The sequence below is a fragment of the Paenibacillus medicaginis genome, assembly GCF_042138635.1.
GTDB classification, from domain to species: Bacteria; Bacillota; Bacilli; order Paenibacillales; family Paenibacillaceae; genus Paenibacillus; species Paenibacillus medicaginis.
In genome coordinates this window covers 57,672-115,342 of sequence record NZ_JBHIRY010000016.1, presented here as the reverse complement: position 1 = coordinate 115,342, position 57,671 = coordinate 57,672, and the positions used below count along the sequence as shown (strand labels likewise).

The following is a 57,671-nucleotide window of genomic DNA, read 5'->3' as shown; positions in this document are numbered from 1 at the left end:
CAGTAATATGGACTCCACGCCGCCCACATCAACGTAATTGTAAAACACAAATTGAATACCCTCGATCCGCTGCTCGCGGACCGCATCCCGTGTCAGCAGCTCCTTGAGCTTGTCGGCTTCGTTCACGTCCATCTCTTCATCGGCATCCAGCCAGAGAATCCAGTCCCCTGTCGCCTCATCGAAGCTCCGATTGCGGGCGGCCGCAAAGCTGTCCTGCCACGGCATCTCAATCACCTTGGCTCCAAAGGCCTTCGCAATCGCAACGGTATCATCCGTTGATCCGGTGTCCACAATAATGATCTCATCCACAATTCTCTGGACACTGCTGAGGCATTTCGGAAGGTACTTCTCCTCGTTTCTGACAATCATACATAACGATATGCTTGGTTTATCCATACCCCACCTCTTTACTAGAATCCAGATAATTCCACCATTCAGGATTACGCTATACCCTCTAAACATACGACAGCTCTTTGAAGGTGATTCTCATATTAACGGACATTAGACTCGTCAGCGTGTAATACAGATCCGCGCTTTTTGAATTTCCGACAGCTGCATACAATTGTTCCAGTCACCTTCGGGACACCGCGAAAGTTGCAGGGAAGAACTCATGTAATTATCCGAAGCAAGGAGCAGCTTGATTATAAAGACGGTTATACATTTGTTTGATTGAAAAGAGCTTTTGAATCGTGATTCTCCGGTTCCAAAAGCTTTTTTGCTTTGGATGCCCGTTTCTCCACAAAAGTGTATTCTTCTGAGAATGCCCTGTTTGTAAAGGTTTAAGTCACATTACAAGCGTTTATAATAACAAAAAACACCTGTGCGAACACTACACAAAAAAAAGAACGGCCTAAGCCGTTCAGGGGATTTTCCAATTATTGCTTAATGACAAAATCGGACCGGCTTATCGACCGGTGTGTCCCTTGACGACGACGGAAGCTTTAGGGGACTGATATGGTTGCCGGGTTAGGGTGGTGTCCTGCAGATGTTTCCATAAAGCGGTCAGCTTATTTTTCAGCTAAGGTTAGCTCATTTAGAATTCAGCAATCTTCATCGAAGCTAAGCCGTGGTTGATGTTCTTGGAATCATGCGAGTTTTATAATGTTCAAAATAGTTCCAGATAGATTTTCTGCTAAACCGGTGCTGTTATTAAGTGTAAGCATTGTACCTGCAGAGGTGCTAAATACAGCAGAAGAACTCAAATTAGATTGGGTTCCAGCGCTAACTGTTGAATTAGTTCCCGTGCCAGGAATGCCAACCCCATTTAATTGCAGGTTTAGGCCTAAATTAGCCGCCGCCCCAGTGGGGGATGATGCAGTTGTTTCATAGGATGCAAAATATGTCTGATTCGGAGCCAATGTAACTGTTGTTGTACCGGTCGTGTGTTGGATCGCTGTTCCATTAATGAGTATGTTGTCAAGGGGAATGGCAGCATTAGGTGCAACCGTAACAGTCGCTGAATTGACAAGACTGGCATTATTCGCCGTCACCGTCGGCCCAGTTGGGCCTGTTACCCCCGTCAGACCCGTCGCTCCGGTCAACCCGGTCAGACCCGTTACTCCCGTCAAACCAGTCAGACCTGTTACTCCTGTCAAACCAGTCAGACCTGTTACTCCCGTTAAGCCGGTCAGACCTGTTACTCCCGTCAAGCCGGTCAGACCCGTGACTCCTGTCAAACCTGTCAGACCCGTCTCTCCAGTCAATCCGGTCAGGCCCGTCGCTCCCGTCAAGCCCGTCAGGCCCGTCGCTCCCGTCAAGCCGGTCAGACCCGTCGCTCCGGTTGCTCCAAATCCTGTGGCTCCTGTGGCTCCGGTTAATCCCGTCAGACCTGTTAGGCCCGTCGCTCCGGTTACTCCGATCCCCGTGGCTCCTGTGGCTCCGGTTAACCCTGTCAGACCCGTCAGGCCCGTCGCTCCGGTTACTCCGATTCCCGTGGCTCCGGTGGCTCCTGTTCCGCCCGTTGCCCCGGTTAAACCGGTCAGGCCCGTCGCCCCGGTTACTCCAATTCCCGTCGCTCCGGTGGCTCCTGTTGCTCCGCTTGCCCCTGTTGCTCCACTTGCTCCTGTTGCCCCGCTTGCTCCTGTTGCTCCACTTGCTCCTGTTGCCCCGCTTGCTCCTGTTGCCCCGCTTGCTCCTGTTGCCCCGCTTGCTCCTGTTGCTCCTGTTGCTCCGCTTGCTCCTGTTGCTCCGCTTGCTCCTGTTGCTCCGCTTGCTCCTGTTGCTCCGCTTGCTCCTGTTGCCCCGCTTGCTCCTGTTGCCCCGCTTGCTCCTGTTGCCCCGCTTGCTCCTGTTGCTCCGCTTGCTCCTGTTGCTCCGCTTGCTCCTGTCGCTCCAGTTGCTCCACCCGCTCCTGTTGCTCCTGTCGCTCCAGTTGCTCCACCCGCTCCTGTTGCTCCTGTTGCTCCGGTTGGTCCTGGGTCTCCGGTTGCTCCCGTGGCTCCGGTTGGACCTGTTACTCCTATTCCTGTCGCCCCCGTGGCACCTGCCGCTCCTGTCGCTCCCGTGGCTCCTGTAGCACCCGCCGCTCCGGCTGCCCCTGTTGGGCCGGTGGCACCTGCTGTTCCGGCTGGGCCGGTTGGGCCGGTTGGACCTACTCCGGCTGGACCTGTTGGGCCGGTTGGGCCTGGCGCCCCTGGCACTCCCGCTCCCGTTGGGCCGGTTGGACCGGTCGGGCCTACCCCAAATGGACCCGTTGGGCCGGTTGGACCCACAAGATTGGTTGCGCTCAAGGCCAGTTCCAGTTTGTTGTTCAGCACCCATTCCTTATTTGCAACTTCCCGCAATGTCGCCCGGATGCTCTCATTGACATTCAGCAAATCACTGATCGTCGCTATCGGATGTGTTACCCCCGGCAAAGTACCTAATACAAATTGCAGCTTCTCCCCTTCAGCATTGAGGATATGGCTAAGTCCCAGCTCCTCCATCGCTATGGAGGAGATAATTAAGGATATGGCATCATCTCTGGTCACCGTTATCGTAGGTGTTATGTTTGGCAAATTAGATTGAGACAAACATGTTCTCTCCCTTCAACTTTTGATAATGCAATCTATGCGTACGGCATCCCATGGGTGCTTGACCGTACATTTATGGGCGCATGGCATACAAAAAGAGGGTTTCTCCCATACCGCTGAAGAAACCCTCCATTTATCCATCCCTATTCTCATTGCACATGGCACAATCCATCCAGAGCTTGCTGATCATAAGGCTCATTCTTCCAGGGGCTGGTTCCGCCGCTGCTCCAGCAGCTGTGCAGCCTCTGCCTCGTTGCTGGCGGCGACCCAATCCCGGAGCTTTGGCATGTAAACTTTAACGACCCTGGCCGGATTGCCTGACACTTCACAATAATCGGGAATATCGTGAAGTACTACACTGTCCGGTCTGATGATGCAGCCTCTGCCGATACGCAGATTGCCTCCCACCACAACTCCGCTCTCAATGAGTGTGCCTTTACCGATGATGAGTTTGCCTGCCGACCGCTTGGTATAACCCACCTGAAACGGACCGCCGTTCGCCTCAAACGGAATTTTATCCGTCAGATACACGTTCGCACCCACGAACACCTTGCGTTCCAATGTAATGGAATTGACAGCATCAACGGTCAGGTTAGTGCTGATTCTGCAGCCGTCCCCGATAGAGAGAACTTCATCTGCTCCTGAGCCGGGCCGTGCGGTTAGCCAATAAGGAGCCTGAATCTGGACCTTACGGCCGATCACAATGTATTCCTCTCCTTGCACAATACCTCCGGGCTGCACAGTAGAGCCTTCTCCAACCCGCTTGAACGTCGGTTGCAAGCTCATGTCACGATCCCCCTCTACACACCTTTTCTAGAATTCTTCAGGGTGCTGTTCTTCACTGTGACTTCCGTCAGACGGATTCAGATTCGGCGTATAAGAAGGCAAAAAGATGAGTGTCAAGCGCGGATTTTTGCGCAGATAAGGCTGGAAGTCGTTCACATACTGCAACCGGTTATAACTCATAACCGTAAACAATGACCCTTCAGGGTGAGCACGCAAGGCCTCTTTCAGACAACGGATGCCATCCAGAAAGCTTAATTTCCCCTGCTCCTGGTCCACGGACAGGTTCCGGCTGCCCGACTCTTCGAGAAACCAGCCCTGCTGCAGGAGATAATAAGGGAGCACCAAAGATTCGTCTTCATACAAGAGGTGGCTGTTATGCGCATTTTTCATCATTTTCTTGAGTGCCGGATATGTCACCCTCGTATAACGTATACCCGTGATCGGGTCGGCGGCCACCAGCGTATAATTTGCTTTCGTAAAATGAAAGCCCAAACGCAGCAGCAGCTTGCTGATGCCCCGTTTACTAAAGGACTGGCCATACTCCCTCATCACCCATTGCCTGATCAGATTGATGCCCCATGAATAATGCCCGCCCAGTCCCTCGTCAACCGGGCGCCTGTGTGCCAGCACATCCTTCAGCCTGGCCTCTTGCCCGGCATCAAGCTTGCGGGAAAGCATGTCATAATAGGCCCCATTGAGCCCTTCGATGCCGTCTCGCCGATATATGTCGATATAGCTCTTGATCGTCTGTCTTGTACGTCCCAGCTTCCTGGCGATGGATGTTAAACTCTCACCTTCAAGATGAAATTTTACAGCTTCATAACGCTCGTAAAGCCGCTGATGATCTGTGTCCCTCATCGCTTCGACCAATGCTTTCAATTCGGTATCCTGTTGATTCACGTTTTCGCCAACCTCCCGCCGCATAAGTGACCTGTCCCTTGGTCGGGTACTGTCTTCTTACTTACTGGAGATTCGGAGATTCGGAGAACATGTAATCTCGTTGTTTCCCACAGTTGCTTTCACTTCATCAGGCAGCGCATAGGTGTCCGCAGAAGACAAGGTCATCCTCTGTGCAGGGAACTTGCCTTTGCCGGGCTTGGCATAAATCTTGACACCCTTCGCGTTGACCTGGGCAGGCAGCCTGGAGGATGCCTTCTTCGGTCTGAGCGGCTTGCTGCCCTTATGCCCGGCCGGGTCGGCGCCTGACTCGCTGTAGGTCGGAAAGAACAAATTGGGCGCCGGCCAGCTTCCGGGCATCTGCACCGATTCAGACCCGGCGGCGGTCCATTTGACCACAGCGCCGGTGTTGGTGTTGACCGGCGTGTCAGTTGCATCATCAGTTGTCACGCCTGCAGACACCTTGAGTTCATGTGCCGAATCATCCGGCGGCCCGACCGGAGCCGGACTGGGTGCCGAGTCAAACGTCACACCAGTAATCTGGTTAATCAGATCTTCAAGCTGCTCCATTTTATGGTTGGTGAGGATGTCTGTATTGGCGAATTCAAGCATTTCCGCGGCGGCGACGGATAGATGGCTTACTGTCTGAAGGAAGCCGTCCGGCCAGTCTGTAACGCTTCCCTCCAGGTCTTTGATGCTATCCAGCGTCTGCCGGGACGCATCCTGAATCGTTTCGTTCTCAAATTCCTCCACTGGATGCCATTTCTCAAAACTCTCCATCGCCATCCCCCTCATTCAGAATACGCCGGCTCATCTCCATCATGCGTATCAACAGCTTCTGCTTCTCCACAAGGGCTTCCACCACACGGGCTGTGGAATTCTGAAAATCATTGATGTTCTGGTTGGTCGGCATAGTAGGAAAATTTCCGGCAGGTCCCGTAAAGGCCTTGATCTTGTTCGCTTCCGCCTGGATGAGATACGACATGGAGGTCTGCTCCATGGCTATAGAGGTCAGAATATCCTTCATTACCTCCCGGCTGGAGCGCTTCTTGCCGCTTGTTATTTTCTCACCGATATACCTGAGCTGATGCTCCATATCTCCGGAATTGCCTTTGCCCTGGCCGGTGTTGAACAGCTTCATTTCCTCTTGCGCAATGCTGCCCATAAGATCTTCCGCCTCATTGTCCCTCATGGTGTTCATCGACAACTCCGGATCGTGTTTGGTCATAAATTTCAACTCCCATCAGGTAACTCTACCCAAACTCTTCATCCCCCCGGTGTCATGGAGGTACGTATCAAGCAATGACTGCAGTTCCTCCCGTTCCATGGGCAGTTCATGATCCCAGAAATATGTAAGCTCATGAAGAACGGCATCCTCTCCCAGACGGCGGATCAACGCCTCCAGCGACGGTTTGAAGGTGCTTAAGTAGGACAGGGATTCAACAAACGCCCTGATGGAGTCATCATCCTCCCCCAATTTCTCGAGGCACAAGCCCTTGTAGTAAGCAGCCTGATAGCTGCCCATTCCCTTGCGGATCAGATACTTGCCGTGTGGCGTTTCCCCCAGCTCCAGGCAGCGGCTGAAATGGTGCAGCGCTTCCTCATACATTCTCTTCTTATAATGAACAATCCCGGAATAAAACTGGAGATCAACATAATCGGGATACATGCGGAGCGCCAGCTTCAGGCCATGATCAATCTCTTCGGAGATGACTTCGTCCAGCACAACCGAATATTTTAATTTGTAGATGATATAAGGCGGAAGCTGTTTCTCGTCCAGATAATGCTGAATGGCGGTGTTCAGATGCTTGAAGCCGGGACGGTACATCTGCAACCGGTAATACTCACAAGCCAGGTGGTACGCATACCATTGGCCTTGGCCGCCAGCCGTCAAGGGCTGTCTGTTCAGATAGTCCAGCTCCCGCAGCACGTTCGATTTGTTTTGGAGCGGGTTCTTTTCCAATCTGTAGTCATGAATCTTCACCGGGAAAATGCCGACCCGTTCCGGCTCCTTCACTGTGCCCTTCAATTGATCATAGTTCAGCAGCTCCTGGTATTCGGTGAAATACTGAAACCGGAAATGACTGCGGAACAATCGCGGGACCGCCATATCGAGAATGCGTGTGCGCCCGTTTATTGTAAAACCATATTGCAGCACGTTCAGGAATATAAGATCACACTGCTCCTGATACAACAGATCCCGTAGCCGGTAACGGTCGTTCTGATCCAGCTGCTCATCTTCATGCATCCATAGCACCCATTCTCCCGTCGCCTGCTCCAGCGCATAATTGCCAGCCTCCGGATAACCTCCTTCTTCATAAAAATCAAACACCTTCGCTCCATAGGACTGTCCCAGCTTCGAAATGCGGTCCGTGGGCTTCATGTTCACAATAATGATCTCGTCGACCAGCCCCTGCGTGCTGTCCAGACAGCGTTTGAGCTGCGCATCGCTTCCCGTGGCGATCATACAAAGCGACAATTGCTTCATTCTCGTTCACTCCCCGTATCCGAAACCCGAAATGAGTATTCTTCTGACACATACATATGCGGTAGGGAAGAGAGATATAACCGAAAATAGACTACCGGGGAATCCCCAATAGTCTGCTTTCGGTATCCGGTGGTATGCCTCTCATAGCTGTTGTTGTTCTGCGTGGACTAGCTTCTTCATATACATCAATCTCAGTTATCAATCAATCCCATGATAGAGATATGGCCTGCTGTGTTTCCCGCGAACGAACTCTGCAGATAGCGCTCTGAATCGGAGCGGTTTGAGATGCTGATTCGGTCTCCCGGGTTCAGGTAACCGACTCTGCTGGAGGCGATGGTACCCGAGCTGGCAAACGTCGACGATCCGCTGTAAGGCTGGTCGTTGATCAGCAGCGAGAACAGGGAGGGTACAGGCTGATCCGGCGCCAGCGAGACAACCCATTCGATCATGTACAAGCCAGGGTCCTGGATGATAATCTCATCACCGTTATAGTACATACCCGAGACATCGCTTCCTGTTGGCAGGTTCAGATCCACTTTACAGTGGCGCGGAACGCACTGATTGCACACACAACAATTACAGTGGCATTTTTTGCAGCGGTGTTTCTTGCAGTCGCATTTACCTGGAGGGCCTTGCGGACCTTTCGGGCCTGTCGGACCCTTCGGACCTTGCGGGCCTGTTGGACCTTGCGGGCCTATCGGACCTTGTGGGCCTGTCGGACCTGGTGTCCCACCACCCGGGCCTGTCGGACCTTGCGGACCTATCGGGCCTTGCGGGCCTGTTGGACCTGGTGTGCCACCGCCCGGGCCTGTCGGACCTATCGGACCGGTTGGTCCTGGAGGCCCTGCAGGGCCTGTAGCCCCCGTTGCGCCAGCAGCGGCTTTCACGAACTTCTTCAATGAATCCAGCTTGTTCTGCAGCACCATTTCCGTCTTGACCACTTCGCCCAGCGTCTCGCGGACATTACAGTTCAGCGCTGTAATCTCATCCAGGTTCGGCGGTGGTTTGAGGCCGCCTCCCGACAGCGTACCGAGAGCAAACTTGATTTTCTCCGCTTCGGCATTAATGATATGACTCAGCCCAAGCTCCTGCATGGCGATAGATGACAAGACAAGATTGATTGCTTCGTCTCTGGTGAGGGTAATGGCAGGAGTAATATTAGGTATGTTTGCCTGCGACATTTTACACATCCTCTCTTGCTATTATCTCTTAATCCGGTGGGTTTGGGATTAAGTTATATGATAGTGTATGTGCATTAGCGGAAATGGTTATTGTTGGACATCCATATTTAACCTGTCCCGCAAAATTATTTCGAAACAGGAGTTATAGTACAAGTCGAACGGCTTATATACTAAACCATCGATAACAGGTTTGCCTACTCTTGCTGCAGTTGAATTTTCAGGAAAGGAGGGATTACCTTGTCACAGCCATCAATTCCTAATATTACTCCATTGATTACTGTTACAAAAAAAGAAACGATCTCACTTCTGTTAGGTTCTATAGCGATGAATGAATTATCCATGTCCCATATCATTAATGCGGAGGCTGAGAAAATGCAGGCCTTTGTTCAGCATGCCGAACGGTCCATGTCGATCAAAACAAAGGACTATATTCAATTTAATAATACAGTATCCAAGTTTATGGAAGAAATAATAATGGAACATTGGCTGAGCCTCAATAAGCTGGACCGGGTTATACAGCTTGTTGATGAGCATTTCCATGAAGGGGCTTTTGACAACTGCACGGAGGAAGGCAAGGAAATTAACGTGGAGTACTATGATGAATAAGCTTTACTCTGTAAGGAGGTGAGGCAATTGAGTATAGCTGCAGCCACAACATAACGAACGGCCAGCGAACATACCTCAAGAAATTGCCAATGAAGGACACGGTTGTGAATTCCAGATACATCAAGGAGGGATAGCATGTCTTTACCTAATGTTCCGAATATTACGCCTACGATCACGGTGAGCACCAACGAAGCGATCAACCTGCTGCTCACCTCCATAGCGATGGAAGAAATCAGCATCAGTCACATCATTAATTCCGAGGCCGAACGAATTCAGCTTGTCCTCGGCACCCTGCATGAATCGAGTACCCCCGCCTCGATTGAGGAAATCCTGGAGGTCAACAGAGATGTGCGCCAGACCCTGGCTGATGTCGTTCGCAGTGAGCTGCTGCTGCATATTAAACTGGTGACCGTCCTGAACGCCAAGAATCCTGTTAATTAACAGCTTGTAACACTTAGAATATCATCTTCCAATTACTTACTTAAATTTTTCTGTACGCTTAAAGGAGGAAATTACCCATGTCTTTACCCAATGTCCCGAATATCACCCCTGTGATCACGGTTAACTTCAGCGAAGCCATCAACGTGCTGCTTGTCTCCATTGCGATGGAGGAAATCAGCCTCAGCCATATCATTAATGCTGAAGCTGAAAGAATCCAGTTTGTTCTCGGCACCCTGCATGAATCAGGGGCGCATGGATCGATTGATGACATCATCAAGGTCAACAAGGATGTGCGCCAGACGCTGACAGAGGTCGTTCGCAAGGAACTGCTGCTGCAGATGAAGCTGGAGACCGTGCTGAATAGCACCCCCCCTGCCTTGCACGTTGCCTCAACTCAGCAACCTTACGCGCCTGACCAGCCAGGCTCATCATCCTACCCTACTTACCGTTAATCGTCCTGCCCAGACGATTACATTCACATCATCATGTATTTATGCGATTGCCAGCGACAGGGTCGATGGCAATCGTTTTTTTTCTGTCATGAACTGAGGAATCCGAATCATCCGTGCTTGACAGTCAAGCCGATAACCGATCGTGGCAAGGCATGTGCACTCTCTGTCCGCTGGCCTTGCACGATTATCCCGTTGGATCAGGTACAAAAAAACAGCGACCCGCGGATCCAATCGCCCCCCGACCCTCAACTCCCGCATTCTGAGCAAAAGGGATAATCGTGCAAGGGTGTATGGAAAGGTACCATACAACACACTAACCTCACTCTGGCTACTAGACTCTTTTAGAAGATTTGAAAAAATGTTCAGCGTGGCAGGCGCGTCGCGGCGCCTCACGCTGAACCTTTATTTATTTTACTTATGCATGCTTTTTCTTGTTCATTCTATGCTTTCTCAATCTCCGGTGTACCTTCTCCCCTGACAAAACGCGAACCCAATACGTTTATAAAATATTTACGGTTATAGAGCATGCTCGGATGCTTCGGGCTGAAGGCCAGCGCCTTCTCGTTATGCTCGCTGGCCAGCTCTTGCTGTCCCAGCTTGTCATAACACAAGCACATCTGCAGATGTGGATACCAGGTGGTGATCATCCTGCTGGTCATCGCCATCGAAGTCCCGGATGGATTATCCATCTGGACTGCCTGCTTATACCAGTAGATGGCCACCTGATGATGGCCCAATGTCAGAAAGATATCGCCCATATTGGAGCAATACTCCGGTCTCGGCGCGTCATACCATAACGATCGGCTCATGGCAGCGACAGCTTCTTGATACTGCTCCATTTTATTGTAGCAGTCCCCCATTTTAAAGCAGGCCTGTATATTATCCTCCACCCAGCCTTGACCCGTATCCAGGAATCTGTTGTAGTAGTCGATCGCTTCCTCATACCGTCCGTTGTCACGCAGCTCGTTGCCGAAGTAATACAGATCACGCGGCGTGAACTGCTCCCCTCTGCGTTCCCGGGCCAGATAAATTTGCAGGTTGCGGTCCGTATACGGCTTATTCTTGGAATGAATCACCGCCACATCGCTATCGATCATGGGGCCATACGTACTCAGGAACTCATGCACCGGCCCCTCCCACTGGAAATTGCAGGATCTGCGCACCAGCCGGAATCTGCGCATGCTGAACGTCACATTGCCCGAGGCGTCGAAGCCCAGGTTGTACGGCATGGTTACCCGGTCAATTTCCGGAGGCAGGGTGCGCTTCAGTTCCTTTAATTTCTTCACACTAACCTCGTCAATCACATCGTCGGCATCCAGCCACATAATGTACTCCTTCGTCGCCTTGCTGAAGGAATAATTGCGGGCAGCGGCGAAATCGTCGATCCACTTGAAATCATGGACCTGCTGCGCATATTTCGCGGCAATTTCTTTCGTGCGGTCGGTCGATCCGGTGTCCACGATCACATACTCGTCCACTACACCCTTGAGGGCGGAAAGGCAGCGGTCCAGCCCTTCTTCTTCATTTTTCACAATCATGCACAAGCTAATGGTAATCATCGTGACTCTCCTCTTCAGTTCTCTGTGGCAGATGTCAGCTTCTCCAACGCCTCTCTTGCCTGCTCCATGGTGTCAGACAACTCCAGCGCTGTACGGTAGGCCTCTTCCGCCTTGGGGAGATCCTCCATCAGCTCATAACAGATGCCGATATAATACCAGGCCATGAAGCTGCCGGTTCCGACCATGGTCAGGTAGGAAGGATGATCTTCACCCAGTTCAAGGCAGTACTCGAAGGTTTCAATCGCTTCGGGAATTTTTTTCATACTCATCAGAATAATGCCTTTATAGAAGTGCAAATCCACATAGTCGGGATACAGCTTGATGGCAAGATCAATGCTGGGCCATCCGCCCTCGTAGCTGCCAAGGGCCATAAGTATGGTATACTTCAGTTTATATAGTAAGGAAGGCGGTTTTTTCTGAGATTTCAGAAAGCTTCCAATCGATACATTCACCTGTTCAAAGGCTTCGTTCATCCTTTCATGGCGGTAGAGCTCACTTGCATAATGATAATCAAGCCAGGGATCATGGTCTTCGACCTCCAGTGCTTTTTCCAGAAGCCGCATGTTGCGCTCTTTCTTATCTTTCTCTTCGATTGCTTCCTCCAAATAACCGTAGTGATGCAGGGTCACGGGCAGCACGACGACGGATTCTGATGTCAGGTTCAGCTTCTCGATGTCTAATTGCTCATGGATCGCCCCGTCAAAACGCAGCTGCGGATCGTTGCGGAACAACCGGTATTGATTCATGAGATGGGCCCGGTCATAGCTCACCGGGAAGGTTCCGTAATAATTCACAACCTTCATTCTGCCAAAGTAGCATTCCGGGTGTGACAGGACATCCCGAATATGCTCCCTGTCCTTGCGCTCAATCTCTTCGTCAGCGTCCAGCCAGAGGATCCACTCCCCCTTCGCCTGCTCCAGACTGAAGTTCCGCGCATCCGCAAAGTTATCATTCCATTCGTAATCGAAGACGACCGCTCCATAATCCAAGGCGATCTCCTTCGTCCCGTCTGTTGAACCGGTGTCCACGATAATGATTTCATCCACCACATCCTTGATGCTTTCAAGGCACCGCGACAGCCAATTCTCCTCGTTCTTGACGATCATGCACAATGATAACAATCCTTCTTCTCTCACTTGTACCTCACGCTCCTCTCCCAATCAGGATGATTTATCGACCGCAACCCCAAACAGGATGGTCGACAATTTACGGGCCGCCAAGTCGCGCTTGATCATATAACGGCGCGTTATCGATGCTAAATACTGATTTTTGTTCAAACCGTCGCCGAAATCGACAGCAATCATGTCCGGCTGGCCTTCTGTTGACAGCTTCAGCCCACGCACAATGCGAATGTCTTTGTCTGACAGCACATCGCCTTGATACAGCCACAGCACATACTCGGACTTGATATCTTCAAAGGCGCTGTAGGCGATGTGAATCTTGTTGCCGGTTTCCGTCAAGGGGTGAAACCCGACAGGATAGGACTGCGCAATTTCGCTGGTGGAGTCGGTAGAGCCCAAATCAACCACGACGATCTTCTCGAAATCGTTCGTCAGCGAATCCAGGGTTTGCCGCAGCATGGCTTCCGCGTTCATAACGACCAGACAGGCCGAAATCGCAAGCTCCGGTTTATAAATGAGCTGATGAATGTTCGCCCCCCATTTGCGGGTGGCAATCTCGGCGTTCCGTTGCAGAAGCTGGGCGAGGCTGCTATCGGGGAGTTCGTGATGGGTTGTTGCATGGCCGTGATGATGGATAAAAGAGTCCAGAACGACACGTAAGCCGTACCCGCTTCGAATCATCCTGAGGCTCAAATCATCGTCCTCATAGTTGCCGAGCCCGTATATTTCATCGAACAGACCGACTTCCTCCAGCACAGCTCTCCTGGTCAGCAGACAGAAGCCAACGAGCCTGCGGACCTCTGTGTACATCCCCGCATGGGCTTCCCGATGCTGTTTTGCAAAATCATCCAGTTCTTCAATATTGCTGTACGACACGTTGATCTGCTGATGGCCGCTGGAGTAGTTCGTAACAGGTCCTACCGCCCCGGCTCTGGGATCTTCATTCAGCGTACGCAGCAGATTCGACATCCAGTTGCTGGCAACGATCGTATCGTTGTTCAGAAACATGATGTAATCTCCGTTCGAACGCGCATATCCTTGATTGCATCCTTTGGCGAACCCTTTATTCTCCCCGTTCTCAATCAGCGTTACATCCGGCTGCGCACGCAGATAATCCAGTGTTCCGTCCGTGGAACCGTTATCGACGAGGATGAGCTCATACGGCTCCCGGGTGTGGCGCCGGATACTCTCCAGACAGGCCTGGGTCAGCGCTATCTGGTTTCGGGTCAGAATCACAATACTGATCAGAATACTATCGCCCCGCTTTCCTGATTATGCTTGCAAGCAGTTGCATTGAATCTTCTCCACTGGTTCCCCCTATATTTATAAGCGCGATGCCGTGGAACAATGCCTGTTCAGCAAACAATTCAATTTTTTTATTTCAGGATTCACTAAGGCATTTGTCCCTGAATATACTGCTCAAAACTCAGGAAAGAGGAGGAATTGAATATGCCTCATCCCTTAGACGAATTATTTACAACATTTACAAGAACCAAGGATGATGCCATGAAACAAATCATGCAATCCTTTCAGGAGGCCGGTCTGCAGACGAAATACTCCATGATTTCGAATCAGCTTGACCAGCGGTCCGAGCTTGAAGATGTGATTGAAACGCCGACGAACAGTGTGATGGAGGATTTAAGAAGAGCCCTTGAGCAAATCCAGGACACCTTGAATCAGCATTATCCTCATATAGAAGATGACACCTCGTATGAGGATTTATGGAGCCAAGTGAACCGCATCGCTTCCCCCCCTTCATACAAGTAAGCGTGATCCATCCCGGAGGAAAAAGACCACCCTTCTCTTCTACTAAGGAACGGTGGTCTTCTTCATGGCTTCACATACAATGAACTGGTTTTGAATCCGGATAGAAAGGTTGATAGGACATGGAATTAATCAACAAAGCGAATCGCCTGGGGTTGAAATGGATCTCCAACACGGAGGGACACTCTACGCGGCTCCATTTCGACGACCTCAGTTACTGCATAGAACGGGCTCTTCTGATCTGGTATTCCGGGCAGCCCGCATCCGTGGTTGAGATTACGACAGGACATGATCAATTGACGGTTGAATCGGAATCTGTATTCCGGGACAGCTCCACCGGACGTTATGTGCATAACAAGGACATTACCTTCTTTGCACAGGTGAATTCCCATGCGGAATATTCCATTACACCAAAGTCCGGTGATCCGGACGATCCGGGCGATCTAGACGATCTAGACGATCTGGTCTGGCATCTTCCTATCGTCTACAACTGCCCGTTCCTTCCGCCATGTCATTTCTCTCTCCATATTCAAAGTGAGCCCGAGGAGCTGTTATGGGAACCATGGGTGGCTTCGCTGCCTGAAATTACGACGGACCTCGCTCTGTCCTCTGAGCTGCACGTACTCGAAGGGGCCGCACACCTGGCCTATATGGACACCTTCTCCATGGATAAAGGTCTGAAGAAGCAGCCGCTGTATCCCAAGGTCCGTGAAGAGTCGCCCCACCCCTACCTGATCGCCCAGCGGGTGCTGGCTCGGGATGCCGTGATGAAGCTGGCTCAATCGGCAGACCATAGCGTAGTCAAGCTGGGAGACATTGTCACCAGCCGCACGGTCATCACGAATACCGGTTCGACCCCCTGCATGTATGTCCAGTACCGGACCACCCTGCCGCAGTGCGCCCGCCTGGTGCCGGGCAGCTTTATCATCAACGGGATTGAGGTCCCGATGCAGACGGATACGATGAATGTCATCACAGTCATTCTGCGCAACATGCCTGTCGGAGACCTGCTGGATGTCTCTTTCAGGATGGAGATCCATGAACCGTCGGAGATTGAGAAGTTTTATATGAGCTCTGTGCTTGATTATCACTTCCAGCCGGTTGACGACCGGTTGCTGATTGGCAACCAGCCCAGCAATGTGGTGGAGTTTATATGGGGGGGATAAGTACCTATTGCTCCGCTCCTGCATACTGTATGATATCCAGGAGTTGAAGGAGGAATATGCATGTCGCAAGCGGGCATCCCGCATATCACGCCAATAATTACTGTGGATCGGGATGATGCCATTAACCTGTTATTGGCGTCCATCGGTATGGAAGAACTGGGACTTAGTCATATTGTTAACGCGGAAGCAGAGAAGCTGCAGTACGTCTTGGGAATGCTGCCCACCAAGCCCCCGTTCCAGCCCACCGTCTCTGATCTGATGACCGTCAATTGCAGTATCCGTGGAGTCTTGAAGGAAGTACGCAAGAAAGAGGATGTGCTGCTGAACAAGCTGGATCTCCTTGCAGAAGAGGTTGATGACAATACTTGCGGTTGCTGCTAGCAAAAAAGCTTGTCCATACGCGATCAGGGAGAAGAAAGGGAGAAGGCCCCTCTCTTCTTTTTTTTCTAATATTTGATGGTTCCATTTGCGACATTGATCAAGTATCGGCCATAATCCGTTTTCTCGATTTTTTCGCCATTGAGCAGCAGTTGATCCCGGCTGATCCATTGGTTCAGAAAGGCAATTTCCTCCGGGGCACCCACCTTGATCCCCTGATGCAGCTCCAGTGTCTTCACAAAGTCCGAGGCCTCTGCGAGACTCTGATGAGTCCCGGTATCCAGCCAGGTAAAGCCTCTCCCCAGCAGCACAACCTCCAGGTTCCCCGCCTTCATGTAGGCTTCATTCACGGCGCTGATTTCCAGTTCCCCCCGTGCCGATGGCTCGATGCCCTTCGCGATCTCCACAACCTGATTGTCATAGAAATACAGTCCGGTAATGGCGTAGTTCGATTTCGGGTTATGCGGCTTCTCTTCAATCCCGATGACCTTGCCTTCGGCATCAAATTCAAGCACCCCATACCGGCCAGGGTCGTTGACATGATAACCGAATATGGTCGCCCCCGTAGTTCTGGCCAGGGCATTTCTTAACAATACACGCATCCCGCTCCCGTAAAAAATGTTATCCCCCAAAATCATAGCTACGGAATCTCCGCCAATGAAGTCTTCACCGAGAAGAAAGGCCTGCGCCAGCCCGCCCGGGCTCGGCTGGACCTTATACTGCAGATGAATGCCAAAGCTCGATCCATCCCCAAGCAGCTTTTCGAAACGGGGGGTATCTTCGGGGGTGGAAATAATGAGAATATCCCGTATTCCTGCAAGCATTAACGTGGAAAGAGGATAATAAATCATCGGTTTGTTGTATATCGGCAGCAGTTGTTTGCTGGTGACCAGGGTAAGCGGATATAGCCTGGTCCCGCTTCCTCCCGCAAGAATAATTCCTTTCACTAAGGCGGCCTCCTTCTGTCCATGTCCCTGTAGAAATCATGATGAGACGTGTCGAGTATGTATTCTATGGTTATGTTCGGCTCCCTGAATCCATTCCCGATTCCGCAACATAGGAAGGAGTCCAGGCGTCATCCTGCTGCATGAATGAATGCACAAGGAGCCGCACCCTGCATACAATGCCGTGGAGAGGTGAAAGCACAGATATGAGTAGAATGTTCGAGAAGGAGCAGCTTGACAAGCTCAACTATTCTCTGAAACGCAAGCTTCGCAAACTATATACCTCCAAGGGTTCGCCCGCCGGCATGCCGGTGATTATCCGGTTCAGGCACAAAGTGACCTCGTCCCGAATTCATGCTCTGCAGAAGTATATGGGGACTCACTCCTTCTCTATCAAGCATCACATTCCGCTGCTCAACGCATTATCGGTCCAAACCTCCCTCCCTGGACTGAAGCGGCTGAGCAGTTGGAGCGGTGTCCAGCGCATCTATCTGGATGACACCAATAAGGCATCTCTGGACACTGCGGTTTCGTCTGTTGGATCCGCTGCCGTGCAGAACATCCGGGGACTCACGGGAAAAGGCATCAATATCGCCGTGCTGGATACCGGTGTGTTCCCGCATCCTGACCTGACAAGACCCGTGAACCGGATCGTGGCTTTTAAAGATTACATTCATCAAAAGTCCACCCCCTATGATGATAACGGTCACGGCACCCATGTGGCGGGGGTGATCGCAGGCAACGGATGGTCAAGCAACGGGAAATATAAAAGCCCCGCTCCTGAAGCAGGCATTGTGGCGGTAAAGGTGCTCGATGAGCTGGGAGAAGCGCTCGATTCCATCGTCATCAAGGGGATTGAGTGGTGCATCTCGAACCGGATACGATACAATCTGCGCATTGTTTCCTTGTCTTTAGGCAAAATGCAAGTGTCCCCACTTAAAGACGATCTCGTCGTGCAGGCCGTGGAAAAAGCGGTGCGATCCGGACTCGTGGTCGTGTGCTCCGCAGGCAACAGCGGCCCTGAACCCGGAACGATCGAATGCCCCGGAACCAGCCCGTCCGCGATTACCGTCGGAGCCGTAGATGACCGTGATACGGTGGAGCAGCAGGATGACCGCATATGCCGATTTTCAAGCCGCGGCCCCGCCGCTGGCCAACGCAATCCCAAGCCGGATATTACGGCACCGGGTGAAGGAATTATTTCGCTCCGTGCCCCGGAGTCCATGCTGGTACGCAACAATCCCCGCAAAGTCGTCGGTTCGCACTACTTTATGCTGTCCGGAACGAGCGCGGCTACCCCTTTTGTTGCCGGGGTTGTCGCACAGCTTCTGCAAAAACGGCCATTTTTAACACCGATTCAGGTGAAAACTCTCTTAAAAAAGAATGCCTACCGCAGGAAAGGGATGAAGCTCAATACATTTGGCAGTGGTGTGCTCAATGCCAGGTTTCTCTTATAGCAGCAAACAGGGGAGCAACCGATTTGGAATTCCCCCACCTTCGCTTCGCCTGGAGGTGGGGGCTTCTACATGCTGAAAACCTGACTTTTTAACACGCACTTAATTAAAGCAAAGCTTGTCCCGTACAAGAAAGAAAAGCCGGTCCACATCCCGAAATAAGGAAGAAGAAACCGACTTACTCTGGTTTAACCAACTACCCATGACCCCGATAAGCGTAGTGCCAGTTGAACGCGTTAATCCTGGCTCCAATGGGCGAGGGTGATATTATAGCCTGTCGGACCTGTTGGACCTGTCGGGGTTGGGACCGTGGTCACTCCCAAGACCATCTCCAATTTATTACTAAGTACCCAGTTTTTCTTCGTCACTTCTCTTATCGTTTTGCGGATGCTGTCATTTACAGCCAACAATTCACCGACGGTCGCTGATCGGGATAGACCAGGCAGGGTGCCCAACACGAATTGCAGCTTTTCGCCCTCGGCATTCAGGATGTGACTTAATCCCAGTTCCTCCATTGCGATGGACGAGATGATCAAATTTAACGCATCTTCTCTTGAGATCGTGATCGTTGGTGTAATATTGGGCAAATTTGCTTGAGACAAATCCAACCTCTCCTTTCATCTTGACTAATTCAGTCTATTCATCGGCCTATGTATTGGTGAAAGTGTCCTACGTTTTTTACACAAATCGTTTTTTATACAAATTTCGGCCAGACATCTGATGGATGAGCTGTCGCAGTTATCAGAACACATGTTCGGTTTTGAGCACGAAAAATGGCGATTCATCCCCCGCCTAAAGCTGGGCGCTTTTGAGGAGGGGATCTTCTCGCCTATAATAATAAAATTGGCATGCAGGCTCAGTCGTATTCGATAATAAAGGGTACACATGTTATGCCTGATGGACGTACAATGGGCAAACAATTTTGCTCTGTTTGGAATATTGGATAATATGTTATACCTGTCGGAAGTTCGATGGGGATAGATGTTGCACCAGGTGGGACTGGTACAGATTGTAAGCCTATAGGTTCAGGGTACATGACCAGCCAACTTGATCCGTCTGGTGCGGCCGGTGCCGCCGGGATGGCTGATGCGGCCGGTGCGACTGGTATGGCCGGTGCAACTGGGGCTGCTGGGGCTGGCGCCTCGACTACTGCCTCGGCTGGCACTGGCGCCTCGGCTACCGCCACTGCACTGGCTGGAGTCGGCGCCTCGATGACCGCCCCTGCACCGGCTGCTGCTCTCGCAACTGGCGCCGCTGCGCTGACAGGTACTGCCTCTTCGACTGGTGCTACTGCCTCGACTGGTATTGCTGCTTCGACGGGCGCCACCGCATCGACGGGTACTGCCTCTTCGAATGCTGCCTCCTCGAATGCTGCCACTGCCTCGGCGGGCACTGCATCCTCGAATGCTGCCATTGCTTCGACGGGTACTGCATCCTCGAATGCTGCCATTGCTTCGACGGGCATTGCCGCACCGACTGGTGCCACTGCATCGACGGGCGCCACTGCGCCGATGGGCATTGGAGCTTCGACGGGTGCCACTGCGCCGACAGGCATTGCCGCATCGACGGGCGTCACTGCGCCGACAGGTATTGCCGCATCGGCTGCCGCCACTGCACCGACGGACATTGCTGCTTCGACGGGCGCCACTGCACCGACGGACATTGCTGCTTCGACGGGCGCCACTGCACCGACAGGTATTGCCGCATCGGCTGCCGCCACTGCGCCGATTGCTACTCCTGCATCGACTGCTGCTCCTATTGTGCCGGTCGTACCCGTCAGGCCCCTGCCTGCCTGCAGGGCCATTTCCAGTTTATTGGTCAGCAGCCATTCCTTCTTCGTCGCTTCCTTCAGGGTTTGACGGATGCTTTCATTTACAGCCAACAATTCACTAAGAGTTGGCGGTGGTGGCGATAATAATGCTCCGGGCAAGGTGCCAAGTATGAATTGCAGCTTCTCGCCCTCGGCATTCAAAATGTGGCTTATGCCCAATTCCTCCATCGCGATGGACGACATGATCAAAGATATCGCATTCTCCCTTGAGAGCGTAATCGTTGGAGTAATATTTGGCAAATTCGCTTGAGACAAACTGTTCACTCCCTCCGCTTTTGTCAATCTAGACTATTCACCCGGTCTTACGCATGTGTATAGACTAAAGCGGATTTTGAAAAAAAAGAGACTTCACGCAATCTCTTCGTCATGCGCGCACTTTCTTGTATTTCCGCGTGCGTTCATCGCCAATCACGCCGTTCCAGTTCAGGCCAAAGCCGAAATCGTAGACATGGTTCTCCGAATCGACATGGCATTCCATATCAATTGTGGGCCGTAACTGTCTTGTCTTTGTACGAGCGGTTGAGCACGTCCTGCGCGCGGGCATCTCCGGTGCTCCATCTCCAGTTTGAAGGCCTCACCCTTTTTGTATCTGAGCTGTACCATTTCAGCCAGCAGACGCCGGATATGATCCAGCGCCTTCTTTTTATCGGAGCCAACCGAACCGGAATAACAATCCAACTGAATGCCGTCCAGCTGATTGATATGCTCCCGCAAATAGGCGACAGGAATAAGGACGGTGGCGATAATGTTATGATCCAGGCCGATCACCTCATGCACATGGCACTGGTTGATCAGCAGCACATCGCCTTCCTGCAGGGCATATTTTCGGGGTCCGACGGTGGCCTCCAGACTGCCCCGCAGCACAAAAATAATCTCAACACTGTTATGCCAGTGGCTGGGCACATAATTCACGCTGTGCAGCGAGACGTCAAACGGCAGCGAATCATCGGTCACCACCAGCTCATATATGGAATGTTTCAAGCTGTCACTTCCTTAATTAAGGCCTGATATCATCCAGCGAAAACAAGTTTGCTTTGAAAAACTCCACAAATCCGGAATTATTGTCTGACTCATAAAAATCCCTTAGCATTTTTAGATATTCCTGGTTGTCTACCAGCGGGGATAAGATCTTTTGGCCTCCATAGCAACACTGATGCAGTGCCACCATCCTGGCAGTTCTCTTATTTCCATCCATAAAAAACTGTGATTTTGAAATAGCCAAAAGAAAACTCACAGCCTTATTCAGCGAACCACTAAGTTGTTCAACAGCTTCGAACATCTGGTCAAACTTCCTATCCAAATCCCTGAAGTCGGGAGGAACATAGCTGGTTCCCTGGATAAAAACGTTAGTCTTTCTAAGTTCTCCGGACATGACTGATTTGGGACCGGCAACAATCATCCTGTTGTACAGGCACACAATCTCTGGCGTTACTGGGCTTGAGTAGTTTTGTTGAAGAAACTTCATGACCTTGTTCATAGACAAAACTTCTTCAATATGCTGCGATGATAAATCCCTGCTTAATCCCCAAGTCTTCACACTGCCAGTAGTCAGCGCATAAATATCCGATTCAGTGGCTGGATTATTCTCCATCTCCAAAGTACTCTTCATGATCCTGGTAGCCGCTTTTTCTATCATGATCTCTGTTAGACCTCTATCCATTGGATCTAAATCCTCAAGAGATTCGGTACAATAACCAGGAAAGCCGAACATGCCCATGCTATCTATTCCCCCTCGTATTAACCGGTAAATCCATGCCTGGATAGATCTCCACACCATCCTTTAAAATGTTAGCTTTTAAAGAACCCGGTACATCATCAGAATTCCATTTGCTCTTGGTAAAAGCTATAGACATAACGGGAGCATCTACTTGCACCAGTGCCTCAAATTGAGCTTCGGACACTAAAGAAAAGGTTTGTCGGCTATCCGGATGGTCAAGCACAAAAAGAATATCTGTATCTGAGCCCTCGGTATGATCCCCCCGAGCCTTAGACCCAAAGAGAATTACCTGATCAACAACTGTCTTTTTAGAAAGAGTGTCCACCATTTTTTGTATCACTAGTTTATCACTTTCAGTAAGCGTTTTTATTTCGCCCAACTTCTTTTTATTCACGACAGACACCTCCGTATTAAGATATCCATTAACTCAATTATAGGAGATTCAAGTGGCTGATTCTACGATAAAAAAACAAAAGCCCCGCATGAATCCGGAAAGGCTTCCAGGTGAATTATAATCGTTACCGATGGGTGAAAAAAAGTTCATGTTATGCTAAAATACTTGGGTTGTGTTGCAAAGTAACTTAGGGAGGGTTATTGAAACACCATGCTCATTATTGGTATAGCCGGCGGCACTGGCTCCGGCAAAACGACGGTAGCCCGCTCCGTCATCGAACGTCTTGGAACAGGTAAAGTGACCTTCATATCCCAGGATAACTATTATAAAGATCATTCCTATCTCAGTATGGCCGAACGCGAACAAATCAATTATGATCACCCGTTTGCTTTTGACAACGAGCTGCTGATCGAGCACCTCAAGCTGTTGAGGGATGGCCACGCCGCGCAAGCCCCCGTATACGACTTCTCGGTACACGCCCGCTCCACCGCCGAGACGATGGAACTCAAGCCGAACAATATCGCTATCATTGAAGGACTGCATGTGCTGTCTGATGAACATCTGCGCAGCATGCTGGATATCAAGGTGTTTGTGGACACCGACCCGGACGTGCGCATTCTGCGCCGTGTGGTACGGGATATTCAGGAACGCGGACGGACGATTGAGTCTATTCACAATCAGTATCTGACTACCGTGAAGCCCATGCACGAAGCCTTTATCGAGCCCTCCAAAAAATACGCCGATCTGATCCTCCCCGAGGGTGGCGAGAACGAGGTAGGCATTCAGCTGCTGTCCGTATTGACGGAAAAATACCTGTCTGGTGACCGGCAATGGTCCGGGAATAAGTGAAATTTGTCATTAAGCTGCCATGGAATACTCCAGGGCAGCTTTCTTTTTTGGCATGATTCCCCCTGCTTTGAAGCATCCTAAGAAATGCAAGTACAGAGCAAGAGCAAATTTTTATGGAAAAGGAGTCCTCACACATGCAGCAATACCAGACACAGCGCCAGGGACATAGCCAAGGTCAGCAACAGCAGTTGGTCATGACTGTTCCCCCTCAGGTGATTACGACCAAGGATCATTTATATTTGAAAGATCAGCTATCGTGGGAGCTCGTAGCAATGAAGAAATGCAGTCACTTTGCCGCCGAATGCTCCGACCCGGAAATTGCACAGGCCATTGGGCAGGCTGGCCAGATGCACCAACGCCATTACAATCTGCTGCTCAAGCATCTGCAGAATGATAATACGGCGGAAATGCAATGGGTGCAGCAACTGCAACAATAACAAGGAGGATAAGCGGCATGAACCAGAATCAGAATCAGAATCAGAGCCAGAATGCAAATGTGATTAAAAACCCGAAGCCACCCTATGAACCCCAGGTCAAAGGCCCCGAAATGAACGATCGGGATCGTCTCAATGATCTGCTGGCCACGGAAAAATACCTGACAGACAGCTTTAACACCTCCGCCCGCGAGGCAAGCCACCCATCACTGCATCAGGACATCATGACCGTGCTGAACGAAACGCACCAATGCCAATATAACCTGTACGAAATGATGTTCCGCAAAGGGCATTACAAGTTGGAGGCCGAGGAGCAGCAGAAGCTGAATCAAACCTATCAGCAATTCAGCAACTATTCCTCGCAGTTCCCTTATCAGGGGACGAATGTGCAATAAGACAACGGACATTTTGTTTAGTAAAAAGCAGGCTGCCGGCAAGTTCCCGGCAGCCTGCTGAATTTTTTTCCAACTTAGGCATGGGCATGATCCTGATTTATCTCCTGGCATGGAAGAACGGTCTCTCTCTTATCACATAAATGATCTTTTTCACTACAATCGGCGACTTCTTCGCTGCCGGTCGCAGCACTTTTCTCCTCAACAAATGCTGATGCTTGCTCTGTCTTACATTTCTTATGGAACGGAATTTGCGGCTGGTTATTATTCTCTTCCGCAGTCTTGGTCTTAATCGTTGCCGTAATGATCTGCGGCGCTTCCGCCTAACGGGGGCTGCGGGAATTTGCGGCAGGGATCTGGGCGGGATTGGAGAAAGCGGATTCCCCTGAGGCTGGATTGCCACCGGCTTGGCTGCTGGTGCTGGCCGTTCAGGGTGGGTTCTCACTGGACGAGTTTCGGATGCTGGCCGCTCAGGGTGGGTTCTCACCGGACGAGTTTCGGATGCTGGCCGCTCAGGGTGGGTTCTCACCGGACGGGTTTCAGATGCTGGTCGCTCTGGGTGGATTTTCACCGGACGAGTTTCGGGTGTTGGCCGCTCTGGGTGAGTTCTCACCGGACGGGCTTCAGATGCTGGTCGCTCTGGGTGAGTTCTCACCGGACGGGTTTCGGATGCTGACGGCCCAGGGTGGGTTCTCGCCGGGCGGGTTTCGGGTGCTGGGCGCTCAGGCCGGGCATTCACCGGATGCTTTGCTGCCGCGCTTTTTTTCCGTGGCCCGGACTGCGGGTGAGCCGCAGGCGCCCCCCCCCAAGGGGTCATGGCCAGGAATGAATGATAGATCGGTGCCGCAGGTGAATGGTCATCCCACCACTTGTTGTCTTCTCCGGCGAAATGCACAATTTTGTTGTCCGGATCGAGGCCTTCGTAAGCGAATGTATTAAAGCGCAGATCCAATTGCATATAGTTGGAGCTATACATGAAATTCAAAGCATCCTGGTCCGGCATGGTCGTCGCGGGGTAATTGCGCAAGAAATAAAGCAGTTCATCATACCACGACTCTTTTTTGCGGATATTGTCCAAATGAAACAGAATGACACCCGAGTTAAAATATACGTCTCCGTTCAGCCCCATGGTTAGAAAATAATCACCCAAGCTATCCTTCCCCTGATCAATGATCGCGCCCAGATAACATTCTCCCAGATCAATATTCCACAATTCGCTGATATCCATATTGACCCACACATCGCAATCCAGGTAAATGACCCGGTTAGTCCGAAGAATATTCGGCAGCAATAAACGGTACATGCTGGCTTTGGTCCAATGATTAATTTTATGAACCTCGGCCGAAGCCTGAAGCATATCGTCAGGAACTGTAACATGATAGAAAAAAATATAATGATGAAAAGCCCTGGCCAGCTTAGTGAGCTTTGATCTGCTTTCTTTAGTTAAGGTTTCATCATGCAGAATGTGCACATTGATCGTTTGCTTAATATTAGAAAAAACGGATGCAAGAACGACAGCCGCATGCTTCGCATATTTCCCATCCCGGTCATTGAGCGATAAAACCAGTTCAACCATCAAGGGATCACCAACTCCTTAAAGTATCATTGAGTATAGCTGTCTGTTTTATTACTTTAAGTGTATGTTTGCCCTTGGGACCGGATTGGACTTTCCCCTAGCAGCCTTCGATTTATTGTGAAACCTTACCTAATTAAACATTCTGGAGTGCCGACAAAACAATTTTACATATTACAAAGTTTCGATTTGACACAAATAAAAGAGCCCGTTTCTCCTACTCTAAGGATTAACCGACTCATTATTGTGGTCAATAGATATCTCCGCGATTAGCGATAGTTAATACGTAAACCATTTTTTCCGTATGATTGACTTCAAAAATCACCCTGTATGTACCCACTCGTAGGCGCATAAGTTTTTCTCTTCCTTTGAGTGGTTTTATATCGCCCATTGGTGGGCGAATAGCTAGTCCAGCTAATGCACCTCTAATGCGTTCTTGTACTTCTCGTTCCTGTTTAGCAACAAATTTTACAGCATCACGGCTTAATGTCAGTTGGTAAGTTAAGCTCACTCATTGCTTCCCCCCATGACATAAATTCAGTACCGCTTTTCAATTGTCGTTCTTCTTCTTCGCTCAGAGAAACATCATCTGGCTCCATCCGTGCAATCTCGTCCCAATCTGGCCGGTGACTTATAGATAGGTACTTTAGATAGTCATACGCTGATTGGCTAGCATCATCTGGAAGAAGTTCAATTAATTCGATTAATTCCTGCTTGCTGATGGCCATGGTAACCCCCCTCTGATCAATGTCCATTATCCGCTAGTGTTTCAAAACCGAATTATCACTTCATTATAGCATATCACTCACAATTTTACACAAGGAAGGCCCTTTGGGCGATCAGAAAAGAGAGCTCATACTATCGCTAGCATAAGCTCTCTTTTCATAGTGTTATTCCATTAGTTCACCAGTCCCGAAGGCCAATTGCCGTACCAGGAGTAGCCTGTTCTTCTTTCCTGATCAATATCGCTGAGCTTGTATTTCACCACACCATCGCGGCCGACGAAGATCGGCTTGTTCGTTCCGATTTCGTAAAAACGGGCCCAGATCGGCGGTGCGCCGGGGTCCTCCACAACGACCACATCATCGCTGGTTTTGACCACTTTGATGCCGGTAATCTTTACCTCCTTAAACCAATTCTCAGCGGCTTGAATGGCAGCGGTAATTTGCGGCGTGGCCTGTCTTGTTTTCAGGAATTTGACAATTCCCACGCTTTCACTGGCACACAGAGATGGCACTTCATAGGCTCTGGCCCCTGCCGGAGCCAGGGTTACAGAGTCGTGCTGCTGCCCCCACACGGTTAATTTTCCGTTCACCTTGATCTGGGTCGCCAATATGTTGTTTACACCTTTGGCAACCGCCGTTTTGCTTCGATCCGCCAAAGCTGTGTCTACAAAGGAAAAGTCACTCTTTTTGTTGCTCACCTCATCCAGAAGAATCATGACATTCATCATGGCGTTATCATTGAAGGTAATATGCTTGTGATAACCCGTCCCCTGATACACCTGCGGCCATCCGCCGTTGCCATACTGCATGTTCAGCAGGAAGTTGATGCCTTTGATCGCTGCTTGCGAATATTTGCTGTCCTTTGTCTTGGCATACTCGCTTGCCAATCTTCTGATTTCCGTATAGGTAGCTTTATTGTCAATCGTTGATTTGGCCCATTCCCCGCTGGTGACCGAGTAATCCTTTTTCCAGCCTCCATCCGGCTGCTGGTTTTTCAGAATATCTGCGATGCTGGCCGTCGTGCCCGAGGCATCAGCGGCGGATACCGATGAAGAAGGATTGAGCCCGAATCCGGCAACCGTCAGGACAAAAGATAGAATCCATACCAGAGTGCGTTTGCTCCACTTTACTTTTAACATCATACCAGCTCCTTTTTCATTTTTTGTAAGCGATTTCAAAAGTGCTTGTACATTATCTTAGTTCAGCGTTTTCTTTTTGTCAATGTTTCCCATATACAAAAAAAGAAGACCCAAGCAGCATGCAACATGCCTGGATCTTTGCTCAATGCCATTGCATGTTAAGGATTCCGAGGTGGCCATTCGCCCGTGAATTCCTGTTCATCATAGGCAAAAAAGCTGTTCAGAATCTCCTCACGGTCATCGAGGAATAGCTGGTCCGCCACCGCCGACACGAGCTTCGGGATCGCATATTTCATGCCGGACAGCGCCGATGCCGAAAGGCCGCAGCTGACAAGCGCCGAGTAGTTGAAGGAGAAAAGCCCGTGCAGCAGCTTCTCTCCCTCCGCATCCCGGCTGGTAAAGGCAAAACCCGGAGCCAGATAGGGATGCGCGTCCAACAGCGGATTGGCTGTGTTCGCAGGCGGCGTGTAACGGTCGCCCCAGCGGGCAATATGGGCTTCCACCCGCTTCAGCTCAGGACGCAGCGCGGGATCTGTGAGCAGCCCTGTGCTGATGATCAGGAAGTCGAACGTGTATGTGCCGTGCGGCGTGGTCACTGCAGCGCCATCACCGGCTGGCTCTACATTCAACCATGGCGAACCCAGGTGCAGCTGAAAACCGGGCCATGACGAGGCCCGTGCAAAGGTGTCATTGGTTGGCGGCTGATTATGCTTGAAAAAGTGCGCCATCACGGCATACTTGTCGGCATCCGACAGCACAGGGAAGCGCTCGATCATGCCGGACATCTCCATCTGGCGAATCGGATTGATGCGCGGCAGCTCTTTGCGCCGCACGAACACATGCGCCTCGGCCACACCTTCCGTCAATGCAAAATTCGCATTGTCGAAGGCTGATGCGCCGCCGCCCAGCACGGCCACCTTTTTCCCTTTTAACCGCTCAAAATCAATAGCCTGCGAGGTATGGGCATAAAGCTGCGGTGGCAGCTTCTCCGTGATCATAGGCGGCACATGCCATTGCCCTCCGCCCTGAATGCCGCTCGCCAGGATCACCTTGCGTGCCAGCAGCCGCCTGGACGGTGCTCCCGCCCCTTCAATATGCAGGCAGTGTATGCCATCTTCATACGGCTCAATCAGCTTCAGTCTGACTTCGTTCAGGACGGGAAGCTGCAGCACCTTGCGGTACCAGCGCAGGTAGTTCATCCAATCGCCCCGCGGAATCTTGACCACCTCTTCCCAGCCCTCGGGTCCGGTCTGCGCCTCCCACCAGGAGCGAAAGGTCAGGGAAGGAATGCCCAGGTCGATGGAGGTCAGATGCTTCGGCGTGCGCAGCGTCACCATGCGGGCATAGGTTTCCCACGGACCTTCCAATCCTTCCGGGTTCTCATCAATAACCAGAATGTTGGATATCCGCTCCCGCAACAGCCCGAAGGCGATCCCCAAGCCGCATTGGCCACCGCCCACGACTACCACATCATAGACATGCCCTTCCGCATGGCGAACAGGCCGGACCCAGTCCGCACCTCCGCAAGCCAGATAAGCAAGATCTGTTTTCACTCTCTCGTTCAGCGCTTCCAAGCTCATCGTTCCTGCATCCTTTCGAGTGGCGGAATTACGATTCTCATAGCATGAAACTTCCACATAATGTTATCTAAACTTCATTTGTACACTCATTTCCCTGTATACCCTCAAGCATCTATGGAAATTTCGGTATTAAGTAAAGTTATGATACATATATCTGCCATATTCAGCTTATCGCGCACTCGGCACCATTACAATTTATCTGCAGGTTTATTGTCATGATTTCTAATTTCCCGCTGCCCGATTATTCATCATGACCATTCGCCCTGTGGCGTGAGCAGCTACGGAGAACCGCGATGGCATAAATAACGAAACGGGAAAAGGCCAATCAGAAAAACTCTGATTGACCTTTTCCTATGCGGCAATGTACACGAAAACGCCAGAGGGCTTGTGTCGGCTTAGTCGATCAAGCGGTGCGCATACCACTTTTTACCCCGGAAGCGCCACAGGAAGACCGCACCCCGCACGCCCCATTCGAGGTTCATCGCCAGCCACACCCCAAGAATGCCGAAGCCCAGCACAATGCCCATAATGTAGCCCAGCACGACCCGGAACAACCACATCGACAGCATGGAGGTGATGGATGTAAACTTCGAGTCTCCCGCCGCCCGCAGCGCCGAAGGGAGAATAAAGCTGATCGCCCACAGCGGAACCTGGGCAATGGCATTGATCAATACGACCCAGTATATGTCGTCCACAATCTCCGCCGGAGGCTGGAACAGACCAACGAGCGGATAGAACAAGGACATGAGCAGCACGCCCATAAAGATGAAAGAGAATGTTCCCAGCCACAGAAAGGCTTTCGTGAATTTCTTCGCATCATCAATGTTCCCCCGTCCCATGCACTGGCCAACCACCGTCACAATGGTGAGGGACAAGGCAGTCGCGGGAATCTGGAACACCCCGGCCAGCGAGCTGGCAATGGCATTGGTCGCAATGGCGTACGTGCCCAGGCTGACAATAAAGATCTGGGTCAGAATCTTGCCGCCGTTAAAAAACATCTGCTCAGCCGCAAAAGGAATGCCGATGAACATGATTTTCTTCAGCATGGCATAGTTCACACGCAGCAAATCCCTGATCTGGACATGCAGCTCCGCATCCATTTTGACCAGATAGAAAATCGCACAAACGGCCGCCGCATATCTGGCGATATTGATGGCTAGCGTCATTCCCTGCACGCCCATATCCATGATGTTGATAAAAACGATGTTCAGGAGCACGTAGGACAGGTTCATGATCAGGGAAAGCGCGAGCGCCGCCCTTGTTCTCCCGATCCCCCGCAGCACACCGCACACCGCCTGCTCTATCGCAACCCCCACATAGGATATACCACTCCCGATCAGATACACTCTGGCCTGATCCAGCACATCCAGCGAGGCCGTGCCAAACAGGACGCTCAAAATCGGATTATGGAGCAGGATCACCAGCAGGCTGATCACAACCGACAACAGGGTTACTGAAGCTACCGACCCGGAGGCTGCCTTCGACACCATCAGGCTGTTGCCGCTGCCCTTATACTGGGCCACCACCACGGTTCCCCCGGTAGCCACGGCGACGAATACACTTACGAGAAAAATGTTCAGCGAGTCGATCATATTTACCGCACTGACCGCCGCCATACCCGCCGAGCTGATCATTGCCGTGTTGACAAGGTTCAGGCCGATCAGGAACATCTGATCAATCAGCAGTGGGATGAACAAAGCACGAATCTGCTGGTAATCAATGGACTCGCCGGTCAAATATTTTTCCAGGAAAGATGTTTTTCTGTTTTTTAGCTTGGGCTCACCCATATCATCACATTCTTTTCATTATTCGGAAAATACGCTATTTTTATATATGCTGCGCATTCCGGTTCTGGACCCCGTAACTTTACATTCTTATAGGAGTATCACACCCAAATGGAATCCTGTCAATGATTAGGAGCAGATCAATTTGACCATAATGAACAGAAAGTTTATACTTTGTATATACTTTTTCTTGGGGGCGATTCCATGTTTCAGGTTCAAAAATGGGGTAACAGCCTGGGTATTCGCATCCCGAAGTCCCTTGCCTTGAAGGTCGGGCTTGAGGAAGGCTCCGAGGTCGACCTCGACGTGGAAGATGGTCACCTTGTAATAAAACCGAAGTCGGCAACCTTAGACGACCTCCTTTCAGGGGTCACACTGGAAAATCTCCATAAAGAGGTATCGACTGGCGAGCCACAAGGACGAGAGTCATGGTGACAAATCAGTATGTGCCAGATCGCGGCGACTTGGTGTGGTTGCAATTCAACCCACAAGCAGAGCATGAACGAGCTGGGAAGCGCCCTGCTTTGGTTATTTCACCTGCTACATACAACAGGAAGGTCGGGCTTTCTCTGCTCTGTCCGGTAACGTCCAAGGTCAAGGGCTATCCGTTCGAGGTCATCATTCCACAGGATTTACCTATCGAAGGGGTCATTCTCTCCGATCAGGTGAAAAGCCTCGACTGGCAGTCCAGACTGGCAACTTTCATATGTAAAGTACCCGACGAGACGCTGGCTGAGGTTGTCTCAAAAATGGAGTTGCTGATCCGCTAGAGATTATGAAAGTAACACAAAAAGACGGAAGTTCTCCCACCTCCGTCTTTTGCATTTAATAAACTCAAACTGTTAATTTCATGACTCCAACATTAATTGTAGCTCTTGCTAGTTTTAAGAAGTCAAAGCCCAATATTCCGTCTATCTCCATTCCATAATCCATACTGCCTACTTCAACTTTGAAGCATTTTAACATTGCTCCATCGACTATGACTGCATCCATGTATTTGGTGTATACGTATTCTACTCCACCTACACCTCGTATAGTCTCAACCTCATCATCCCCTGCAGGAACGATTCCTATTTCACGAACAATATCTGCGTTCAGCAGTGTGCTGGCCGAACCGGTGTCTAGCAGCACCTTCTGAAGCTTCAATTCTTTCCCTTTGTAAATAATGCTCATGCTGACGAATGGGAGTGAATGTATTTCCGCTATATTCATCTCGGTCCCCTGACCCCTATATAGCGTTCCTTTGCTACGATTTCCGAACGGGAGGTGTGAAAAAAACAATATTCCCGATGGGGATCTTCACGATGCAGTTCAGTGTAACGCTTTAACGCCTTGGTTGAATCGTCAAAAGAATCAATCACAACCATCTCTTCAATGTAACGGTGCCCCTCCTTGGAGTACGCTTTAGTAGCCTCCAGGACGACCCACTCGTCAGGAAATCGTTCCTTAACCTCATTCCATTGCATCTTCAACACCTCCAGTAGAATAACTAAAGTTATTTTACCATAATGAGCCGAAGGTTTTTCTCATATCCTACCGCTCCCGGTGCACAATATAATCCAGTAGATGCTTCAGAAAAGCGTTGCCGCGCGGCAGCTCCTCCAAGGCGTCCATGGCGAGGCAGTAGTGGTTCCACATCTCCTTCGCAGCTTCCTCCCGGCCCAGTACCGTGACGAAGGTGGAATTGTTGTTCTCCGCATCCTTGCCTACCGGCTTACCGAGCAGATGCACGTCACCCTCCACATCCAGCAAATCATCCTTGATCTGAAAAGCAATGCCCGTATGATAAGCAAACTTTTTCAGAGCGGCTATTTCCTCCTCCGGCGCCTGGGCAAGAATGGCGGGCATCACCAGACATGCCTCGAACGCAATCCCTGTTTTATAAAAGCACATCGTATTCAACTGCTCCAACGTTAACGCTTTGCCTTTCGAACTCAAGTCCATCATCTGCCCCATGCACAGATCCTCCGCTTTTTGCGCTGAATACTGCATGAGCGCCAGCACGGTTTTCGGATCGAACTGCTCCTGTGAAAGTGAAGCCTGCTCCTGCGTCGCCCGCTGGATCAGCAGCAGCCCAGTTAACTCGGCTGTAGAGCTGTTGTGCACCTCATGCAGCGTCGGGCGCCCCCGGCGGGCGGAAGCATTATCCTGTGTGGGCAGATCGTCGAAGATCAGCGACGCGGTATGCATATATTCCAGCGATCTCAGCAAGGGCATGATGGCCGCTGCATCCAGCCCGTATTGGCGGACACCCATGACCCAGGTCAGGATCGGCCGCAGACGTTTGCCGTCCCCGTTCAGGCTATAATTGGCAGCGTCGATCAGCGGTTCTTTCATCGGCGGCATTCCGTTATGCTTGGCAATCTGCAGCGTGCTGTTGATCTGATGGCGTACTTTTTCAATGGTAGCTGAAAAGTCTTCTTTGTCCTTACGATCGTTCTTTAAGTTCGCAATAACCTGATCCCGCAGCAGCTTGTCAAAGAAATCCACGTCCACCGCTTTGCGCACCATATACTGGATCAGATGATTGAATTCCGGGATATCTGACGTCAAAATCGCCATGATTTCGTTGTACTTTTCAGCCCCCACACGCTCCCTGCAGCGCTTAAGCCCGTTGATGGCACGGTCCAGGATGACCTCGCAGCTCTTGGGATCGGATTGATATACATGATGGATCAGGTGGGAGATAACCGCCCAGTACAATTCAAAAGGGTTAATCAGATCGGGACGCTGCTCCCGGTACTTCAAATAATAGGTGTAAGGTGTGACGGCGCCGTCTCTCATATCGTCAAACATATCCGCGAAATCATCAGCCAGCTGGTTATAGATGCCATAATAAAACGTCCGCTGGTCAAAGCCCTCATCTTCGGCAGCGCTCAGCACGGAACGGGCGATCAGGCGGGAGGACGACGATTTGAGAATGATGGGGATATAGAGGCTTTCATTAGAGTAATCGACATTCGACAGGTCCTTCATCCGGTCCATTTCCTGTGAGTGAAAAAATACATAGGACTGCTGAAAAAACATTTTCTGCGCTTCCGGACGCTGGTAACCTTTAATATATTCAAACGCCTCCCGCAGCTCTGTGTGCACATACCGGATCAGTTCCATGTTGTTTCCGGACCAATCCCCCATTTTAGGCACCGTCCCTGTTAACAGCGCAGTGCGGATCAGATGGGAATACCGTTTTTTCTCCTGCGGGGTCAGCACCTGCGAGTCCAGCAGATCGTCAATAAAAGGATAGGTCAGACCGTAGGAGTAGCCGAGTCGGATGGCCTCATCCAGTCTGCGGGAACGCTCCTCATGCGGTGCTTGATCACCCATGTCTTCCATCACATGCAGCACGACCCCGAGAATGATCTTGATCAGCTTGCGCTGGGCCTGCTCGGCATCCATACCTTCCGGAATATGGGCAGCTACCTTTCTAAGCTTATGGATCAGCCAGATTACGGCTGTTTCTGTGCCTTCCTTCTGCCCCCACCGGTACAGCCCGGCCAGGCTGATGACCTCCGGCTGCTCTCCCCGTTTTGCCCTGGAGGAATGAAGCAGCTGCTTCTTGATGTCGGCGGACATACGCTGTATCCGCATCTGCGTGTCAGGCGAATTCGGCGCTTGGCCCAGATCCCGCATATACAGGTAGGACACGCTCCGGTCCAGGTAATCATCCAGCTTGCCTGTGTAATCAAGCCATTGAATATATGCATTATAATCACGTTGATCAGGCTTTCTCTTTACCCGTGAAAACCAGGACAGCCACGAAGGATGACGGATGTGCTTCTGCTTCCACAGCTGAAAATCTTCGGTTAACACGGATACATAAGACTTCTCGGCGACCTGCTCATACAGGGCTGCAAAATACCTGGCAGCCTTCTCTTCGGCCAACAGATAACCTGCATCGGCGTCGTTTATCATTTCCTCGTACATACGGTGCATGACCTCAACTTTTGTAGTGTAATAGCTTATATCATACTACGGGAAAGTATCGTTTAAGTTACGGAATTGTTGGCAATGAAGGAGGTGAGGGTATACTGCGATATACTTAAGAAGCGAAAAGTGCCTACTTTTATTCACGGTCAGGACTGTTTATTATAGATCATGTGGCTGTCTTAAATGAGCAGACGGCAAACCTTTAAGTGATAACTACATTTCAGGAGGGAATTTTGTCATGCCTAAAAATTTGCAGGATACGGTGACTTTGCATAATGGTGTAAAAATGCCTTGGTTTGGACTGGGTGTATTTAAGGTGGAGGACGGTCAGGAAGTGATTGACTCTGTTAAATATGCCATTAAAGCTGGATACAAAAGCATCGATACCGCCAAAATTTATGAAAACGAAGAAGGCGTCGGACAAGCGATCCGTGAATCCGGCATAACCCGTGACGAGCTGTTTGTGACGACAAAGGTCTGGAACGCGGATCAAGGTTATGATTCCACACTGAAAGCCTTTGACACAAGCCTGCAGAAGCTGGGTCTGGATTATCTGGATCTGTATCTGATTCACTGGCCTGGGAAAGACAAATATAAAGAGACCTGGAAGGCGCTTGAGAAGCTGTACAAAGACGGCAGAGTCCGCGCTATCGGTGTATCGAACTTCCACGTTCATCATTTGGAGGATTTGCTGACAGATGCCGAAGTGAAACCTATGGTCAACCAGGTGGAGCTTCACCCGCTGCTTACACAAGTGGAGCTTCGTGAATACTGCAAAAAGCAGGGCATTCAAATTGAAGCCTGGTCCCCGCTGGCGCAGGGCCAATTGCTGGATAACGAAGTATTGAAGGAGATTGCCGGCAAGCATGGAAAATCCACAGCACAGGTGATTTTGCGCTGGGATCTGCAGAACGAGATTGTCACCATTCCAAAATCCATCAAAGAACAGCGCATTATTGAAAATGCCGACGTGTTTGATTTTGAACTGTCCGCTGAGGATATGGACAAAATTAATGCCCTGAATCAAAATCACCGTGTAGGTCCGGATCCGGATACACTTTTATTCTAATTGTTGAGGAGGCGCCCTGAAAGGTCTGTTGACCTGGGGCCCTCCTTTTTTATTGCTCAAAGGCTTTAGGTTAAATCATAATAAAAATCAATTTAAGGGCAAAAAAGGTCTGAATAACTCCAGGTTTTTATAAGTTTAGTTTTAATCAAATCAATTATTGTCTATAATAGATAAAAAGGAGGGGAAATATGAGAAAATATCTCTCAAACGAAGTTTTTAAGCCAGGGGCGTTCCCAAAACATACTTACATTTCTCGTGTATCATCAGAATTCGCCTATACTTACGAGTTTCGGCTGAAACAAGCACTAAACACATCAGGCTTTCTTACCTCAATTATCGGCCCCTCAAAAACTGGGAAAACCGTTTTATGTGAAAAGGTGATTGGTTTAGAAAACTTAGTATCACTGACAGGAAATGACTTTAAGGGAGCACTTCCCTTTTGGACCACCATAGCTAACAGGGTCGGACTGGCCATTGAAGGAGAACAACTGCATACGAATATGGTCGCCGGGGAACGAATAGAAGGCATTACTGAATCAAATTCCTCTTCCTTCAGAGAGAAGTATCTTACAGGCAAAGATCAGGTCATTGACTATTTTAATAAGAACAAGTTAGTTCTCGTTCTAGACGATTTTCATTACGCCCCTGAAGAGACGCAACTGGATATGTCCTATCAGTTAAAAGATGCCATCCGGAAAGAATTTAAAGCTATAGTCATCTCATTACCGCATCGAGCTGACGATGCGATTCGAAAGAATGCGGATCTAAGTGGTAGACTAAGCTTAATTAACATTGAGCCTTGGCAGATTGATTCTTTAAAAGAAATCGCAATTACAGGTTTTAATACACTGGATATCAATATAAATGATGAATTAGCTACGTTTCTAGCAGCTGAGAGTCTCACATCACCACAATTAATGCAATCCATTTGTCTGAGTCTCTCACTTCTCTTGGATTTGGATACAAATATAGAGATACAGGAGATCACTAATCGAAACGATTTAATTAATGCCTTCAAGGCAACAACGATCAATCTCCCATATAAAGACATTGTAAAACGCTTGAAATCAGGACCTCCCACAAGAGGACAGCAACGAAAAACATATTCTATAGGTTCTGGCGAAGAAGTTGACATCTATGATTTGCTAATAAAAGCTCTTGCTCTTGATCCACCTTCCACTTATATTACTCTGGATGATGTGAAAGTTCGTATCGATAGAATTTTAAGAGATATCCCAGGCAAACCGGATCGAAATAAGATCAAAAGCGCCATAGAACAAGTTCAGTCCATTATAAACAATAGTGAAGCAATCTATCAGGTTTTTGAATGGAAAGACGATGTTATTTATATTTTAGACCCGCTCTTTTTATTTTATTTGCGCTGGGGATCATATTAAGAAGCATGATAGCAATAACCGGTTGAATATTGGAGGAGATCATATGCCACCAAGCCAAATAAAGGGAGATAGAGATAAAGATAAAGTCATTGAGGCACTCTACGATCAAATTAATCAAGCAGAGCAAATATTAGCTAAAGTTACGAGTGAGACCCCTGCTGCCTTTTTGGAAGCATCTTGGGAAGCTTGGCGCAATACAGTACAAAAAATACTACAGTTGCACTTTTCTGATGAAAATCTAGCCAGATCGTTCTTGCTTACTTCTTTAGTAAAAGGAGCTCAACAAACGAGAAGAAATGAAAAGAGAGAGCTTACTCAATCGTTCACTAAATCCATTGAATTCCTCAAAGGTCTGACCTCAGATATAACAAAAGGGCTTCATGACCCTTCTGAAATCAATGCTATCCATCTACCGACTGCAATTTATATACTAAGAAGTATAATGAGCAACTTTCATTTACATCTAAAAACAATGTATCAAGATCCTGTACATGCCCGAGCTAATATTAAAATGGAAGACTTGAAACGAATTAGAATTGGGAATGAATATGATGTACAACGAATTCTATATGGACTAATTCGCCCAATCTTTCCAGAAGCTCGTATGGAAGTCACAGAAGATGCAGGCTACAAGTCTGTACGATATGATATTTTTATAGATGATTACAGTATAGCTATTGAAATCAAATGTACCAGATCAAATATGAGCGAGCGAGATTTAACGGAAGAATTAGGCGCAGATGCTTTTCATTACAGAACTGATCATCTGTTCTTGTTTATTTATGATAAAGAAAAGGTGGTTGTAAATACCGATGCTTTTAAAAAAACATATAAACGGGATAAGAACTCTTTTGATAAAAATATCGAGACCTTTGTTATACAAGCTGTAACGATTTGAAAATCACCTACCAAATTCACTGGTTGATGATTTCTTATTTCGCCTAGAATGGCGGAAGTGATGAAGACCTGTTCCCGTTGCTCAACCGGGATTGGTTACTGAAAACACAAAATCGCCGCCAGGCTTCCATTTGCGGAAAGCAGGCGGCGATTCTTCATTCTATTTTCCTCAGATATACCTTAATGGCCGCTCTTAAGCAGTCCCATATTGACCGACCATCGGAATAAGCTGCTTCTTGAATTAGACGAAGAGATCGATCAGCGTACGGTCCCTTTTGCCAATACTGTGATCAGGGCGATGACCACCGCGGCGGTCGCCGCCAGAAAAGCGTCGGAGTATGCGACGGCAGCCAGGGAATACAGAGGATTCAGCGAATCGGCAGCCTCACGCCGTGCATGGAGCAAGGCCCCGATCATCCCGGCGCCTGTCCCTGCTCCAAGGTACAATATGCCCTGGAAAATTCCCATGCCCGCTCCGACCTGATCTTTCGGAAGTGCGCTTACTGCCGCGTTATTGATTGGCGAATTCATGAGCGCAAAGGCAATCCCCGCTCCCAGGGCCCCCACCGAAACCAGTACAGGAGAAGCTCCAGAAGCAAATGTGGACAGGAACAGTGTAGAGATGCCCATCACCACTACACCGGCAGCAACAAGTCGATTCGGCCCGAAACGGTCAGAAATGCGGCCAATCCATGGCGAGCATACCGCTACAGCGGCGCCTCCTGGCAGCAAAGTCATTCCCGCCTCTCCGGGACTAAGCCCGTTCACCTCCACGACCAGCAACGGCACAAAAACAAGCACTGCGAAATAAGCAAACATCGAGAAAAAAGCGATGATCACTGAACAGACATACGCTTTGTTTTTGAACAGAACTGGAGGGACAAACGGTTTATCAGCCGTGTTGATGCGCCATATGAACCCGAGCAACGATAGCATCGCCCCCAGCAGACTACCCCAGGCAGAGATGGCCGTAAAACCGGCACCCTCCCCTTGAGTTACACCGAATAAAAGCAGCCCTGCGGCTAATCCAAGCAGAAGGCCTCCCAAAAGATCAAAGCTCCGCTTGGTCCCCTCTTCCATTAAAGGTCTGATTCCCGGCAGGGCAAATATGGACCCGATCAGAATAAGGAGCGACAATACAAATGTAATCCAGAACAGCGAGGGCCAGCCCCAGATTTGACCGACACTCCCGCCGAAGATGGGGCCAAAAGCAGTGCCGATGCCGATACAGCCTGCTACAATTCCCAGAGCTGCACCTCGCTGCCCTTCCGGAAAAACTCTAGATATAGCAACGACTGACAGGACCGGTATCGCCGACATGCCTGCGCCTTGAACCATCCGCCCCAGTACCAATAAGGGCAGGCTTGAGGCGAGCACACAGAGCAAGCTTCCAAGCGTCAGGATCGCAGCTGCCATGATAAAAACCTTGCGCAGCGCGAAGAAATCAGACATCCGCCCATACAGAGGCACTCCGATCGCGAGCACGAGAGCAATTCCGCTGACCGTCCAGCTCACCTGCGCCTTTGAAGCTCCCAAGGACTGGCTTATCAGCCCAAGAACGGGATTGACCATATCCACTGTAATGGCAGCCAGAAGAGAGGACAGGGCAAGGAGCATCAGCAGCAGCCTTGCAGACACTTGTTTTTGTACCATACCTTTAGATTTTGCCGTTGTTTTCATAATCGTTAGCCTCCTAAAATAAAATATTTTACTTTAGGAGGCTTGATCCACTGCCTTTTTGCTCAATAAACTCACTCCTTCTTTAAACGCCCGGATCGACTTTTTCAATGATCGGCCACCGCTTGTGTCATACCCACGATGTTTGCCTAGGATCTCCACGATCTGCCTACAGCTTCTGTCCGCAGTTCGGGCAGAAGTTGGCCCCTTCGTTTTTCGTACCACAGTTCGGACAGAAATTGGGCTTCTTGCCGCCTGCCGGAGATGGAGAACCCGATGGTGCAGGCGTGGCATCCGCCGCTGACTTTTGGGATGGGTTCATATTTTTCATCATTTCATTCATCGCATTCATCCCGAACATCATGCCCACGATATCGGAAGCGGCGCCGCCTCCCTGCACCCGTCCGGAGGCAATGCCGTCCGTCATGCTCACCTGCTGATATTTCTGCAGGTTGCCGATCATTTCATGTGAAGCGGTTTTCGTAATCATATCCTGAATTTCCTTGGGGTAATTGAAGCTCATCACTTGAAATCCAGTAATCGTCAGGCCGTTGTCCAGCATCTGCATATCCAGATCCTCCCGAATGCCTTTGGCAATATCCGAAGCATTGGCCTGCAGATTGAACATGTCCTCCCCTTCCCGGCTGATCCACTTCATTAATAGCTGATCCAGCACGGAAATCATGCGCAGTTTGACATCCTCAACCAGGTAGCTGTCCTTCACCCCGGCTATTTTGTCTATGAGTCTGACATAATCATCCACCTTGAAATTGAACGTGCCGTTGGCACGAATGGGCATTCCGCCCGGAAGCTGGGGCGTCGGGATGAGCACCGGCTGCTGTGTCCCCCATTTCACCGTAAATTCCTTCGTGTTGACGAACAGCACTTCCACCCTCATGCCGCTGTTAAAGCCGAATTTAAAGCCTTTTAACGTGGACAGGAAGGGAATGATGTCCGAATCAATCTGGTACTCTCCTTCATTTTCGAAAATACCTTCGATTTTCCCGTTGCTGATAAAAATTGCATCCTGTCCAGAGCGAATGATCAGCTTGCTTCCCCGTTTAATCTCCCGATTGTTCCACTTCCAGAAGATCATGTCATCGCGGAATTCTTCCCATTCCACCACATTGGCAAATTGATTCTTGAAAAACATTTATGTACCACACCCCTTAAAAAGATCCTCGGCTGCCGCTGTGCGAATGACCCCCGCTGGTGGTCCCGCCATCGCTAGAGCCGCTGCTGTTGTTTCTTTCAATTTTCCGGCTTGTTGTCGTGGTATGCAGGTATTGGTCCCCACGCTGTAAAACTCCCGGGCTGGATGAGTCCATATAGGTCTGCCCACTGACAGTAACACGACCGCCGGCATTGCGAACCATGCTCCCGACAACCAGTCCCCCGATCCCGAGAGACACGAGCAATTGAAACCAGGTTTTATACAGGATATTATCCGGATTCACCCCCGGGCGGATATCCAAATAGTTGTACGCCGTAACCATATACTTTCGAAAAGCTCCCTCGTAATCTCCGTCCGTTAATTTCCCGCTGATCTTATTGCGAATTTTATCGAGTCTGCTGTCATCGAGGTACTGCTCCGCTTTATAGAAGCCAGCCAGATATATCTGTCTGTTCCTCATATCCAGCGTCAAAATGACCGCATTACCGTGCGGCTTGTCATATCCGGGCGCATGCTCGTCATAAAAATCCTCGGCCATGCGCATAACATCCTCATTATTTGGGTTGTTCGAGGTCACAATTATAATGTCCGTCTCACGTTGCGCCCCATATTGATTGGCCAGCTCATTCAGTTCTTCATAAGCCTCGGGACTGAGCAGGCCTGCTTCATCATAAATCAGCTTCTTTGATCCCGATTCCGCCGCGGCCGCTGAGCCAGCCAGCATTTCCACGGGCACAACGAACATGACAGCCAAAATTAACAAAACAGCCAGAACCGCTCGATGCCTTTTCACCAAAACATCCCTCCAATCATCCAGGAGATCAGCTTCAGCGAAAGCAGCGAGACCCCGGAAATGCCTGCAAACCATGCGGTCACCTTGGCCTTGCTGATCGGCGGCTTGCCAACCACCTTGCCTGTCTGGCCGTTCATGGCAAACGAATGCTCCAGGTTTTTGTGGTTATAATGGATCACCCACACCGGCAGCAGCACATAATTCGCCCGTTTGATATGCGTTTCTATCGGCCTGTCTGTAATGCTTACGGCCGAATATTCCGATACGGTGGACTGAACATAATCGTCGATGTATTTACTGACCCTGCCCTTCATCCGCGGAATAAGCTGCTTATGGTCATAGCTGTACTTTTCGGCAATATATCCGGCAAGGTACGGGGTTTTAAAGATTTTGAGCTGATCATAGTGAAAAGGCTCCAACTTGTCCATCAGCTCATCGTTCATCTTCTCCGCCGCGTCCACCGGCAGCCCCGCATAATTCACACGGATTTGCCGGTATATTCTGAAATGGCTCGTTTCCGTATACTCATAATCTCCGCTCGTGTAGCTTCTGACTTTCGTACCTTGCCCGTGAACCTCCACTTTATTGTGCAGATCATACAGCCAAAAGGGCACATACATGCCGGTGATGCTCTTGATTCGGTTCGCTGACATAAAGCCGTGCGGCGTCAAACGCCCATTTTTGCACCATTTCTTGAAGGCCTGTATCGCCTCTTCCTTGCTGATCGTAAAAGGGATCACCTTCGCGGGCGCCAGCTTCCCGGTCAGCCTGTCGGCCAGCACCACGGCGGAGCCGCAAAAGCTACACAACGTCGCCGTCGTCTCCGCTTCGGTCATGATGACCGCTCCGCAGCTATGGCAATGATACTCTCTGACCTCACCTTCTGTAAAAACCAGGTTCACCAGAGGATCAGCAATCTGTTCAATATTGTCCCTTCTGCCGCAGCTTCCGCACAGCAATGTCCCTGTCGCACTATCAAAAGCCATACCGCTGCCGCAGTTTGGACATTTATAATCAATAATAGGCATCCGTCTTCACACCTCTGTAAAAGTAACTGCTATTCCTTATCCTTTGTCGGGCTGGCCTTCTTCTCAAATTGCTCAAACAGGCTGTCCAGATCATCTTTCGCTTCGGACCTCAGCTCGGCCAAGGCCATCGCTTCATCGTATTCCCTGTTCACTTGCTCTTCCATGGCTGCAAAAGTGGAATCATGCATGCCAAGCGGCGAATCCATGGAGTTCTGCGTTTGCTGTGCTTTGGTGAGGGCCATTTTACCCTTCAATTCCGCACGCCGTGCTTCCAGCACACCGAAATCGTGAGTAAGCTTATCCTGCACCTGCTTCATCCCGGCGGCGTTGGTGGAAGCCAGCTCATAAGCGGTCTGCAACTCCTGCTGCTTCTCGGTCAGCTTCAGCTTACGCTCCAGAAACCTGCGTGCCTCTTCCTCATTGCCCGCTTCCGCTGCTTTATGTGCATACTTTTCCAGCTTCCAGATCTCCGCCGTGCATTCATCCAGCGCCCTTTGGGCTCTGCTCTCAGCCACCAGCAACGCAGCCGTCTCCGCTTTCACTTCGCCCAGGTCCATGTTCAGCTTGCGCATATAATCATCAATGATCTTATCCGGTTTATCGGCCTGATCCAGCAAAGTGTTCATATTCATCCTCAAAACATCCTTGAATCTCGATAGAACTCCCATAAGCATGATCCTTTCACAAAGATTCACTCCACCTTATCATACCTGAAGCCAAGGGAAAAGGCTCCGGTTTCCAGATAAGAATGTTCCGCCCCGAAAAATTTAAAAGGTGCAGCCTATACCGGTAACGCCGGCGGACTGCACCTTTTTGCTGCTTATATCGTTTACGCGGGATCTGGAACCTGCACGCCGTTCAACACCAGATGCGGACGAATCTCCGCTTTGAGCGAGGCCGAAACCGCGCAGTATTTCTCTTCCGCCATATGGATCGCTTTCCATACCCGGTAATCCGGAATGTTGCCCTTCACGTGGAAGGTTAGATCAATTTCCGTAAAAGCCGTTGGCATGCTTTCGGTCCGGATACCGTTAGCTTCAATCTCAATGCTTTCAATATCCCCCAGAAAATGATTCAGGATCATCGTAATATCGATGCCCATACAGCCTCCAAGCCCGGCCAGCAGCAGCTCCATCGGCGTCATGCCTTGCCCGTCGCCGCCGTATTTGTCCGTGGCATCCTGATTCACGGCATAGCCCGAAGGCCCCGTTGAAGTAAACTTGCGTTTCCCGTGCCAGACTGTTGTAACCTTCATGCTGAAAATCCCCTTTGCTGTTATTTTTGTTCGATCTGACGCAAAAATTTCTTGGTCCGTTCATGCTGAGGCTGTTCGAAAAAGACATCCGGCGCAGCTTCCTCCACAATGGCACCATCCGCCATAAACACAATCTTGTCCGCCACTTCCCTGGCGAATTTCATTTCGTGGGTGACCACAAGCATGGTCATACCGTCCCTTGCCAGTCCCCGCATCACGCCGAGCACTTCGCCGACAAGCTCGGGATCCAGCGCGGAGGTTGGTTCGTCGAACAGCATGACCGCCGGGTCCATCGCAAGCGCGCGCGCAATCGCAACCCGCTGCTGCTGTCCGCCAGACAGTCTCGAGGGATAGGCGTCTTCCTTCTCCGCCAGCCCGACCCGCTTCAGCAGCTCGCGTCCGACGGGAACTGCCTGTTCACGGGGCATTTTTTTGACCGTCAGCAGGCTCTCGATCACGTTGCCGAGCGCTGTCTTGTGCGGATACAGGTTAAACTGCTGAAAAACCATGCCGGTATGCTTGCGGATTTCGCGGTAAGCGGCTGTGCGGGTTCGCCGTGGCGCTGCGGCATCAACGCCGATTCCATTCACTTCGAACCTGCCGCCGGACAGCTCCTCCAGTCCATTCAGGCAGCGCAGCAGCGTGCTCTTCCCTGAGCCGCTGGGTCCCAGTAGCACGACAATCTCGCTCGCGTTCACCTGCAAATCTATATTTTTCAACACTTCAGTATGATTAAATTCTTTGGACAAACTGCTGACTGTAATCATCGTTTTCAACTCCACTATTAATAAGCCTCATTAAGCTTGCGCTCGATCCGCTCCAGAATGGCCGCCAGCCCCGTGCTCAGCACCCAATAAATGACGGCAATCGCCAGGTAAAACGGCATATACCGGTAAAATTGTGCCTGCAAAAGCTGAGCCTGACGCAGCAGCTCGCTCACCCCGATGACCGATACGAGCGAAGTCTCCTTCAGCATGCCGATGAACGTATTGCCCATCGGCGGGATGGCAATCCGTGCCGCCTGCGGCAGGATGATGCGGCGCATCGTCTGCCAGGGCGTCATGCCTGTGGCAAATGCAGCCTCCGTCTGCCCTTTTGGAACCGCCAGGATGGCTCCCCTGAACGTTTCCGACAAATAGGCCCCCGCATTCACGCTGAGCGCGATAAAAGCAGCTGTCAGCGAGCCGAGCGTGACCCCGTAATCCACAAGTCCGTAATAAATGATGACAATCTGCACCAGCAGCGGCGTGCCGCGGATGATGGATACATAAGCTCTTGCTATCCACCGAACAGGGCGCGGCCCTCTCAGGCGGGCGATTGCCGTGATGATGCCGATGATGAGACCAAGCAGCATCGATACAATGGTGATCACGAGTGTATAAAGCGCCCCTTTGAGCAGGAAGGGCAAATTCTCAAGCACTAAATTGAACATGTCCATCTTTCAGATCTCCTTTACCTGAAAAGGAAAACGGGACGATACCGCGATGAAGCCGGCAAATTCGTCCCTGTACTGCTTCCTTTTTACTCGGCAGGCGGCGCTTCACCAAACCATTTTTTGTAGATTTCCTCATAGGAACCGTCGGCTTTCATGTCAGCGAGCGCTTTGTTGATCGCCTCTTTCAACTGCGGGTTGTTCTGACGAATGGCTACGCCCGCCTGATCGGATTTGATGGGCTCGCCCACCGTTTTAATCTTAAAGCCGTTCTCGTCCACAATCGGCTTCAACGCATACATATTGTTGATGGTGGCATCAATGCGTCCTGCATCCAAATCCTTGAGTGATGTAATGACATCATTGTAGGTTTTAATTTCAAAATTGCCGACCTCAGGCAGCACCTCATTGCGTAGGTAGGATTCATCGTTCGTTCCAAGCCCCACACCGATCTTCTTGCTCTTGAAATCCTGAAGCTTGGTAATATCTGTGTTGTTGTCGCCGACAATGATTTTCACGTTATTGGTAATATATGGATCACTGAAATCAATGACCTGCTTGCGCTCATCAGTGATCGTCACCTGGCTGATAACAGCATCCAGCTTGTTTGCCTGCAGACTTGGAATCAGACCGGAGAAGTCCTGGGCTGTGAACTCTGCCTTTACCCCAAGCTTTTCGGCAACTCCTTTGGCTATATCGACGTCAAAGCCCTCATACTCTCCACCCTTGCCGAGGGAGTTGTAGGGAGGATAGGTGCCCATGATGCCGACTTTCATCACACCAGCCGCTTTAATTTTAGCGAGATCATCCGATGCCCCGGTTGTCTGTCCTGCATTGTTGTTGCCTGTTGTACCTGCCGTATTGTCAGCCGAACCTCCGCCGCAGGCGCTCAGCAGCATACTGAATAATGTCAGTGCCATAATTGAAACTGTCCAGTTTTTTCTCGTTGATTTCATCAAGTTGTTCTCCCCTTGTCTATACTTGTGGTGTAATATGCAGTGTGTCTAAAAAATGTAACATTATCCCTCTCGGCGCTAAGGTTTTCCCATCAGGCCGTAAAATTCAAAATTGGCTGCTTCCGCCGCAAGCACGGCGCTGCTCTGACCGGAAATCCGGTCATGCGTTCCTTCCGAGCCGAACAGCCAGCGCAGCATCAAGCCTTCGATCATGCTCATCAATAAGGCTGCCCGCAGCTCAACATCCAGCTTGTCCGGAATCATACCCAGTTCCATCGCCCGCAGGATATTCCTGCGAAAGGCCAGCTCCATGGCATCCTTGGTCTCCGCAAGCTGTCTTTGCACTGTTTCATCCACTCCGCTGCCTGTAAGCAGCAGCTTCATGAAGTAACGATGATTCGCAGCGAAATCAAACATACGCGTGAACAGGTTCTCCGACGCTCTGACCATATCTTCAAGAGTGCCGCTATCCTTGCGGTAACCCTGGCCGATCGCTTCAAGCAGCTGGTCGCGGCCTTCCGTAATAATCTCCTGGGCCAATTCCTGCTTGCTTTTGAAATGCCAGTAAAACGTACCCTGCGCCACTCCCGCCTCACTGACAATATCGGACACCTTGGTCTGGTGATAGCCATATGTAGCAAAACGCTTCAGGGCAATCGACATCAGTTGGGCTCTGCGGTCATCGCTGGCAGCCGATTCTTTATCCTTCGGCATCTGCATCCCCCTCACTTGACTGACTCATCAGTCGGGTAAGTAAATCCTATAGGTTAACACGGAATTTGTCAATACTCTTTCGCTTGGATTCTTTTGTATACGTACTGTAAAACTCGCTGAAAGCTAGATATCTGATATCATTTATGATATATTTTGTATTGCTTATAGTATATTTTGTATCACATACGATACCAATTCAATGTCTTAAAGAGAAAGGGTTCACTGCATGACCGATATTATGTTTTATCGAACGGGGAAAGGAAACTCCGAGGTAGAGAAACACATCCTATCGCTCAACGAAAGAGCGAAGAACGGTGACAAAAAAGCCGAACGCGAAATGGATGACATTTTATACACCATGGAGAGAGCAGGAGATGGGATGCCCCATTCCCGTAAGTTAAGGGGAGCGCTCTACGAATTACGAGCCGGGCGATATCGAATTCCTTACTTTCGCTGGAAGGGCAGTCTGGTGCTATTGACTATATTCAGAAAGAGCACACAACAGACGCCAAGTCATGAAATTGACCGGGCCGAGGAAAGAATGAAGGAATGGATAAGGCGTTACGGCTAGTGATTAGGATGGGTGGGATGCACGCAAACTTCCCTATCCGACTATACCGGAGGTGAAAACATTGGATAACGAGTTTAAAAATTCTTGGTCAGATCTAAAGAGTAAATTGGATTACAAAAGCGACTATGAGAAAAAAGTGATCAGCGAAATGGCACGTATGGTAAATAGCCTCGTACGTAGACGAAAAGCTCTGGGGCTGACGCAACGGGAAGTAGCCGAGAGAGCCGGAATAACCCAAGCCCAAGTTGCCCGTCTTGAAACTTCTACCTCTGTTCCATCGCTGGAAACCGTGATGAAGGTTGCAGTTGCACTCGACCTGTCCATCGGATTTAAGGAGTCTGAAGAAGAGCAATCCGCAACGCGCATGGTTCACGCCTAAATCGTTCAATATACTTAAAATATCAGTCATGCTTTAGGAGCCGGAAGGCTCCTTTTCTTATGGGGAGCGGTTAAAACAGAACGGGACCTCCTTAGCCATCATAGATGACTAGGGAGGTCCCGTGTACAGTCACTTTGAAAAGTGAGGCTCTACATATGCAAAGCTTCCAGCAGCCTGTAAATCGCCGCAACCGCTTCGGCGCGCGTTACAGCACGGTCCGGCTGGAAGGCGCCGTCCGGGTAGCCTGTCAGGATGCCCGCATTCATGGCCGTAGCAACGGAAGCTCGCGCCCTGGACGGGATGCTGCCAGCATCCGTGAATTGACTGCTTGCGCCACTTCCAGAACCGCCGGTCCCGCCACTGGACTCGCCGTTGCCGCCGGCCGCATTCAGCGCATTGGCCATCATGACGGCCAGTTCGGCACGGGATATGAGCTTGTCGGCGTTAAAGACGATGCGGCCATCTTCGCGCGAGCCCTGAATCAAGCCGGCCTCCAGGGCCGCGGCAGCCTGCTGCTTCGCCCAAGCCGGAATTTGCGCGTCATCGGCAAAGGAAGTCGCAGTATCCGGCGCGTTCATGCCGAGAGCGTCCGCCAGAATTTTGACAAACTGCGCTCTCGTCGTCTTCTCATTCGGGTGGAACTTCTGGTCCTCATACCCTTGAACCGCGTTCATCCCGATTAACCGCTCCGCAAACGGCAGCGACCAATGGTCTGCCAGATCGCTGAATGCCTTCGGCTGGTAGCTAAAGACCGCGAACTTGGCCAAATGATTGACGCTGGCCGTTACGGTAGCATCGCCGTTGTCGGTTCCGCCAACGAAAATCCATCTTGCCTGCTGGTCATTATAATAATAGACGGCAGGTACGCTGTTGCTGGACACTGCGTCCGTATCGTAGTTGAAGGTAAGCTTCACAGCAGAATCGAACGTATTGCCTGCATCATTGGCGAGTTCTACCACCGGGCTGATCCGGGACAGGCCACCTGCTGAAGGTGTCGCATCGTCGGCTAGCACAGCAGCTTGGATTTCGCTGTCTGTACTCCACACACCTGCCGACACTTCAATACGGATAACTCCGCTGATTTCGTCGCTGGCAGCTTGCCCTGCAGGAACCTCAATCACCTTCGACGAAGGCTGTCCGTTCCCGTTGTTACTTCCTGTCTCCCCGTTGCTCGGTCCGTTGCCTCCCGATTGGCTGCCGCCAGATCCGCCGCTGCCGGAATTGCCTTTATCTGAATTATCCGAGTCATGTCCACCCGAGTTATGGTCATCTGAATCATCGTCATCCGAGTCATCGCCATTACCGTCTCCCGGATTGCCGTTTCCGGGATTGCCCCCGCCTGCCAGCACATGAATCGTACGGATCACCTCCGCAGACGGGTTGCCGGCCAGGTCACTTACGTTATAGCTCAAAGTATAAGTTCCGGTCGTATTCGTATCCACCGTACCGCTCACCTGCACATCACCTGCCAGGCCCACGTTATCGGCGGCATCCGCACCTGCTTCGGCATAGGAGGAGCCCACTGTCAGATTCACCGTTTGCGTGCCGCGCAGCGTAATGACTGGAGCTGTACGGTCAATGTTTACCTGCACCGCCCGGGTCTTCTGCAGATTTAAATTGTCTGTGGCCCGGAAGGCCAGTGTATGCGCGCCTTCAGCCGAGACTTCAATGCTCTCGTCAGCCTTGTAAGGCCCATACTCCCCGCTATCCTTGGACAGCTCAAGCACAACATCTGTTACAGGGTCCGAATAGACGGCGTACACACTGGTCACGACGCTTTGGTTTGTCCATGACCCGCTCTCATAAGCTTTCCCTTCCCCGGTGGTCATGTTCGCCTTCAGTTCAACAGGCGACGTATCCCCGAAGCCTTTTACCGTGACCACAAAGGTTTTGGTTTCACTTACGCCCCCGCGTGTAATGGTCGCTGTAAGGGTCACATCCGTATCCTCTGCCGGATAACGGACGAGCAGGCGTCCATCATGACCGATCAGCTCCGGATTGGAGCTTTCCCATTGAACGCTCACCCCGTGCTCGCCTGCCACAGGCAATTTCAGATCATCGACAATGCCGCTCGTATCGCCAAGGTTTAACTGCGCTGCTGTGTCTCCTACTGCCTGCTCGTCGCTGTAAGGCGCTACATCCACAAAGATCGGATTGGAGTAGAACCAGAGATCCGAATAGTTACGCTTGTTAATTTCCGTAAACCGGGTCTCATTGTCCACCGTTGTATTTTTCACATCAATCTGCGGCTCGCCATTTATCGTTTCCCCAGGCACATCCACGCCCAGATTGGTGCCGCGCAGACGGAAATACTGATTTTTCTCCGCAGGTCCAAGCTTATAGGTAATGACGTTGTAACCATCCGCATCTGTCGTCCATTCATCGCTCGTAAAACGTTTCAGCACTCTGGTGGAATCATTTGTGCTTTTCGTATATTTGGCGGTGCCAGGCTCAACCAGCCCGGTGACGTCACCCGCAATCAGGTCAACGTGATCTACTGCAACAGGATCGCCGTTATTGTTGCGCTCAGGACTTTTGAAGCGAATCGTCAGCTCCATGTCATCCCCTTGCGTTACCTGCAGGTCCCCGCCCATTTCCGCCTGTTCACCCGCACCGGAAATACGGAAGTCGAGCGCGTTAATCAGGTCGCCAAACACGGAGAACGATTTGCCCGAGCGCATACCATCCACGACAGCGTGCATATCGGACCCGTCCACCCAGGTGTAGTTTCTCGAATAATCCCCCGGCATGTATCCGCTGGAATACTTGCGGGTGCTGTCAATGTTGAAATGAAAGTCAGAGTTGGCAAAGTTCCAGAAGTGGCGCCCTTCCCCAAGCAGCGCATCCCAGACTCCGCCAAGCTGTGCAACCATGATATCGGTCCCGCCGTATGCCTGGGCCACTTCGCCGCGGTCCGGCGCCATCTGATTGCCCAGCATGCCCTCGAAGCCAAAAGCAATCTTCGGCGCAATATTATTGAAATCCCGAATGTCCTCGATTTTAAATTCTGCGGAAGTGCCCCTTTTTCTGGATGGATGGTTAATAATCATATAGCTTTCCGGATAGTTATCCTTCATCCATTGAACAGCCTTGCGGGCATCGGCCTTGGTGCTGTACGCCCTGCTGTCTTTCGCGGTCCATCTGCTTACATCCTGCGGATCATAGAAGCTCTCGCTCCGATTCGTAAACAGGTACTCGAAATGGCTAATCGCTTCAGCGATGTTTGCCGCCTTTAATTCATCCGGCAGAATGCCGACGTCCACATGGTCGTAAGTCGGCATGTCCCACTCGAAGCCGGTAAAAATGACTTTATCCTTGTATTTGCCTGCTGCCCGAAGCTGCTCGATTTTGGGCAACTGATACCGTTCAATGCCCTTCGACAGCGGAATGGAGCCGCCAGCCACCGCAGCCCCGGTATCATCCCGGCCTTCCATGCGCAAATGGTCGGAGATACCCAGCCAGTCCATCTGATTCTCCTCAAGGGCATGATCCAGCACATCCTCCAATGACGTCTGAGCGTCATCGGACTGATAGGTGTGGGTATGGTATTCTCCTGTCATCCATCGGCCGCCGCTTGCCGTCTGATTCTCTGTCCCGGCAGCGGCATAACCGATCGGAACCGCCATTCCCGCTGCAAGCAAGCTGCCCACCAGGAAGCTTACTGTCATTTTTTTAAACCATAACCCCGATTTCATGTAAGAAAACCTCTCTCGACGTATATTCATAGGAGCCAGACCGCGTGTAGCGAAAACAAAAAATAGCCCTCCCAGTCGGCTCGAATGATCTCAATGTATCAAGCCGCTGTTAGAGCTATATATTAGAAACGTAAAATCTGTGCCGTGCTTTGTAAAACGATGTCGAAATATCGGGGCAGGGCAGCTTCAGCCGAACCGCTGCGTTTTATACCATTTATTGCTTTGCCGTCCCGCGACCTTATCCAGAATGATGGACCCGAAGGCTTTCACCGAGATAATCAGAAACAGCTGGGCATATGTGAAATACGATAGGCAGGAGATCACAAAGTTCTCCGTGTTGCTCTGTCCGATATCGGAAGCAAGCGCTAGATTAATCTGCAGCACGTAGATAAAATACATCAACGCCCAGGCCACGACCAGATAGACATAGACATCACTTGTAAATTGGAGTGGGCTGTTTATATCCGGGAAGAACAAGTGAACGATCTGATAAATGATATTGATCACAAAAATGATGTCCGAAATTATAATCGCCAGCATAAACCAGAAGTAACTGGCCGCATAATACATGACGTGCAGCTTGATACGCCAGCTTGTTTTGTCAAATAAATGATGGAAGTTATCCATAATAACGTGGAAGTTGCCTTTGGACCAGCGCCCGCGCTGCTTCATATAAACGCTAAGCTTCTCAGGCTCTTGCTGGTACGCCTCTGCCTGCGGAGCCAGTGCAATCAGTTGGCCTTTCTTCATAATTTCAAAGGATACCGCCGTATCCTCCGTAATGGCATCTTCATCCCAGCCGCCGATTTCACGCATCAGCTCAGACTTCACGATAAAATTCGTACCCGGAATCGTGCCGACCTTGAACAGCTCCCATAGTCCGGTATGATGCACACGCTGGATCGTAACCAGTTCCTGGTTAATACATTTGGACAGGAAGTTCTGGCCCCGGTTACGAGCCTTGTTGCGGCCAAAGACCGCCCCATATAATTCAGGTTTTTCCAGCGCTTTCTGCACCAGAAACAACAGAGCATTGCGCTCCGGTGCCGCATCGGCATCATATACGCAGATCCACTCTCCCGTGGCCAGCTTCAGGGCATCATTTAATGCCCCGGACTTGCCACCCGTGCCTGTGCGCTCGAAAACCATAAAATCACGGTGCCTGTAGCTGGATCTGCTCTTCAAATCCCGCAGCTTGTCCGCCGTCTGATCCGTACAATTATCCGCGATCACAATGATCTGCACTTTATCCTCAGGATAGTTCAGACGCAGGATGTGCTCTGCCGTAATGGCCACGACCAGCTCCTCATTATGGGCCGGCACGAGCACCGTAACTGTCGGAAAGTCGTCCATATTTTCCGGGATCACAAAATTCGTCCGGTTCTGCCTGTTCATGAAACGAATGGCCCCGGCCATAATGACAACCGCTTCCGTTACTGCAATCCAAATGCTTATGATGGTTACAAGAAGTATAAAATCAGTCACTTGGTCTCCCCCGATCATATTTGCGATTCACTTGCGCCCGGAAGACCAGTGTCGCTGCCGTCAGAACCAGAATGGTAATTGTAAAAAAAACACTGACTCCAATACATAAAGGGATGAACCAATCCAAGTAGCTATGCATCTGTGTCAAACCTCTCCCCTTAAATATACTCTCCGATCAAATCTGTCTCCGTATTTCGTTCCAATGCGGCGATTACGCTGTCTGTGTTCTCATATTTGCTAAACTGCTCAGGATGAAATACAAGCGCGCCCGAACGGACCACCAGCCTGAGCGGCCTTCCTTTCAAATCTGTAAAGGGAGCATCCATCATCGCTTTTTTAATACGATCTGTCAGGGATTCCAAAAATTCTGCAGGGGTCATGGGACAAATAATGACGAAGCGGCCGTTATCAATAAAAAACTTGTAATCCTCGTAACGGAGCTGCTTCTGGATGGTGTCGGACAAGTCTCTCAGCAGCGATGCATACCCCTGTGATCCAAGCGACTCCTGCACAAGCGGCAAAAATTCAATTTTAAACATGGCCACGCAGAAGCCGTACCTGCTCGGATGTCTGCGGGCCAGATTGGACTGCTTGACGATTGCGTCAGCAAACGCATCTTTGTTGCCCAGCGCCGTATGCGGATCCATTTGCGGATTTTTCCGCTCTATGTCGTCCATGCGCTCCAGGAAGCGGCTGCTCCGGATCAAATACGTTTTAATCAGTGTGGCTGCCAGCACATTGGCCGGAATCAACAAAAACGAGGAAATGGCCAATACCTCTGGCGGAGCAAAGGTGGCGAGCCATACAAGGTAACATACGAGAAATACAAATATCCCGACGACCGACACCCCCACCGGCAGCAGCAAGCCGGCAACCAGCGCTACAAGCACCGCTGCATTAAAAAGCAAATCCTGTATCGTATAGGACTGGGTTAAGTAGATATCCAAAAAGACAAACTGCTCCTGCAGCAGAGCAATTGCAATCAACAATATGTATCCCCATGTCACGCCTTTGAGAGGTATTCTTCTGCCGAGTTGTGTCATTCTTTCCGTTGTCATCATGTCACCTGCACATTCTTGATTTTAATTCATGGTTTCCTCTGCAATCAGAGGAAGCAGATTGTCAAACAAATGCGTATCCTTGTCAAACACATAGCCTCCGGGATAGGCGGGATCCTGCCCGCGAAACTGCAGCATGCGGTCGTATAACTGACGGGCAAATTCCGTATCGCCTGATTTCAACGCCAGCAGAACAGACAGGCCATAGACGGCAGGAGATTCATAGGGCGCATCAGGCAGCCTTGTGTCTCTATTGTAGCGTCCCGGGATTTGATGCTTTTGTCCGAATTCGGTTTTCAGGAACGTGAGCAGTTGGTCGGATGAACGACCGATTTGCGCGCAGTTCAAAGCGACGAGCAGCTGATCGATCAGATTGACTGAATCATCATAAATGTAGGTTTTCTTATCGATATCATACATTTTCGGGTAAAAAACACCATCATCCGGCATATCCGTCAACAGCTGCTTATGTCGTTCGTAAACAGGCTGCTCGAGAACCCCGTTGCGGGTCATATTCGATAGCGCGGACATATCCACGTAAGCAAGGCTTAGTGTACCTGCCGCATGGTCATTTGCAAAATCACGGAAATCAACAAAAATACCGTCCTTCATAACCGATGAAACGAGCGTTCGTGACAGCTCATCCGCCGTTGCACTGTAGCTCTTCTCATCCCATTGGTCTGCAGCTTTCCACAAGGCATCGATAATCCGAAAATCATCCCCAAGCGCATTGGTGCTCACCGTGGACTGACCGTCCTCCGTCAGCTTCCAGGCAATATAACCCTCAGGCTTGATAAATTTGCTCTTTAACAGCTCATAACCGGAATCAAACAGGGACTTGTCCTGCTTCAGCAAAGCATACTGCATCCACAGCCCCACCGATTCCGAGAGCGCCTCTCTGCCTGCAACGATCTCCGGCACCGTAGAAGTTCCTTCCTTAAGATAGCTTGCCAAGGTTCCGTTGGCATTGGTCATGTGCTGTTCAATAAACTGTTCCGTGGAGGGTGTCTGGGATTTCCGCATGTTTTCCTTCCAATACATAAATGCGGCAATGCTGCCGCCAATAAGAAATACCGATAGCAGGATAAGGACATATCCCGAGGATCTCTTGTACATTCAGTCACCTCTGTTAAATTTGTGCGTTAGAGTCTCTTTTAGGCCCTATTACCTATTGAAGCACATAATATAGGAACATTCCATATCTATTTAAATGGAAACAAAAAAACCAACCACTGACGACCTTCAGGCCATCAATGGTTGTTGGAATACACTTGTTTATTTGTCGATTAAATTCGTCGTCTTCAGCATTCTCGCGATCATTGCTGTTGCTTCCGCACGCGTAATCGTGGCTTGCGGGTTGAGCATCTTAGGACCGTTGCCCTGAATGATGCCTGCCTGAATCAATTGCGCCACATCCGCTTTGGCCCAGTTCGATACCTCTGCCCCATCTTTATATTGAGCCAGTACAGAAGTATCTTGTCCGGCCGCATTCTCGGATTGGATCAGGCGGTATGCACGGGCGATTATCGCGAAGGCTTGCTCTCTCGTAATTTGCTTGTCGCCGTAGAAGTCGCCATCGTTATAACCGCGAACGATGTCGTACTCATCTGCAATCGCGACAGCATTTGTATACCACGCGGATGATGAAACATCCGGGAAGTTCACCTGAGATGCTTCCTGACGCATCAGTCCCAGGCCGAGAACCGCGATCTCCGCGAACTCGGAGCGTGTTACACTCCGGTTCGGAGCGAACGTATTATTTCCGTTCCCTTTCAGATCCAGTCTTGCCGCGATGTTGTTAACATCCTCTTTACCCCAATGGTTTCTTACATCATCGAAATCCTGCGGATTCCAGATAACAGAATAAGTTCCACTGCTGCGCAAATCATTGATTTGTGCAAAATAACGGTCGCCGATCTTGGTCACAACAGTTGGCAGATGATATACGCTGCCGTCTGGATTCACCACGACACCTGTTGTGATCCGGTTTGGATCAACACCTTCCGGCAGAGCGATATACTTCACTGCATAGCCGTTCAGTTGACCGGCTCTTACCGTTTGGCCGCCATGGCTAAACGTCAGATCCAGATCGACTGGGTCAACCAGCAGCTCATAACCTTCCGCTGCTGCCTTGCTTTTCGCAGATGCGATCACATCTTCGGATGCACGCTTAATATCGATGCGAACCGCAATATCGCTCAGCGCTGCATTGTCCAATTGGCCAGCCACAGCAGACAGGTCCATTTTGCCAGCTGGAACTGGATAGATCGCCAGCAGGTTGCTGATTTCCAGGCTTGCTCCTTTATCGGACAGTTGTTTAAGTGTGTCCGCTGTCAGGCCTTCTACGGTCATGTCGCCTTCATTTGGCGAGTGAATCGCCAGCTTCTGGCCTGTTCCTTGGGAAATAGCGTCTGTCAGCTTGCCCTGATCCACTTTAACCGCCGTTACCGTACGGCCATTGGAAGTCGATACCGTTCCGGTTGCAAACGGATTGTCATTGCCGTTCAAAGTAACGTCGAGATTACCTTTTGGAGCTTCTGGAGTTGTTGGCGTAGTTGTGCTTCCGCCACCACCACCGCCGCCATTGCTGCCTTTGTCGTCATCATCGTCGTTATCGCTGCTGCTTCCGTAGCTTCTATAGACCGTCACCGTATACTCTCTATACTGACCATCTTCATCCGTGACGCGGACGACAATGGTATTCGAACCGCGATTCAGCTCAAGATTACCGCTGAGGCTGCCGCTGGCCACTTCTTGCCAGTCGTCGTCTCCGTATACGTCGTCAACTACACGAATTGCAATCTTGGCGTTTGGATCAAGCGACGTTGGGGTTAACTGCATCTCATACACGCTTTTCCCCACACTCATCGTATAGGTTGTCCGTTCCGGATCAAATGCCGGATTCAGGCTTCCTGTAGATGGAACAAGCGAAGTCAGCCTGCCGCCAGTGCTCGCTTTTTCACGAACAATTTCAATTGCGTACTCGCTCAAAAGGTTTCCGTTCTTGTCATAGACGCCAACGGTCACGGTATTCTTGCCTTCTTCAAGCGGGAGGTTGTCCCAGTCGCCTACAGCGACCTCTTTACCGTTCAGGTTAACCCGTACCTCTGTATCTTCCGGATACTGTGCAGTCGGATTAATGCTGATGTTGTACACATCGTTCGGCACATTAGCTGTGTAACGAGTTTGGCTTGGATCGAACGCTGGAGCCAGGTCAATCCCGGAACCGTCCTCGTTCTTTAATTGCAATTCCTTTAAAGAAGACCCTTCCAGTACGTCCACTTCTGTCGTTTCCGTGATGAAGTCACGTGTGAAATCGGAATTATACTCAACGATAACTCCCGGATCTTTGTAGGCGCTAGTGCCGCCATGTGTATTATTTACGCCTAAGTAACGTATATCTGTATTGTTGGTGTCCAGAAGAAGTGTAAGATGGACGTAGTCGTCACCATTAAATTTATATTTATTCGATTGCTCAAGACCTGTGTACTGATTCTT

General features: G+C 50.4%; 58 protein-coding genes (2 of these 58 cut by a window edge). 17 read left to right on the top strand and 41 right to left on the bottom strand.

Translation table 11 applies throughout. From position 1 onward, the window contains the following. The 8 genes from ACE5LO_RS16730 to ACE5LO_RS16695 form a co-directional block, all read right to left on the bottom strand. A protein-coding gene (locus ACE5LO_RS16730; RefSeq protein WP_375521149.1) for a glycosyltransferase family 2 protein crosses the window boundary here: on the bottom strand, positions 1-396 show its 5' portion. 114 nt of this gene lie to the left of the window's left edge; 396 of the gene's 510 nt are visible here — the first part of the coding sequence; it begins with the start codon at positions 394-396; its stop codon lies beyond the left edge, outside the window. Positions 397-1,085: 689 nt separating this feature from the next. Then, complete coding sequence (locus ACE5LO_RS27915) at positions 1,086-3,011, bottom strand: alpha-helical endospore appendage domain-containing protein (RefSeq protein WP_445993909.1); 1,926 nt, start codon at positions 3,009-3,011, stop codon at positions 1,086-1,088. A gap of 195 nt (positions 3,012-3,206) precedes the next feature. Beyond that, entirely contained in the window at positions 3,207-3,797 is a 591-nt protein-coding gene (locus ACE5LO_RS16720) for an acyltransferase (protein WP_375521148.1), read from the bottom strand. Positions 3,798-3,824: 27 nt separating this feature from the next. Next, a complete protein-coding gene (locus ACE5LO_RS16715; protein WP_375521147.1) occupies positions 3,825-4,697 on the bottom strand; it encodes a helix-turn-helix domain-containing protein in 873 nt (290 codons plus the stop codon). A 57-nt stretch (positions 4,698-4,754) separates the two neighbouring features. Next, positions 4,755-5,474 (bottom strand): hypothetical protein, encoded by a 720-nt coding sequence (locus ACE5LO_RS16710; RefSeq protein WP_375521146.1) that lies wholly within the window; start codon positions 5,472-5,474, stop codon positions 4,755-4,757. Beyond that, positions 5,461-5,922 (bottom strand): alpha-helical endospore appendage domain-containing protein, encoded by a 462-nt coding sequence (locus tag ACE5LO_RS16705; protein ID WP_375521145.1) that lies wholly within the window; start codon positions 5,920-5,922, stop codon positions 5,461-5,463. Before ACE5LO_RS16705 ends, ACE5LO_RS16710 begins: the two co-directional genes overlap by 14 nt. A 15-nt stretch (positions 5,923-5,937) precedes the next feature. Beyond that, entirely contained in the window at positions 5,938-7,182 is a 1,245-nt protein-coding gene (locus ACE5LO_RS16700; protein WP_375521144.1) for a glycosyltransferase, read from the bottom strand. A 191-nt stretch (positions 7,183-7,373) separates the two neighbouring features. Continuing rightward, positions 7,374-8,363 carry an alpha-helical endospore appendage domain-containing protein gene (locus ACE5LO_RS16695; protein ID WP_375521143.1) on the bottom strand — a complete coding sequence of 330 codons (990 nt, stop codon included), beginning with the start codon at positions 8,361-8,363 and terminating at the stop codon, positions 7,374-7,376. A 237-nt stretch (positions 8,364-8,600) separates the two neighbouring features. Between ACE5LO_RS16695 and ACE5LO_RS16690 the strand changes: the two genes are divergently transcribed. From ACE5LO_RS16690 to ACE5LO_RS16680, 3 genes are all read left to right on the top strand, one after another. Next, a complete protein-coding gene (locus ACE5LO_RS16690) occupies positions 8,601-8,969 on the top strand; it encodes an alpha-helical endospore appendage domain-containing protein (protein ID WP_375521142.1) in 369 nt (122 codons plus the stop codon). A 135-nt stretch (positions 8,970-9,104) separates the two neighbouring features. Next, on the top strand, positions 9,105-9,410 hold the full coding sequence (locus tag ACE5LO_RS16685; protein WP_375521141.1) for an alpha-helical endospore appendage domain-containing protein: 306 nt from the start codon (positions 9,105-9,107) through the stop codon (positions 9,408-9,410). Between the two features lie 77 nt (positions 9,411-9,487). Then, complete coding sequence (locus ACE5LO_RS16680; protein ID WP_375521140.1) at positions 9,488-9,862, top strand: alpha-helical endospore appendage domain-containing protein; 375 nt, start codon at positions 9,488-9,490, stop codon at positions 9,860-9,862. A gap of 440 nt (positions 9,863-10,302) precedes the next feature. Here the strand turns inward: ACE5LO_RS16680 and ACE5LO_RS16675 are convergent, their stop codons facing one another. From ACE5LO_RS16675 to ACE5LO_RS16665, 3 genes are read right to left on the bottom strand one after another with little or no spacing between them, the layout of a single operon-like run. Beyond that, on the bottom strand, positions 10,303-11,421 hold the full coding sequence (locus ACE5LO_RS16675; protein WP_375521139.1) for a glycosyltransferase: 1,119 nt from the start codon (positions 11,419-11,421) through the stop codon (positions 10,303-10,305). A gap of 14 nt (positions 11,422-11,435) precedes the next feature. Continuing rightward, positions 11,436-12,557 (bottom strand): glycosyltransferase, encoded by a 1,122-nt coding sequence (locus tag ACE5LO_RS16670; RefSeq protein ID WP_375521138.1) that lies wholly within the window; start codon positions 12,555-12,557, stop codon positions 11,436-11,438. Positions 12,558-12,581: 24 nt separating this feature from the next. Continuing rightward, on the bottom strand, positions 12,582-13,778 hold the full coding sequence (locus ACE5LO_RS16665) for a glycosyltransferase family 2 protein (protein WP_375521137.1): 1,197 nt from the start codon (positions 13,776-13,778) through the stop codon (positions 12,582-12,584). Between the two features lie 213 nt (positions 13,779-13,991). On the opposite strand from ACE5LO_RS16665, the gene ACE5LO_RS16660 reads away from it, so the two are divergent. The 3 genes from ACE5LO_RS16660 (at position 13,992) to ACE5LO_RS16650 (ending at position 15,853) form a co-directional block, all read left to right on the top strand. Next, on the top strand, positions 13,992-14,309 hold the full coding sequence (locus tag ACE5LO_RS16660; protein WP_375521136.1) for a hypothetical protein: 318 nt from the start codon (positions 13,992-13,994) through the stop codon (positions 14,307-14,309). 119 nt (positions 14,310-14,428) lie between these two features. Beyond that, positions 14,429-15,472 carry a hypothetical protein gene (locus ACE5LO_RS16655; protein WP_375521135.1) on the top strand — a complete coding sequence of 348 codons (1,044 nt, stop codon included), beginning with the start codon at positions 14,429-14,431 and terminating at the stop codon, positions 15,470-15,472. Positions 15,473-15,532: 60 nt separating this feature from the next. Then, on the top strand, positions 15,533-15,853 hold the full coding sequence (locus ACE5LO_RS16650; RefSeq protein WP_375521134.1) for an alpha-helical endospore appendage domain-containing protein: 321 nt from the start codon (positions 15,533-15,535) through the stop codon (positions 15,851-15,853). A 65-nt stretch (positions 15,854-15,918) separates the two neighbouring features. On the opposite strand, the gene rfbA is transcribed toward ACE5LO_RS16650, so the two are convergent. Further along, positions 15,919-16,797, bottom strand: a complete 879-nt coding sequence (gene rfbA / locus ACE5LO_RS16645; RefSeq protein ID WP_375521133.1) for a glucose-1-phosphate thymidylyltransferase RfbA — start codon at positions 16,795-16,797, stop codon at positions 15,919-15,921. 203 nt (positions 16,798-17,000) lie between these two features. Between rfbA and ACE5LO_RS16640 the strand changes: the two genes are divergently transcribed. Then, a complete protein-coding gene (locus ACE5LO_RS16640; RefSeq protein ID WP_375521132.1) occupies positions 17,001-18,251 on the top strand; it encodes a S8 family peptidase in 1,251 nt (416 codons plus the stop codon). A gap of 233 nt (positions 18,252-18,484) precedes the next feature. Here ACE5LO_RS16640 and ACE5LO_RS16635 read toward each other — a convergent pair whose 3' ends face one another. From ACE5LO_RS16635 to ACE5LO_RS16610, 5 genes are all read right to left on the bottom strand, one after another. Beyond that, positions 18,485-18,850, bottom strand: coding sequence for an alpha-helical endospore appendage domain-containing protein (locus ACE5LO_RS16635; RefSeq protein ID WP_375521131.1), 366 nt, complete (start codon positions 18,848-18,850; stop codon positions 18,485-18,487). 254 nt (positions 18,851-19,104) lie between these two features. After that, on the bottom strand, positions 19,105-20,334 hold the full coding sequence (locus ACE5LO_RS16630; protein WP_375521130.1) for an alpha-helical endospore appendage domain-containing protein: 1,230 nt from the start codon (positions 20,332-20,334) through the stop codon (positions 19,105-19,107). 168 nt (positions 20,335-20,502) lie between these two features. Further along, entirely contained in the window at positions 20,503-21,060 is a 558-nt protein-coding gene (locus ACE5LO_RS27910; protein WP_445993908.1) for a cupin domain-containing protein, read from the bottom strand. Positions 21,061-21,076: 16 nt separating this feature from the next. After that, positions 21,077-21,796 carry a Fic family protein gene (locus ACE5LO_RS16615; RefSeq protein WP_375521129.1) on the bottom strand — a complete coding sequence of 240 codons (720 nt, stop codon included), beginning with the start codon at positions 21,794-21,796 and terminating at the stop codon, positions 21,077-21,079. A 1-nt stretch (position 21,797) separates the two neighbouring features. After that, complete coding sequence (locus ACE5LO_RS16610) at positions 21,798-22,190, bottom strand: nucleotidyltransferase domain-containing protein (protein ID WP_375521128.1); 393 nt, start codon at positions 22,188-22,190, stop codon at positions 21,798-21,800. A gap of 210 nt (positions 22,191-22,400) precedes the next feature. On the opposite strand from ACE5LO_RS16610, the gene udk reads away from it, so the two are divergent. The 3 genes from udk (at position 22,401) to ACE5LO_RS16595 (ending at position 23,868) form a co-directional block, all read left to right on the top strand. Next, positions 22,401-23,039 (top strand): uridine kinase, encoded by a 639-nt coding sequence (gene udk, locus ACE5LO_RS16605; protein ID WP_375521127.1) that lies wholly within the window; start codon positions 22,401-22,403, stop codon positions 23,037-23,039. A gap of 134 nt (positions 23,040-23,173) precedes the next feature. Further along, the gene (locus tag ACE5LO_RS16600; protein WP_375521126.1) at positions 23,174-23,476 is read left to right on the top strand and encodes a hypothetical protein; all 303 of its coding nucleotides are present in this window, start codon (positions 23,174-23,176) and stop codon (positions 23,474-23,476) included. A gap of 17 nt (positions 23,477-23,493) precedes the next feature. Further along, positions 23,494-23,868, top strand: coding sequence for a spore coat protein (locus tag ACE5LO_RS16595; protein ID WP_375521125.1), 375 nt, complete (start codon positions 23,494-23,496; stop codon positions 23,866-23,868). Between the two features lie 97 nt (positions 23,869-23,965). On the opposite strand, the gene ACE5LO_RS16590 is transcribed toward ACE5LO_RS16595, so the two are convergent. The 6 genes from ACE5LO_RS16590 to ACE5LO_RS16565 all read right to left on the bottom strand — a co-directional run bounded on the left by ACE5LO_RS16590 (position 23,966) and on the right by ACE5LO_RS16565 (position 30,669). Beyond that, the gene (locus ACE5LO_RS16590) at positions 23,966-25,441 is read right to left on the bottom strand and encodes a glycosyltransferase (RefSeq protein ID WP_375521164.1); all 1,476 of its coding nucleotides are present in this window, start codon (positions 25,439-25,441) and stop codon (positions 23,966-23,968) included. A 247-nt stretch (positions 25,442-25,688) separates the two neighbouring features. After that, positions 25,689-25,949, bottom strand: a complete 261-nt coding sequence (locus ACE5LO_RS16585; RefSeq protein WP_375521124.1) for a type II toxin-antitoxin system RelE family toxin — start codon at positions 25,947-25,949, stop codon at positions 25,689-25,691. After that, positions 25,915-26,166 (bottom strand): hypothetical protein, encoded by a 252-nt coding sequence (locus ACE5LO_RS16580; protein WP_375521123.1) that lies wholly within the window; start codon positions 26,164-26,166, stop codon positions 25,915-25,917. Before ACE5LO_RS16580 ends, ACE5LO_RS16585 begins: the two co-directional genes overlap by 35 nt. A gap of 170 nt (positions 26,167-26,336) precedes the next feature. Continuing rightward, entirely contained in the window at positions 26,337-27,302 is a 966-nt protein-coding gene (gene pelA, locus ACE5LO_RS16575) for a pectate lyase (RefSeq protein ID WP_375521122.1), read from the bottom strand. A gap of 158 nt (positions 27,303-27,460) precedes the next feature. Further along, positions 27,461-28,882 (bottom strand): NAD(P)-binding domain-containing protein, encoded by a 1,422-nt coding sequence (locus ACE5LO_RS16570; protein WP_375521121.1) that lies wholly within the window; start codon positions 28,880-28,882, stop codon positions 27,461-27,463. 395 nt (positions 28,883-29,277) lie between these two features. After that, entirely contained in the window at positions 29,278-30,669 is a 1,392-nt protein-coding gene (locus ACE5LO_RS16565; protein ID WP_375521120.1) for an MATE family efflux transporter, read from the bottom strand. 201 nt (positions 30,670-30,870) lie between these two features. Here ACE5LO_RS16565 and ACE5LO_RS16560 point away from each other — a divergent pair, with 201 nt between their 5' ends. Together ACE5LO_RS16560 and mazF are read left to right on the top strand one after the other, a co-directional pair. After that, positions 30,871-31,101 carry an AbrB/MazE/SpoVT family DNA-binding domain-containing protein gene (locus ACE5LO_RS16560; RefSeq protein WP_375521119.1) on the top strand — a complete coding sequence of 77 codons (231 nt, stop codon included), beginning with the start codon at positions 30,871-30,873 and terminating at the stop codon, positions 31,099-31,101. Beyond that, a complete protein-coding gene (gene mazF, locus ACE5LO_RS16555; protein ID WP_375521118.1) occupies positions 31,095-31,436 on the top strand; it encodes an endoribonuclease MazF in 342 nt (113 codons plus the stop codon). The genes ACE5LO_RS16560 and mazF overlap by 7 nt, the downstream gene beginning before the upstream one ends. A gap of 64 nt (positions 31,437-31,500) precedes the next feature. Here the strand turns inward: mazF and ACE5LO_RS16550 are convergent, their stop codons facing one another. The 3 genes from ACE5LO_RS16550 to ACE5LO_RS16540 all read right to left on the bottom strand — a co-directional run bounded on the left by ACE5LO_RS16550 (position 31,501) and on the right by ACE5LO_RS16540 (position 34,599). After that, a complete protein-coding gene (locus tag ACE5LO_RS16550) occupies positions 31,501-31,878 on the bottom strand; it encodes a retropepsin-like aspartic protease (protein ID WP_375521117.1) in 378 nt (125 codons plus the stop codon). Next, a complete protein-coding gene (locus ACE5LO_RS16545) occupies positions 31,875-32,132 on the bottom strand; it encodes a hypothetical protein (RefSeq protein WP_375521116.1) in 258 nt (85 codons plus the stop codon). The genes ACE5LO_RS16550 and ACE5LO_RS16545 overlap by 4 nt, the downstream gene beginning before the upstream one ends. A 67-nt stretch (positions 32,133-32,199) precedes the next feature. Next, a complete protein-coding gene (locus ACE5LO_RS16540) occupies positions 32,200-34,599 on the bottom strand; it encodes a polyprenyl synthetase family protein (protein ID WP_375521115.1) in 2,400 nt (799 codons plus the stop codon). A 232-nt stretch (positions 34,600-34,831) separates the two neighbouring features. Between ACE5LO_RS16540 and pgoN the strand changes: the two genes are divergently transcribed. The 3 genes from pgoN (at position 34,832) to ACE5LO_RS16525 (ending at position 37,957) form a co-directional block, all read left to right on the top strand. Beyond that, positions 34,832-35,662 (top strand): glyoxal/methylglyoxal reductase, encoded by an 831-nt coding sequence (pgoN, locus tag ACE5LO_RS16535; RefSeq protein WP_375521114.1) that lies wholly within the window; start codon positions 34,832-34,834, stop codon positions 35,660-35,662. A gap of 188 nt (positions 35,663-35,850) precedes the next feature. After that, the gene (locus tag ACE5LO_RS16530) at positions 35,851-37,059 is read left to right on the top strand and encodes a P-loop NTPase family protein (protein WP_375521113.1); all 1,209 of its coding nucleotides are present in this window, start codon (positions 35,851-35,853) and stop codon (positions 37,057-37,059) included. Between the two features lie 43 nt (positions 37,060-37,102). Continuing rightward, positions 37,103-37,957: a PD-(D/E)XK nuclease domain-containing protein gene (locus ACE5LO_RS16525; protein ID WP_375521112.1), complete on the top strand. Its 855-nt coding sequence runs from the start codon at positions 37,103-37,105 to the stop codon at positions 37,955-37,957. A 257-nt stretch (positions 37,958-38,214) separates the two neighbouring features. On the opposite strand, the gene ACE5LO_RS16520 is transcribed toward ACE5LO_RS16525, so the two are convergent. From ACE5LO_RS16520 to ACE5LO_RS16475, 10 genes are all read right to left on the bottom strand, one after another. Continuing rightward, positions 38,215-39,636 carry an MFS transporter gene (locus ACE5LO_RS16520; protein WP_375521111.1) on the bottom strand — a complete coding sequence of 474 codons (1,422 nt, stop codon included), beginning with the start codon at positions 39,634-39,636 and terminating at the stop codon, positions 38,215-38,217. Between the two features lie 166 nt (positions 39,637-39,802). Then, entirely contained in the window at positions 39,803-40,786 is a 984-nt protein-coding gene (locus ACE5LO_RS16515) for an SPFH domain-containing protein (RefSeq protein ID WP_375521110.1), read from the bottom strand. Positions 40,787-40,802: 16 nt separating this feature from the next. Next, entirely contained in the window at positions 40,803-41,600 is a 798-nt protein-coding gene (locus ACE5LO_RS16510; protein WP_375521109.1) for a TPM domain-containing protein, read from the bottom strand. Continuing rightward, complete coding sequence (locus ACE5LO_RS16505; RefSeq protein WP_375521108.1) at positions 41,597-42,628, bottom strand: TFIIB-type zinc ribbon-containing protein; 1,032 nt, start codon at positions 42,626-42,628, stop codon at positions 41,597-41,599. The genes ACE5LO_RS16510 and ACE5LO_RS16505 overlap by 4 nt, the downstream gene beginning before the upstream one ends. A gap of 29 nt (positions 42,629-42,657) precedes the next feature. After that, the gene (locus tag ACE5LO_RS16500) at positions 42,658-43,296 is read right to left on the bottom strand and encodes a PspA/IM30 family protein (RefSeq protein ID WP_375521107.1); all 639 of its coding nucleotides are present in this window, start codon (positions 43,294-43,296) and stop codon (positions 42,658-42,660) included. A gap of 161 nt (positions 43,297-43,457) precedes the next feature. Beyond that, the gene (locus ACE5LO_RS16495) at positions 43,458-43,883 is read right to left on the bottom strand and encodes an OsmC family protein (RefSeq protein ID WP_375521106.1); all 426 of its coding nucleotides are present in this window, start codon (positions 43,881-43,883) and stop codon (positions 43,458-43,460) included. A gap of 20 nt (positions 43,884-43,903) precedes the next feature. Then, positions 43,904-44,650 carry an amino acid ABC transporter ATP-binding protein gene (locus ACE5LO_RS16490; protein WP_375521105.1) on the bottom strand — a complete coding sequence of 249 codons (747 nt, stop codon included), beginning with the start codon at positions 44,648-44,650 and terminating at the stop codon, positions 43,904-43,906. A 17-nt stretch (positions 44,651-44,667) separates the two neighbouring features. Further along, complete coding sequence (locus tag ACE5LO_RS16485; protein WP_375521163.1) at positions 44,668-45,315, bottom strand: amino acid ABC transporter permease; 648 nt, start codon at positions 45,313-45,315, stop codon at positions 44,668-44,670. Between the two features lie 89 nt (positions 45,316-45,404). Beyond that, positions 45,405-46,271, bottom strand: a complete 867-nt coding sequence (locus ACE5LO_RS16480) for a substrate-binding periplasmic protein (protein ID WP_375521104.1) — start codon at positions 46,269-46,271, stop codon at positions 45,405-45,407. Positions 46,272-46,349: 78 nt separating this feature from the next. After that, on the bottom strand, positions 46,350-46,985 hold the full coding sequence (locus ACE5LO_RS16475; protein ID WP_375521103.1) for a TetR/AcrR family transcriptional regulator: 636 nt from the start codon (positions 46,983-46,985) through the stop codon (positions 46,350-46,352). Positions 46,986-47,211: 226 nt separating this feature from the next. Here ACE5LO_RS16475 and ACE5LO_RS16470 point away from each other — a divergent pair, with 226 nt between their 5' ends. Both ACE5LO_RS16470 and ACE5LO_RS16465 read left to right on the top strand, forming a co-directional pair. Next, positions 47,212-47,556, top strand: a complete 345-nt coding sequence (locus tag ACE5LO_RS16470) for a type II toxin-antitoxin system RelE/ParE family toxin (protein ID WP_375521102.1) — start codon at positions 47,212-47,214, stop codon at positions 47,554-47,556. 61 nt (positions 47,557-47,617) lie between these two features. Beyond that, on the top strand, positions 47,618-47,935 hold the full coding sequence (locus tag ACE5LO_RS16465; RefSeq protein WP_375521101.1) for a helix-turn-helix domain-containing protein: 318 nt from the start codon (positions 47,618-47,620) through the stop codon (positions 47,933-47,935). Positions 47,936-48,084: 149 nt separating this feature from the next. On the opposite strand, the gene ACE5LO_RS16460 is transcribed toward ACE5LO_RS16465, so the two are convergent. The 5 genes from ACE5LO_RS16460 to ACE5LO_RS16440 form a co-directional block, all read right to left on the bottom strand. Continuing rightward, positions 48,085-51,630, bottom strand: a complete 3,546-nt coding sequence (locus ACE5LO_RS16460; RefSeq protein WP_375521100.1) for an S-layer homology domain-containing protein — start codon at positions 51,628-51,630, stop codon at positions 48,085-48,087. Between the two features lie 186 nt (positions 51,631-51,816). Beyond that, complete coding sequence (locus tag ACE5LO_RS16455; RefSeq protein WP_375521099.1) at positions 51,817-53,115, bottom strand: glycosyltransferase family 2 protein; 1,299 nt, start codon at positions 53,113-53,115, stop codon at positions 51,817-51,819. A 158-nt stretch (positions 53,116-53,273) separates the two neighbouring features. After that, a complete protein-coding gene (locus ACE5LO_RS16450; RefSeq protein WP_375521162.1) occupies positions 53,274-54,173 on the bottom strand; it encodes a GGDEF domain-containing protein in 900 nt (299 codons plus the stop codon). A gap of 24 nt (positions 54,174-54,197) precedes the next feature. Continuing rightward, positions 54,198-55,289 (bottom strand): glycosyl hydrolase, encoded by a 1,092-nt coding sequence (locus ACE5LO_RS16445; RefSeq protein ID WP_375521098.1) that lies wholly within the window; start codon positions 55,287-55,289, stop codon positions 54,198-54,200. A gap of 159 nt (positions 55,290-55,448) precedes the next feature. Continuing rightward, positions 55,449-57,671, bottom strand: partial view of an S-layer homology domain-containing protein gene (locus ACE5LO_RS16440; RefSeq protein WP_375521097.1) — the 3' portion only. It continues 753 nt past the right edge of the window; 2,223 of the gene's 2,976 nt are visible here — the last part of the coding sequence; its start codon lies off the right edge, out of view; its stop codon occupies positions 55,449-55,451.

Bases quoted from the DNA above. Each gene is read 5' to 3' on its own strand.
- ACE5LO_RS16720 (WP_375521148.1), bottom strand. From the start codon at position 3,797: ATGAGCTTGCAACCGACGTTCAAGCGGGTTGGAGAAGGCTCTACTGTG.
- ACE5LO_RS16710 (WP_375521146.1), bottom strand. From the start codon at position 5,474: ATGGAGAGTTTTGAGAAATGGCATCCAGTGGAGGAATTTGAGAACGAA.
- ACE5LO_RS16705 (WP_375521145.1), bottom strand. From the start codon at position 5,922: ATGACCAAACACGATCCGGAGTTGTCGATGAACACCATGAGGGACAAT.
- ACE5LO_RS16700 (WP_375521144.1), bottom strand. From the start codon at position 7,182: ATGAAGCAATTGTCGCTTTGTATGATCGCCACGGGAAGCGATGCGCAG.
- ACE5LO_RS16695 (WP_375521143.1), bottom strand. From the start codon at position 8,363: ATGTCGCAGGCAAACATACCTAATATTACTCCTGCCATTACCCTCACC.
- ACE5LO_RS16685 (WP_375521141.1), top strand. From the start codon at position 9,105: ATGTCTTTACCTAATGTTCCGAATATTACGCCTACGATCACGGTGAGC.
- ACE5LO_RS16680 (WP_375521140.1), top strand. From the start codon at position 9,488: ATGTCTTTACCCAATGTCCCGAATATCACCCCTGTGATCACGGTTAAC.
- ACE5LO_RS16675 (WP_375521139.1), bottom strand. From the start codon at position 11,421: ATGATTACCATTAGCTTGTGCATGATTGTGAAAAATGAAGAAGAAGGG.
- ACE5LO_RS16660 (WP_375521136.1), top strand. From the start codon at position 13,992: ATGCCTCATCCCTTAGACGAATTATTTACAACATTTACAAGAACCAAG.
- ACE5LO_RS16655 (WP_375521135.1), top strand. From the start codon at position 14,429: ATGGAATTAATCAACAAAGCGAATCGCCTGGGGTTGAAATGGATCTCC.
- ACE5LO_RS16650 (WP_375521134.1), top strand. From the start codon at position 15,533: ATGTCGCAAGCGGGCATCCCGCATATCACGCCAATAATTACTGTGGAT.
- ACE5LO_RS16640 (WP_375521132.1), top strand. From the start codon at position 17,001: ATGAGTAGAATGTTCGAGAAGGAGCAGCTTGACAAGCTCAACTATTCT.
- ACE5LO_RS16615 (WP_375521129.1), bottom strand. From the start codon at position 21,796: ATGGGCATGTTCGGCTTTCCTGGTTATTGTACCGAATCTCTTGAGGAT.
- udk (WP_375521127.1), top strand. From the start codon at position 22,401: ATGCTCATTATTGGTATAGCCGGCGGCACTGGCTCCGGCAAAACGACG.
- ACE5LO_RS16600 (WP_375521126.1), top strand. From the start codon at position 23,174: ATGCAGCAATACCAGACACAGCGCCAGGGACATAGCCAAGGTCAGCAA.
- ACE5LO_RS16595 (WP_375521125.1), top strand. From the start codon at position 23,494: ATGAACCAGAATCAGAATCAGAATCAGAGCCAGAATGCAAATGTGATT.
- ACE5LO_RS16590 (WP_375521164.1), bottom strand. From the start codon at position 25,441: ATGGTTGAACTGGTTTTATCGCTCAATGACCGGGATGGGAAATATGCG.
- ACE5LO_RS16580 (WP_375521123.1), bottom strand. From the start codon at position 26,166: ATGGCCATCAGCAAGCAGGAATTAATCGAATTAATTGAACTTCTTCCA.
- pelA (WP_375521122.1), bottom strand. From the start codon at position 27,302: ATGTTAAAAGTAAAGTGGAGCAAACGCACTCTGGTATGGATTCTATCT.
- ACE5LO_RS16570 (WP_375521121.1), bottom strand. From the start codon at position 28,882: ATGAGCTTGGAAGCGCTGAACGAGAGAGTGAAAACAGATCTTGCTTAT.
- ACE5LO_RS16565 (WP_375521120.1), bottom strand. From the start codon at position 30,669: ATGGGTGAGCCCAAGCTAAAAAACAGAAAAACATCTTTCCTGGAAAAA.
- ACE5LO_RS16560 (WP_375521119.1), top strand. From the start codon at position 30,871: ATGTTTCAGGTTCAAAAATGGGGTAACAGCCTGGGTATTCGCATCCCG.
- mazF (WP_375521118.1), top strand. From the start codon at position 31,095: ATGGTGACAAATCAGTATGTGCCAGATCGCGGCGACTTGGTGTGGTTG.
- ACE5LO_RS16550 (WP_375521117.1), bottom strand. From the start codon at position 31,878: ATGAATATAGCGGAAATACATTCACTCCCATTCGTCAGCATGAGCATT.
- ACE5LO_RS16545 (WP_375521116.1), bottom strand. From the start codon at position 32,132: ATGCAATGGAATGAGGTTAAGGAACGATTTCCTGACGAGTGGGTCGTC.
- ACE5LO_RS16540 (WP_375521115.1), bottom strand. From the start codon at position 34,599: ATGCACCGTATGTACGAGGAAATGATAAACGACGCCGATGCAGGTTAT.
- pgoN (WP_375521114.1), top strand. From the start codon at position 34,832: ATGCCTAAAAATTTGCAGGATACGGTGACTTTGCATAATGGTGTAAAA.
- ACE5LO_RS16530 (WP_375521113.1), top strand. From the start codon at position 35,851: ATGAGAAAATATCTCTCAAACGAAGTTTTTAAGCCAGGGGCGTTCCCA.
- ACE5LO_RS16525 (WP_375521112.1), top strand. From the start codon at position 37,103: ATGCCACCAAGCCAAATAAAGGGAGATAGAGATAAAGATAAAGTCATT.
- ACE5LO_RS16520 (WP_375521111.1), bottom strand. From the start codon at position 39,636: ATGAAAACAACGGCAAAATCTAAAGGTATGGTACAAAAACAAGTGTCT.
- ACE5LO_RS16515 (WP_375521110.1), bottom strand. From the start codon at position 40,786: ATGTTTTTCAAGAATCAATTTGCCAATGTGGTGGAATGGGAAGAATTC.
- ACE5LO_RS16505 (WP_375521108.1), bottom strand. From the start codon at position 42,628: ATGCCTATTATTGATTATAAATGTCCAAACTGCGGCAGCGGTATGGCT.
- ACE5LO_RS16500 (WP_375521107.1), bottom strand. From the start codon at position 43,296: ATGGGAGTTCTATCGAGATTCAAGGATGTTTTGAGGATGAATATGAAC.
- ACE5LO_RS16495 (WP_375521106.1), bottom strand. From the start codon at position 43,883: ATGAAGGTTACAACAGTCTGGCACGGGAAACGCAAGTTTACTTCAACG.
- ACE5LO_RS16490 (WP_375521105.1), bottom strand. From the start codon at position 44,650: ATGATTACAGTCAGCAGTTTGTCCAAAGAATTTAATCATACTGAAGTG.
- ACE5LO_RS16485 (WP_375521163.1), bottom strand. From the start codon at position 45,315: ATGTTCAATTTAGTGCTTGAGAATTTGCCCTTCCTGCTCAAAGGGGCG.
- ACE5LO_RS16480 (WP_375521104.1), bottom strand. From the start codon at position 46,271: ATGAAATCAACGAGAAAAAACTGGACAGTTTCAATTATGGCACTGACA.
- ACE5LO_RS16475 (WP_375521103.1), bottom strand. From the start codon at position 46,985: ATGCCGAAGGATAAAGAATCGGCTGCCAGCGATGACCGCAGAGCCCAA.
- ACE5LO_RS16470 (WP_375521102.1), top strand. From the start codon at position 47,212: ATGACCGATATTATGTTTTATCGAACGGGGAAAGGAAACTCCGAGGTA.
- ACE5LO_RS16460 (WP_375521100.1), bottom strand. From the start codon at position 51,630: ATGAAATCGGGGTTATGGTTTAAAAAAATGACAGTAAGCTTCCTGGTG.
- ACE5LO_RS16450 (WP_375521162.1), bottom strand. From the start codon at position 54,173: ATGACAACGGAAAGAATGACACAACTCGGCAGAAGAATACCTCTCAAA.
- ACE5LO_RS16445 (WP_375521098.1), bottom strand. From the start codon at position 55,289: ATGTACAAGAGATCCTCGGGATATGTCCTTATCCTGCTATCGGTATTT.